Below are 42750 nucleotides of genomic sequence, written 5' to 3' on the forward strand. Positions count from 1 at the left end.
TAGGAGTAATGGTTTTCTTTAATCGGGACATATTACCAAAAGATAAAGACTTATTACAAATGATGGGTTCCATAGGTAGTCAAATTGCCCAATTTATCAAACGCAAACAAGCAGAAGATGCTCTTGTAGAAAGCGAAGAACGATATCGTGATTTATTTGAAAATGCTAATGACTTGATTCAATCTGTCAACCCATCTGGCCATTTTTTGTATGTCAATCGTGCATGGCGAGAAACTTTGGGATATAGCGAAACTGAAATTGCGAATATGAATCTTTTCGATATTATACATCCAGACTTTAAACAACACTGTTTGCAAAGGTTTTATCGCGTGTTATCTGGAGAAAAGCTTGGGCAAGTAAAAGCCGCATTCGTTACTAAAGATGGTCAAACAATCTTTCTAGAAGGTAACATTAATTGTAAATTTGTTGAAGGTCATCCAGTTGCGACTCGTGGCATTTTTCGCAATGTAACTCAGCGACTAGCAGCAGAAAAAGCATTGCGTCATCAGCAGGAAGAAACTGAACGCTTATTACTGAATATTTTGCCAGCCGCAATTTCTCAAGAACTGAAAGAAGAACCAGCCAGTATTTCCGAAGACTTTGCTGATATCACAGTTTTATTTGCAGATATCGTCGGCTTTAAAGAAATTGCTGCTTCTATAAGTGCAATTCAACTAGTAAACTTACTCAACTCAATTTTATCAGCTTTTGATCGCCTCACTCAACAACATGGTTTAAGAAGAATTAAGACCATTAACGATGCTTATATGGTGGTTGGTGGCTTGCACACACGCCGCCTAGATCATGCTCAAGCGATCGCTCTTATGGCACTGGATATGCAAACTGCGATCGCTCTATTTAATACTGATAACAATCAAAATTTCAGCACCCGTATCGGCATCCATACTGGTTCCGTAGCGACGAGAGTAATTGATCTCAACGAGTTTACTTATAATATCTGGGGAGACACGGTAAACATTGCTAGCTGCATAGAATCTCAAGGTGTTGCTGGCAAAATCCAGGTTACAGAAGATACTTATAAGTGCTTGTGTAATGAATTTTTCTTTGAAAAACAAGGCGAAATCGAAGTTAAAGACAAAGGGAAGATAACAACTTATTTGTTGATTGGACGGAAGTGAAATGCTACAACCTTCTTGGCATTTGTGGGGTAAAGGGGAAAGGGATGGAATTTCCCCTTTACCTTTAACCTTTACCCTTTCCCCAACATCTTGCAAAAGTTACTTTTGCAAGATGTCTAATGTCCAATGCCCAATGTCGCCTTGCGTCTTTAATCTACGATGCCAATACCTTTTGAGAATTACTCACTTCGTTAGCGATAATCCCAATTAAATTCAACTTACTCAAAATTTCTATAGCTTGAGTCAGTTCAGTTCTGGTCACTTTTCCCATGCGTTCTACCATTACAATACCATTACAAAAAGATGCCACAATCCTGGCATCAACTGTGCCCAAAATAGGTGGAGCATCTATCAGTACTAGGTCATAACTTTGCTCAAACAACTCTATTAGTTCTTTCATCCGTTTAGAACTGAGCAACTTTACCGTGTCTTCTGGTTCGGGCCCAGCAGTCAAAATATCAATAGAAGGGTGAATGGGCTGGATGTAATCTTGAAAATCAGTAGTTGTCTCATCAACTAATAACAGAGATAGTCCCCAGTCATTGGATAGTTCTAGGATTTTGTGCAAGCTAGGATTGTGCAAATTAGCATCAATAACTAATACCCGTCGATGCATCCGGGTAGCGCTAGCCACAAGCCCTAATACTAAGGTTGTCTTCCCTTCCCCTGGTAGCGCCGAAGTAAACATCAGAGACTTAAAAGGCAAAGGATATTTTAATATTTGAATATTTTGATAAACCATGTCCAGTGTTTCATGGACAGGCAATTTAGTTGTGGCTTCTATTACAGAGGTATCAAAGCTTCGCCGCCCATTCCAAGGCAGTCCCAGCCGCCGCTTTTTCACGTTAGGCAATCTTAGTTTTGGTACTGACCCTAGTACACGTAGATTCGTTAGTTTATTTAAATCTCCCGCACAATAAATAGCGTCATTAAACTTTTCTAAAATCAGTGTTATTAAGATACCTAAAATTGGGCCAATTACCGCTCCCCCAAGCAAAAACAATAATCTGTTGTTTCCCATATAAGTACCCAGATTAGGTTCTGTCAAAACTTGCCAGTTATATCCTTCCTGAGCAATTTTTAGTCCCAAAGACTGTTGCGTTTGGAGCAGTTGCTCAAGGGTTTTTCGACTAGTTTCTACCTTTGGCAACAGACGGTTGTATTCTGCTATTAAGCTTGGGTATGTGTTTAGTTCAGAGCGAAGTCGTTGTTCTGATTCAGCTAGATTTTTTTCATTAGCAGTTAGTCCTAAGACAGTTGTTTGCACCAGAATTAACTCGTCTACTAGCTTTGGCTCAACACCTAGCATTTGACCTTTTAATAGTGGTTCTCCATTACTGCTAGTAGTAATCTGTCTCACCTCTTTTCTTAATAGTGACAGTTGACTTTGACGTTGCTGCTTTAATTTTTGTACCGATGGGTAATCTTCTGTATAACGCAGTCGCTCCTTAGCTAATGCTAGTTCAGTCTTTTGAATTTCACTCAATAATGCTTGGTAGCGGTTTGACTTATTTAAACGAGAAGAAATTAGTGCATTCTGCTGTGACGAAGACGCTATTTGTTGCTCTAGATTACTGTAGCGAGCGTTGACATCTTGAAGGTTAGCACGAGTGGTTTGTAACTGTTGTTGAATATCTGCTAGAGATTCTAGCAGGATTTTACTTTGAACTTCGGGATCGAGTAATTTATGTTTCTTGCGAAACTCTTCCAAATTTTTCTCGGCTTTACTCACCTCTTTTTTTATCTCAGGTAGGCGAGCATTTACAAAAGCCATCCCCTGATTCAGACGTTCTTTTTGTTGCTGTTTGTTGTAATTTTGATAGACTTTCTGTAAAGCTTGAAGTACTCTTTGTGCTTTCACTGGATCATTATCATTGAAAGAAACTTCAAATACTTGACTAAAAACTTTATTAGCTCCCATTCCTCCTTCTTCTGGGATCACTTTCAAAGGAGTTTTTTTGCTTGGTTCTTTTTGACCATTGATATCTTCTAAGGTAATATCAGGATAATCAGAATGAAGTAAATCTACGGCTTTCTGGAGCAATTTAGAACTCAGCATGAGCTTCATCTGAGTCGTGGAATTAACAACTTGAGAATTGGAATCAGTTACCTGAGTATTTGCCCCTACTGGGATTTTATTTGACTTTGCTCCTTCAGATAAATTGGCACTTACCAATATCTGCATATTGCTTTGGTAAGTAGGTTTAGAAATAATAGCCAAGAGGCTAGCAGCTGACATGACTACGCAGGAAACCCCAAAGATCAGAAAGCGTCGGCGAAACAAAATAGTAGATAGTTGTCTTATGCGACCTACGCTTTGTACTGAAGTAGTAACCTGTTGCTCTTGATTCAGACTAGTCTTAGCCACTATTAAACTCCTCTAATATCGAAACAGTATATTTATTTGGAAGATGTATGATAAATATGGAATGTTTTTACACCTAGAGCTGCAATAGCATACTTAATTATTCTTCCAAAAATGACAAGATTACTTGGCAAAATCTTATGCCAACTACCTCTTTCATGTTCATCAATTCATGCATATAAATTCTTAATCAGTATTGGAAGAATAAATTTTTAATAAATATTTTATTGAACGAAGAAAAATCTTGACGGAAAATTAATTATTTTTCTTAAAAATTTCAGTAAAAAATTCTCTGATTCACAACATAACTATATATTAAAGTTATTTTGCTAACTTGTAATCTAAAAAACACATTGAGAATTTAAATTATACTACTTGTATATTTCTATATCCTTAGTAAGTCGTAAATTACTGGTTAGCTAGTTTACTTAGTCGTGAAAGTAAACTGCTGTCTATTTGCTAGACGCTATAATTTGGATTACTAAACTCTAAGGTAGAGCCTAGTTAATTTTAGATTTTAGATTATAAGGGTAAGATTCAAAATCTCTCTTAGAAAGTTCTGATCGGATAGCGTAGCGTAAAGCCTTTTCTTCTTTGGAGGCGCTAACGCAAACGCCGACCTCATAGCTACGCTACGCGGCGCGATCGCTTAAAGCGAGTCCATGAGCATCGGAAACCTCCGATCAGACTTTCTGCAAAATCTAAAATCTAAACGCTTACCTTGCTTAACTCTACTTCCCGTCTTCTAGGTACGTCATAAATCATGAAGTCAAAAGCCATATCAGTACGCGGAAAAATTGCCCGGGCTTCCTTGAGGAGATCCTTCAACTCCAAGGTATTGCCGGGAGCATAGCGGGGACTGAAATGACTCATAATCAGCCGATGTGCCCCAGCCGTTAAAGCTGTTTGTGCTGCCATTGTGGTTGTGGAATGCAACCGCTGAAAAGCCATATCTGCATCTTGATGGGCAAAGGTTGCTTCATGAATTAGTACATCTGCATCTTTTGCTAATTCCACTGCACCATCACAATAAATTGTGTCTGTACAATAGGCAATCTTTCGACCAATTTCTGTGGGGCCGCATAATTGCGTGCCATCAATTACCCGTCCGTCAGTAAGGGTAACAGTTTCACCGCGCTTGAGTTGACCGTAAACCCGACCGGGAGGAATTTGCAACGCTTTGGCTTTTTCTATATCAAAGCGTCCTGCTCGGTCTTTTTCGGCTACGCGGTAGCCGAAAGCTGTAATGCGGTGATGCAAATTACCGCAGCTAACGGTGAAGTCCTCGTCTTCATAAATTACCCCTGGACGGATGGCGTGAACTTTGATCGGGTAAGAAAAGTGCGTGTAGGAGTAACGTGAGGCGGTTTGAATATAATCATTTAATCCAGATGGGCCATAGATATCAATTCGCTGCACATTGCCAGCCAAGCCGCAAGTAGCAAGAAGCCCCATCAAGCCAAAGATATGATCGCCGTGCATGTGGGTAATAAAAATTCTCGAGAGTTGACTGATTTTCAGCTCACTCCGCATAATTTGATGCTGGGTGCCTTCACCACAGTCGAATAACCACAGTTCTGCCCTTTGGGGTAGTCTCAGGGCGACGCTGGAAACATTGCGCGATCGCGTGGGTACACCGGAACTCGTCCCTAAGAATGTTATCTGCACAATGTTCTTTAGTCTTCCTATTGCTCAATTTGCAGCTCTATTTTCTATAGTGGCACGCTTAATGAGCAAAATACTTAGGACTTATGCAAATCAAGCAAAAAGCAGGGCATTTCTATCTCAAGCGGCTTAAGGCAATTTGCGTTTGTTTTTCCCAAGCGATCGCAAGTGCTTAAGCTTTTTCACCATCTCTTTGAGCAAAAGAATTTGTTACTGACTCAATATTTTTTGTTTCCTTGGGCACTCTTTAGCTATGAACGTGATTCTATTTGGTTAAACAAGTAGCAGGGGTACACAGATGTGTGTCCTTACTTTTAGTATATTTTTATCAATCCTTAACCTTGAGTTAATTAATTTTTATATTCTTAAATAATTCCTAAATATTATTTTTTGTTTATACCTAATCTTGCTCAAAATTGCATTTATTAAACGCTCCAAGTTAAGCTACTACCTAGCTTATACTGCGCTAACAGCAGTCGCAATCTAATATCGGAAAGTAACTTAATAACCAGTTGATAAATATCAAATAACTGCTGTATTATTGCTATAACATCTTTTTGCAAATCTCAGTACACTTCATAATCAAAAAGCAAACTGGCACTCAATACTTAATTGTGAGTTAAACAAATACATTGTTTTTCTTAGCCCAATGGCTTGAGAAAAATTTAGAGATTGTGTAAAAAATGGCTGGCTGTAATTTTAGGTAATTATTTATCCCGCCTATCCTCCCTTTTGAAAGTGGAACTTAAATTAAATTCCTCGATAACTTAGGGGTATTTAGAATGTTTTGCTACCAATAAAGGAATTTTTAAAACATCCTCTAGATTTATTTATTTCTCATATCTTTGGGATAATTGTCCAACTGAATTTAGTCTCTATCTACAATTAAGGACAATGTTCATGAGTTCTATCCGAAAAGTCTTACAGACGCTATGCCTTATTATTTTTCTTGCATTCTGCCTTCCTTCAGAAATCGCTCATGGTGTACAAGTTACATCTTTGGTAGGAAGTCCTACACAACTAACGCTTGCTACTTTTAATGTCGAAAATCTTGATCCTAAAAAGGAAAGTGTCTCTAAGGTTGATGGTAATACGAGCAGAAACGTCGATGATGATGTGACAAGCGGTAAGTTTACAGCTTTGGCAAACCAGATTGTTAATAATCTTGAAGCACCAGACATTATTGCTTTGCAAGAAGTACAAGACAATGATGGGGCTGAGTTGAGTTCAGTAGTTGATGCTGCTCTGACTGCTGACACTCTAATTGATTCTATTCAATCTGTAGGAGGCCCAGCTTATGAATATCAAGAAATTCCGCCTCAGAACGGACTTGATGGAGGCCAACCAGGTGGCAATATCCGCGTAGGCTTTTTGTTCAATCCTCTACGAGTTAAACTACAGAACCTTGAACGCTTTGCAAACGATTCAGCTTTTTTAGAAAGTCGCAAACCTTTAGTGGGTGAATTTACTTTCAACGATATTCCCATTACCTTGATAAACAATCACTTTGCTTCTAAAAGCGGCGGAGCGGCTTCTAACCCAAAACGGATAAAACAGGCAACAATTGTTAACGAATTTGTTGTAAATCGCTTAACTACTGACCCAAATGCAAATATTGTTGTTCTTGGCGATTTGAACGATACTCCAGACTCCCAGGCAATAAAAGCTCTGGAAGGAAACAAGCTGGAAAATTTGGTAAACAAAATTCCTCAAGATGACCGCTTTTCTTATATCTTTCGAGGAAGTAAAGAACAAATTGACCAGATCCTCGTTACCGCAAATTTGTTTAATAAAGCAAATCCTGAGATAAATGCTGTTCACGTTAACGCAGGGTTTTCTAGAGCAACCAGTGATCACGACCCTGTGATTGCTCGGTTTACTCTATCACCTGTTGGTGAGACTACTCCTATTCCATCAATTCCAGATACCACTTTTGAACCACCAGTTACATCAAGCACAATTCTTTCTGGTGTTACAGGAGACGATTTACTGAAAAAACTAGATAGCCTTTACTCTCCTCGTATTAGCCTCGGATATGGTAGCGCTCGTGATTTTCTCTACACCAAAATAGATAACCAAGGCGGTATAGTAACAGACATCTACGCTGGTTATAGTGTTCCGATCAACCCAAATTCAGATAAACCCAGAGAAGAAGCTGCACAACGCAGAATCAATGCAGAACACGTTTGGCCGCAGAGTATGGGAGCTGAAGGCCCAGCAAAAAGCGATTTGCATAACCTCTTTGCTTCACGCGTGGAAGTTAACAGCGATCGCGCAAACTTTCCATTTGGAGATATTCCTGATGATCAAACTACGTCTTGGTATCTTGACGATGATGAACTAAGTTTCAAACCGAGTCCGCAGGATATTGACAAATACAGCGAATTCAAACGGGGATTCTTTGAACCACGGGAGGCAAAGAAAGGAGACGTTGCTCGGGTAATTTTCTATTTCCGCACAGTCTACCCAGAACTGGCAAATGCAAGGTTTTTTGAAGCCCAAAAGGATACTCTCTGTAAGTGGCAAGCAGACGATCCAATTGATGCTGGTGAGATAGCACGCAGTCAGGCGATCGCTAAAACACCCCAAGGTAATGAAAATCCTTTTGTATTAGATCCTAGTCTGCCACAACGAACCTACTGCAAGTAATATACTCCTACACTGTATTCTTTTCTCAGAGACGCTCCACGAACGATTACAATGTAGGCTGCTAAGGTTGGGGATTACTGCTACACCCCGACCATTCGGAACCGTGCTTGCGACTTTCACTGCACAAGGCTAAGAATAAAACGACATTTAATTAGTCAGCCAACCCCTATTAAGGACTTGTACCAATTCTTAATTACGAATTAGTACAAGTCCTATTATTTATGAATTTGCAAGTTGTTGGTAGCGTTCCTGAACTTCCTGAATCGAAAACAAAGTTTCAAATTTCAACCCAGCTGATTGGTACAACTCACCTCCCCCTTGCTGTCGATCTATCAGTGAAATTATTTGATTTACGGTATAACCCGCATCCTTAAGACGCTCAACCGCTTTCAGAGCAGATTGCCCAGTTGTAACCACATCTTCCAAAACTACTACTTTTGCACCCTCTGGCAAACTGGGGCCTTCTATATAAGCTCTTGTCCCATAACCCTTGGCTTCCTTGCGAATAATCAGCGCTGGTATCGGTCGGTTTTCATAAACAGAAACTATACTCACCGCTGTCACAATTGGGTCAGCCCCCATTGTTAAACCACCGACAGCCTGTGTATCTACAGGTAACAAAGGAAACAGCAACCTTCCAACTGCCAAAGCGCCTTGAGGATGGAGTGTTACCTGTGTCTTGTTGACGTAATAAGAACTACGCAGCCCAGAAGAGAGGAGAAAATCACCCTCTTGATAAGCAAGTTGGCAAAATAAATCTAGTAGCTTGTGGCGCAAGGTAGCCAAATCAGTAGTAGTTGCCCAAATATCTGAGTGAGCAAGAGTTTCAGTAGGATACGTCATTACAAAACATTAAAAATTGTGCTACACCAAAGGTTGAACTCATCAGAGTTCTGAACTTAAGCATAAATTAAGATTGCCCAAAAACTGAGGAGTCAGAAACGTGCGTATAAAATTCAAACCCTTTGGTGGTTTATTAGTGGTGCTTGCTGCTGGTATTGCTTTTCCCTCTATTGCATCTGCCCAAACCGCAACACCCAAAACTGAAACTACGAATGATGTATTTGAACGAGCTTATTTTCGTCACGATCGCAATTTCTACGAAAATGGTAGCCTCAAACGTCAGCTAGACTCATTTTTAGGATCTGGTTCTGGTTTCGGTGGTTCCTTCCCAGAAAATGAAATTGCCCGAGATGCTGAGTTGGTTAACACTTTATATCATGATGTCCTGACTCAACAAGTTGGCAACGATCCTTATATTCGCACTCCTGATTTACCAAATCCTTATGACACATCCCTAATGATGTCTCCTCGCTTGAATAGCAGCAAACTTAAAGTAGGAACTGAATTCAGGTTTGAAACTTTACCATCTCGGTAATCTTGGGGAGGAAAAACGCGATTAATCGTGTCTGTAATGGAAAGCAGGGGATAATAATTACTAACCAACACTTCAGCAACTTCAGCAAAATTGCCCATGCTCTCTATTACTGCTTTTTGATAATTCAGTGCGCCCTGCTGGAATCGAACCAGCCTGAAGACGAATTATGAGTTCGTTGCCTCCCCAATCGGCCAAAGGCGCTTGTTTTCTTGACTTTCGGGTTGATATGAGTAAATTATTTTAACTTTTAATCAACCTTATTTGCTAATTTTAGACTGAGGAAAGTACTTTATGCACTGACTTTATCCAATTATATACTTATATCACAAATTTACCGCTTGTGAATACCGGATAATAGTTTACCAGATTTTTATACTACATAATTTGATCATGGATATAGTGCAAACTAATATTGATTAAGTTCCTTTAAGGATTGAGGTCAAAAGCTTCACTATTCTTAAATAGACCAGCATTCTATTTGTGATAGCTTGTCAACGATGAAAATAAATTCTACTGTACTTCTTACTTTGGTTTTGTTAATTCTGATGATGGGAGCAGGTTCTGTGAGCGCGTTTTTGGGTTTTGAACTGGGGAGTTCAGCACTTAAAGGCGTTACCACACCAGATGGGCGTCCTACAACCAAATTTGCCAGCAATAAGTCAAATAGCTCCCAACAGGCAGGGCTGGTGCTATTAAAAGAGGAAGAGATTCTGAAAATTGTCAAGGCGCGAGTTGAGGGTAAGACCAAGCCTGCTAAATCAGAAAAGCTAGAGGAAGACGATGAAGAAACCAATAGCAGCAAGCAGAAGCCAGAGGAAAAACCCCCAGAAGTGGTTGAAGAAAAACTCCAACCAGGTTTTCCGGTTACTGCCCAGAGTGAGGGTGTAACCATGTCTGTGCAATCTGTCCGCTACTCTGGTGGTGATTTGCTACTGAAAGTGAAAATGCAGAATAAAGGTAAGGATTCTGTGCGCTTCCTCTATAGTTTTTTAGATGTTACCGATGACAAAGGACGAACTCTGAGTGCTAGTACAGAGGGTTTACCAACAGAATTGCCTGTAAATGGGCCAGCTTTTTCAGGTACAGTAAGCATTCCTACAGCTTTACTTGATGATGTCAAGAAAATATCACTTGCCCTCACCGATTATCCCGCTCAAAAATTGAAGCTAGAAGCATCAGATATTCCTGTGGAAAGGTAGATTGAGTATTGGGGGCTGGGGATTGGAGATTGGGTATGGGGCATGGTTATTCTCCTTGTTTTCTCATCTCTCCCTATTCCCCATTCCTCAATTCCCCTAAATGGAGGACGTGAGTTTTACACAAGCTTTGGCAGTGAGTGGTTTTCCTAATTTAATGTGGACAGATGTGGCGCTACGGTTGTTGTCAGTGCTACTACTGATTGCCATAAATGCCTTTTTTGTGACTGCGGAATTTTCGATGGTGAGCGTGCGGCGATCGCGTATTCATCAGCTAGTTAAGGCTGGAGATATTCCAGCGATCGCAGTGGAAATGCTACAACGTAGTATTGACAGACTGCTATCTACAACTCAGTTAGGTATTACTCTCTCTAGTTTGGCGCTGGGATGGATTGGGGAAAGTACGATTGTTGTGCTAGTGAATGCATGGTTAAGATCCTGGCCTTTACCCAGTCGGATGACAAACTTACTGGCGCATTCCTTATCAATTCCCATCGCCTTTTTCTTAATTGCCTATCTACAAATAGTGATCGGGGAACTGTGTCCCAAATCCTTAGCCATGCTGTACTCAGAACAGCTAGCTAGGTTTTTAGGGCCTCCGGTAAAAGCGATCGTCCGTTTTTTTAGCCCCTTCATCTGGATTCTCAACCAATCAACTCGTTTTCTATTGCGGATTTTTGGCATCCAATACACAGGTCAAGGCTGGCGGCCGCCTGTAACTCCCGAAGAATTACAGCTGATTATCTCTACAGAATGGGGGTCTACTGGTTTACAGCGTGCAGAGCGAGAATTGCTCAATAATGTCTTTGAGTTTGGGGATGTCATGGCCCAAGATGTGATGATCCCCCGCACCAGTATTATCACGCTGCCAAAAGATGCTACCTTCCAGATATTACTCAGAGAAATGGCTTCTACTGGTTACTCTCGCTATCCTGTGATTGGCGAATCTTTGGACGATGTTCGCGGCATTGTTTATTTTAAAGATTTGGCACAACCTTTGGCCGTAGGAAAGCTCAGTTTAGAGACACAGATTCAACCTTGGATGCGTCCCGCCCGGTTTGTTCCAGAACACACGCCCTTGAGTGAACTTTTGCCCATGATGCAGCAAGAGAAACCCGCTATGGTCATGGTAGTGAATGAATTTGGCGGTACTGTGGGACTATTGACAATCAAAGATGTCATTGCCGAAATTATTGGTAACGGTGGTGAATCTGAAAACAGCGAAGACTTACTGATTCAGATGTTAGGTGAGCAAAAATTTTTAGTGCAGGCACAAATAAACCTCGAAGACCTCAACGAAGTTTTACATCTTAACTTGCCCTTAACCAGAGAATATCAAACACTAGGCGGGTTTTTGCTGTATCAGTTACAGAAAATTCCTGTCAAAGGTGAAATCTTCTGTTATCAAAATCTCGAATTCACAGTGGTATCAATTGTTGGCCCACGCCTGCATCAGATTCAACTGCAACGGTTAGAAGAGTTACGAGTTGATAGTACGTAGGGGCGCAAAGCCTTGCGCCCCTATAAATTTAGAAATAATTTGGGATAATTTATTTTTTGCAAGTCCCTAACTTCTCACTCCTCATTCAAGAAGCATAGTCCACTGGATCAACCAGTCCCAATTCGGCAAAAGCTGCTAGCCGCAAGCGACAAGAATCACATACACCACAGGCGACATCATCACCGGCATAGCAAGACCAAGTTAGTTCCCAAGGAACTCCCAATAGGTTGCCCAGTTGGATGATTTCGGTTTTTTTCAGATTGATTAGGGGTGCAACAATATTAATTGGTTGCCCCTCACGCCCTTGTTTAGTTCCCAGGCGGAAAACTTCTTGCATTGCTTGGATATAGTCGGGGCGACAATCAGGATATCCTGAGTAATCTAAGGCATTGACACCGATATAGACACGCTCTGCTGCGATCGCTTCGGCGTAACTAAGAGCAAAACTTAAAAAGATGGTATTACGAGCCGGAACATAAGTGACAGGAATATTTTGAGACATTTCATCTAGCGATCGCTCCTGAGGTAAATCAATGGCATCATCGGTAAGTGCGGAACCGCCCCATTGTCGTAAGTCAAAATTAACCACCTGATGTTTTGCGATCGCAGCTTTTTGAGCAACAGTCAAGGCTGACTCTAACTCTCGTCGGTGTCGCTGCTGGTAATCAAAGGAAATAGCATGACATTCACAGCCATCAGCCTTAGCTTTGTACAGAATTGTGGAAGAGTCCAATCCCCCAGATAACAGAATTACAGCTTTCATCTCGGTTGCAAATTTTGGATTTCAAATCGCTAAATCAAACCTTAACAAGATGCCAGAAAGCAATGCCAAGCATAATTTATACTTAGGTCTTACTAAATTTTTTAAACTTAATCAAAAGACATATATTTTTTGGAGAATGTGCAAAATCCAAAACAAACCCGAAATATCTATACAAAAGATATTTGGATTACGGGAACCGATCACAAACTTTGAAATTCTTCATAAACATAGGCTCTATGTTACCATCTGGATGGTTTTAGACGGATCGTAACTGGCATTTCGAGTATAAACGCCAACGGCCGTAGCGTCTCTAAATTTGGTGGTTGAGGAGAGAATAATAGTGCAAGATAGCATGTCAGTGGCAGAATCGAATCCATATACACAGCGCAACCAACCACGACCGATCCGCATAGGCGTGATTGGAGTGGGTAACATGGGACAACACCACGCTCGCGTGCTGAGTTCAATGAAAGATGTTGAACTAGTCGGAGTGGCAGATATTAATGTTGAGCGAGGGTTAGAAACTGCCAGCAAGTATAAGGTGCGTTTTTTTGAAGATTACTGTGACCTGCTACCCCTTGTGGAAGCAGTTTGTGTAGCTGTTCCCACCCGCCTGCACTATGCCGTGGGTATCAACTGTCTGTTAGCGGGAATTCATGTTTTGATTGAAAAACCGATCGCAGCTAGTATTTCTGAGGCAGAGTCTTTAGTAAATGCCGCAGCCGAGTCTGGGTGTATCCTGCAAGTAGGTCATATTGAGCGTTTTAACCCAGCTTTTAAAGAACTGAGCCAAGTTCTAAAAACAGAGGAATTGCTGGCGCTAGAAGCCCATAGAATGAGTCCTTACTCGGATCGGGCAAACGATGTTTCAGTTGTGCTGGATTTAATGATCCATGACATCGACCTACTTTTGGAATTAGCTGCTTCCCCAGTTACAAAATTAACTGCTAGCGGTTCTCGCGCCCTGGACTCTGGTTATTTAGATTACGTAACCGCCACCTTGGGGTTTGCCAATGGTATTGTTGCGACTCTGACTGCGAGTAAAGTCACCCACCGCAAAATTCGCCGGATTGTTGCCCATTGCAAAAATTCATTTACTGAGGCAGATTTCCTCAAGAATGAAATTTTGATTCACCGACAAACCACTGCCAATTCTCTCACCGACCACCGACAAGTACTTTACAGGCAAGATGGTGTGATTGAAAAAGTCTACACCAGCAATATTCAACCTCTGAGTGCAGAATTAGAACATTTTGTCAACTGCGTACATGGTGGCAATCAACCCTCAGTGGGTGGTGAACAAGCTCTCAAAGCCCTGAGACTGGCAAGTTTGATTGAGCAAATGGCCCTGGAAGATCGAGTTTGGAATCCCTTAGACTGGCAATCGGAACCAAGAGTACAATCATTGACCCCGACAGCCTAGAAGAGGGAATAAGGGGCGATACGGTTCGGATAAGCAGGGGAGGCAGGGGAGGCAGGGGAGGCAGAGGAGGAGGAAGTATTACTATTTATTACTAAATAGCTCTTTCTCCCCCTGCTCTCTTCTCGCCCTGTTCAAGAACAGTCTTTCCCAACCAAGAAATTCCTTAACCGAACGTATTGGGATGAGGGTAACAAGGTAAAATTTTCTCCCTTCTCTTCCCCTGCTTCCTCACAGTATCAACCTCAGAAGAAAACCTTAGAGGTTGTTTGAAAAGTGCTTCGCTGTGACTTTAGGCACTTTAGATCCCCCCTAACCCCCCTTTTTTAGAGGAGAAACCGGAATCAAAGTCCCCCTTTTGAAGGGGGATTTAGGGGGATATAAAATTTTTGATACCGACAAGAGGACTTTTCAAACATCCTCTTAGAGTATGATTTGAAATTTGCCATCAAATTTTTAGATCCTCTTTAGTCCTTTTAAAAAACTGACTAAGGGGGATCTAAAAAATTGGAAAACAAAACCTAGTAGTTTGTTCCATTAATTTTGTAAAGTTTGTAGTGAGCTATTTATCGCTCAATTTCAAGGGCTAGAGTTACTTACAAACTTTTATAACCCTCGAAATTAATCAAGCAGACCCCTAATCTCCACTCGTCTTAACTTTGTTTTTTAGGTGTGATGCCAACTTTAACTGTAGCCAAATTAACTTGATTCTAACAAGCCGGGACAATTACCTTTTAAAAAAGCTAAGGCGGAATCATAGTAACAGGGCTACTATACCAATTTCAGGAATTGACTCAATGCTTGAATGGATAACTAATACTATCAACTATTTTGGCTATTGGGGAATCGCCCTACTAATGTTCCTAGAGAACCTTTTTCCGCCCATTCCTTCAGAATTGATCATGCCACTGGCTGGATTTACAGCAAGTCCATATCAACCAGGAGGGGAAAAACTGAATATCATTGGTGTGTTTTTCGCAGGACTTTTAGGTTCTGTATTGGGCGCACTTATTTGGTACTATCCAGGTAAGTTTTTGGGCGAAACCCGTTTGAAAGCTTGGGCTGACAAGTATGGTAAATGGCTGGCTATATCTAGTAAAGATATCACCAAGTCCAAAGAGTGGTTTGACCGACGAGGTAGAACAGCAGTATTAATCGGTCGCCTTGTACCAGGAATCCGCACTTTGATTTCTGTTCCCGCCGGGATCAGCAATATGCCCTTGCTACCATTTCTGTTTTACACAACATTAGGTAGCGCTGCTTGGGTGGGTTTGCTAACATACTCAGGATACATATTGGGTAGTCAGTATGAACTTGTGGACAAGTACCTTGCTCCTGTATCCAAAATCGTACTTGGGGGTTTGGTTCTAGCATTTGTTTTCTGGATATTCAAGCGCCAGTTAAGACGTACTAGAAGATGAAACACGGACGCTTTTGGTTTGAAAGCAGTGAAAGCAGGGGTTACATCTGGCCAAAATTCGCCTACACTATGCCAAATAATACTAGATGTGCGAAGGCATGAGCTTATCAGAGGTATCGCCCGAATTAATTTTTGGCGTATTTCTAGCTACACTTGACGCAACCTAGAATTTCTGGTTGCTCGCATTTTTGTAAGATGAGCATGACAACTTTTTACAGTTAAGTTTGAACTAGGAGCTTTCATGACAGACCAACCTTCCGCCGCTAACCCCATCAATGCTGCTGCTATACCCATGAATAGAGCGGCAGTTCCCATTAATGCTGTTAATAATAATACTCCTCCCAAGGCAGGCGGTGTTCCAGGGAAAACCATTCTCAGCGTTGATTTAGGCAGAACTTCTACAAAAACTTGTGTGAGTCGTGAACCTGGCAATGTGGTGTTTGTACCTGCTAACGTGAAGCAGATGTCAATTGAACAAGTACGCGGTGGTGTTTTTGAAGCCAGAGCTACTGACCCCTTAATGGATTTGTGGCTGGAGTATCAAGGAAATGGATATGCTGTTGGTCAATTGGCAGCAGATTTTGGGGCGAATCTAGGAGTAGGCCAATCTAAGGTAGAGTCTGCACTGGTAAAAGTGTTAGCAAGTGCTGGCTACTTCAAACTTAGAGACGATATCTCAGTCGTACTGGGTCTGCCTTTCCTTTCCTTAGAGCAATTTGAAAAGGAAAAAGCACAGTTGATTAGCCAAGTCGGTGGCCCTCATGTGTTGAACTTCCGAGGCGAATCTGTGTCGCTGAACGTCAACAAGGTATGGGTAATGCCAGAAGGATACGGTAGCCTGCTGTGGTCTGAAGCTCAACCTAAGAAAAGTCCTGGCAGTCCCGATTTTACAAAAATATCGGTGGCGATCGTCGATATTGGACATCAAACCGTTGATCTTTTAATGGTAGATAACTTCCGTTTTGCCAGAGGTGCTTCTAGGAGCGAAGACTTTGGGATGAATAAGTTTTATGAACTTGTGTCTGCCGAAATCGAGGGAGCAGATAGTCAATCTCTTGCGCTGATTTCTGCTGTTAACAAACCCAGAGGTGAACGTTATTACCGTCCTAAAGGCGCTAGCAAGCCCACCAACCTAGATGATTTTCTTCCTAACCTTACAGAGATGTTTTCGCGCGAAATCTGTAGCCGTGTGCTAGCCTGGTTGCCAGAACGCGTCACCGATGTGATTCTCACTGGCGGCGGTGGTGAGTTCTTCTGGGACGACGTTCAACGTTTGCTCAAAGAAGCAAAGATTAATGCTCATTTAGCAGCACCTTCACGACAGGCGAATGCTTTGGGGCAGTATATTTATGGAGAGGCACAATTATCCTCCAATCGAGCTGCTAGGGCATAAAGCTGATGTTCCAATGGTCAAAAAAGGTAGTTAAATCCGTCACGTTCAACCCAGAGCTTGCTGATGAAAGCTTGTTAGCGCAAGTAGAAAGTTATTTGGACAAACAACCAGACAAGACTTTCAGCGACCTCTGTAAAGAAGCCTTGTGGCAATCTTTATGTGTACCGGAACCTGTACAACCTGCTCCACAAACAGCAGCAACAACACCGATTGAACAGCAAATCGGTGAACTGCAACGTCAAGTGGCTGGACTTGAGGAACGTTTTTTTGCCAAGGGATCTAATCGTTTGGAGGCGATGGAACATCATCTACTGCAACTTTCTCAACAAGTTGCACAACTGGCGCTCATAGTCAATGATCGATCGTTCATTCCGTCTCCAACTCAATTAGAAGTAGTAAATAATACTTCTTATACTGTTGCTACCCCTCCTCAAGAGGTTGACCCCGTAATCAGTCGCCTTAGTCAGTTTCTCGATGATTTTTAAGGAAAAATCAGGTTTTTGAGCAGTGTTTTGCTCCTCTCAACAATCCTTAATAGTGAATACTATTAAGGATTATTAATATTTATATATAAAAAGAGATTAGTGTAGGTAGATGGGGCGATCGCTCTCAATAATTAATTCCAATTAAATCAGCTATATTTAATCCCAAAAAGTCTTCGTTAATCGAAATTGTTGGGTTACGCAATAGCGAAACCCAACCTATATTTTTTCCTCATCTGTGGTTAGAACCTCTATCTTTTTTTACCAGGAGGTGAATTACGCTGGGTGAGGTTATCAATTTGCAGTTGTTGCCGTCCGTTGGTGATAATTCGCAACATATCTTTGAGATCCTGCTCGATATTTCCTAAAACGCCATCGGCATAAGCATCAGCACCATCTTCAATTTCTTGAGCGTGAGCGATCGCAGTTTGCCTCATAAGCTCTAACTCTTGCTGACAAGCATAGCGTTTGCGGTCAATCTCGGCGAGGGTTTCTTGCATTATTACCTCACACTCTTGTTGCACTTGTCGCCGCAGTTGTTCAGCTTCTTGTTCTGCCTGTTGAATAATATCGCTTTCAGCTAAGATTTGCGCTCTTTTTGCTTGCGCGGCTTCAACAACCTGCTGTCCATACTCTTCCGCTTCTAGTAGAATTTCATCCTTTTGTTCTAAAATCACTGCTGCTTCTTGAAAAAGTGATGGTAAAGCTAGCCGGATGTAATCAAGCTGATCCAGCAGCTTTTCTTCATCTATGAGCGTGCGTCCCGTCAGCGGAATCCTGAGACTAGAGAGAACCATTTCCTCTAGGCGGTTGAGTTCCTGCTGAATATCTATGCTTCCCTCTCCACTGAGATATTCTTGAGGGGGGGGATTGCTTCCGTTGAGATTGGGTTCAACATTGGAAATTTCTGATTGTAGCATTGGTATATATCTAGGGCAATGTGTGGGGGAACGAGATGATCGATAGAGCCACCAAACCTTGCAATCTCTTTTACCACACTACTACTTAAAAAACTATACTCATTTGAGGTTGCAAGAAAAACTGTTTCTATTTGGGTAGAAAGAGTTTTATTGGTGTGAGCCATTTGCAGTTCCACTTCAAAATCTGACACAGCCCGTAAGCCCCGGATCAAAACTTGTGCTTGTCGCATTTGAGCATAGTTGACAGTAAGACCATCAAAGCTGTCAACTCCTACATTAGGTAGATGTTGTGTAGAGAGAGTGATCTGATTTAACCGTTGCTCCACACTAAAAAGTGGCATTTTATTAGGGTTCCGCAGTACAGCGACAATCACCTGCTCAAACAGCCTACTACTGCGCTGGATGAGGTCAAGGTGTCCCAAGGTAATGGGGTCGAAGCTACCGGGATAAATAGCAATCACAATTTTAAATATATCAAAGTAGTTTAGGTGATTATATCGAAACTGTTTTGTGTAACTTACTCAAATTTACCATCTTGCGCTCTCGGTAAGAATGCTAAACTCAATTGTTTTAATGGCATTAGTTATGCTCAACTAGGCTTTAAGAACTAGACTCCTAAATATGAATACTGGATTTTTACCTACGTCCGCACAATTCGTTGTGGAGGATTCAAGTGTAGTTATAGTATTCAAGGCACAAAAAACTCCGTACTTAACTAAAGTACGCGGGTAGTTAACGAACTCTTCTAGGTAATTTTTCATGGCACTGGATTTTTCCACCTTGCCCTTGGCGTTTCAATTTACTTCTCCAGGATCGGTTCTGGTGAAAATAGGGCCACTAACTATCCGTTGGTATGGCTTGTTGATTGCCACAGCAGTGTTAATTGGCGTGATCCTTTCTCAGGAATTGGCAAAACGCCGTAATGTTAATCCTGAGTTGCTAGGGGACTTGTTCTTTTGGTTGTTAATTGGGGCAATTCCTGGCGCACGACTATATTACGTTTTCTTTGAGTGGTCAAAATATGCCCCAACTCCAGGAAAAATATTTGCTATCTGGGAAGGAGGTATTGCCATTCATGGAGCGATTCTTGGTGGCGTTTTGGCTGCGTCAATCTTTGCCAAAATCAAGCAGGTTTCTTTCTGGCAACTGGCAGATTTAGTAGCACCTTCGCTGATTTTAGGGCAGGCGATCGGACGTTGGGGTAATTTCTTTAATTCTGAAGCTTTTGGCGATCCGACTAATTTACCCTGGAAGCTGTATATTCCACCAGACCATCGTCCTCTAGAGTATGTTAGTTTCGATTACTTTCATCCCACGTTTCTCTACGAATCTCTATGGAATTTGATGGTGTTTACACTACTAATAACGTTGTTTTTTCGGTCTTTAGCCGGTAAGCCACGTTTGAAGGTAGGCACACTGTTTCTACTTTACTGGCCAGCCTACAGCTTAGGACGCTTGTGGATTGAAGGTTTTCGTACTGATAGCTTGATGCTGGGGCCGTTACGGATGGCACAAGTAGTTAGTAGTCTAGGAATTTTATTAGGACTAGTTGGATTAGCTTGGCTTTACTTACTCAAACGTCCTTTACCCGATGTAGTTCCTACTCCTAACGGAAGTGGGGAGAGTGGGAGATGAAGGAGTAGGGGGAGCAGGGGAGAAAAAATAACTAATGCCCAATGACTAAAAAATAAAAAATGCCCCAGAATATTCTCTAGGGCTTAACCAGGGTGCATCTACCATTACTCTCTACTAGGGAACGAGGGTAAATCCGGAAAGATACTGAGAAAATATCAAAAAAAATTTTTGAGGGATTGCCGTGTTTTCTTTTAAAAGTGAATATACAGAATATGGGAGCGAAAAAAAAACACTATATCCTCTAGAAGCATCTGTGTATATTGTGGGAGCAGGGCCTGGAGATCCTGATTTGTTAACGGTGAAAGCCCAGAAACTACTGGCTGCTGCTGATGTGATTTTATTTGCTGATTCTTTAATACCGGAACAAATTTTAGAACTTTGCCGAAAAGATGCCGAGATAATTAGAACTGCGAATCAGACTTTAGAAGAGATTTTGCCGATTATGATCGATAGGGTGCGATCGCAGCACAAATCTTTAGTCCGTCTCCATTCTGGCGATCCTAGTCTCTACAGCGCCATCCACGAGCAAATGCACCTCCTCGCAGAGGCAAATATTCCTTTTGAAGTTATACCTGGTATCAGCGCCTTTCAAGCCGCAGCTGCCAAACTCAAAGTAGAACTAACTGTCCCTGGTTTAGTCCAAACCATCATTTTGACCCGGATCAGTGGACGTACAGAAGTCCCTACCACTGAAGAATTAGCCTCTCTTGCAGCACATCAGGCTAGCCTCTGCCTATATCTCAGTGCGCGTCATGTCGAAAATGCCCAAGCTAAACTACTCGAACATTACCCAGCCGAAACTCCTATTGCAATTTGCTTTCGCATCGGCTGGCCCGATGAAAAAATCAGAGTTGTCCCCCTGAATCAAATGGCAGACTGCACTCATGAAGAAAAACTAATTCGCACTACACTTTATATAATCAGTCCAGCACTCTCGGCAGCAAAAGGGCGATCGCGTTTATATCATCCCGAACATAATCACCTGTTTCGCTCGTCTCATCACTAAATGTTGGGGATTGGGGATTGGGGAGATACAGCATATTTCAGGTAATGAAGTACATGGGTAGGGGCACAACCATGTTCCCTACGATTATCTGTACCTCACTAAGTCGCAATCTGCTGTATGTCCTTGTCTTCTGCATTTCGCTTATCTTCCCCATGTCCCTAATCTTTGTACTCTGTAGCTCTGCATTTCGATAAACTTAACAATGTCAAGAAAATTAAAAATTTCAATTCATTACTATGCCATTAATTAAAGTACAAACTTCTGCATCGGCTCCTCAAAAAGCTGAAATTGAATCAATGCTTTTAAACTTATCAGCCAAGTTAGCAAAACATTTGGGAAAACCAGAATCTTATGTAATGACTGCTTTTGAGCCAGAAACTCCCATGACTTTTGCAGGGAATACAGACCCGGTTTGCTACATTGAAATTAAGAGCATTGGCACAATGAAACCAGATCAAACCGCAGCAATGAGTCAGGAATTTTGCCAGCAGATTAACCAAACTCTAGGTGTGCCGAAAAATCGAATTTATATAGAGTTTGCAGACGCTAAGGGTGCAATGTGGGGCTGGAACGGTACAACCTTTGGGTAATTTCCCGTCTTCTTTGGTCAAGACTAAGTTAATCTGGCAGGTGTAGGATAGAGATCCTACATCAACTCTTGATTTTTTATGTCTGCTACGCCTCTTGTATCTCAAGTTGAGTTACCCAACCCAGTAAAATCAGAATTAATTCCCCCCCTTCTCGGCGCTTCTCTTGCGGATTTAACCACTTGGGTGCAGCAGCAGGGACAACCTGCTTATAGAGGAAAGCAGCTGCATGAATGGATCTATGACAAGGGAGTGCGATCGCTAGCTGATATTTCTGTCTTCCCCAAGCAATGGCGGAAAGAAGTAGCAGAAGTTCCCATTGGACGCTCAGTTTTCCACTACCGCTCTGTGGCCCCCGATGGCACAGTCAAATATCTTTTACGATTGACTGACGGGCAAATTATTGAAACTGTTGGTATCCCCACCTTCGCAGAAGGGGGAGAAGGCCCAAAAGCCCGTCTAACAGTTTGCGTCTCAACTCAAGTAGGTTGTCCAATGGGTTGTGATTTTTGCGCTACTGGTAAGGGAGGCTACAAACGCAACCTAGCACGGCATGAAATTATTGATCAGGTGTTGACTGTCCAAGAAGATTTTCAGCAACGGGTTAGCAATGTGGTGTTCATGGGGCTGGGTGAACCGTTGTTGAATACTGAGAATGTTCTCGCAGCCCTGAAATCCCTGAATCAAGATGTCGGTATAGGACAGCGATCGCTTACAGTTTCTACTGTTGGTATTCGCGATCGCATCCGTCAGTTCGCGCAAAACAATTTGCAAATCACTCTGGCTGTAAGTCTCCACGCACCCAATCAAGCACTACGGGAAAAACTCATTCCCAGCGCCCGCGCCTATCCTCTCGAAGATTTGCTGGCTGAGTGTCGAGAATATGTAGAAATCACTGGACGCCGCGTTACTTTTGAGTACGTTCTCCTTGCTGGTGTTAATGATTTACCAGAACATGCGTTAGAACTTTCAAAATGCTTACGAGGATTTCAAAGTCATGTGAATCTGATTCCTTACAACCCTATTCAAGAAGTAGATTACAAACGCCCCAACCGCGATCGCATTCAAGCATTTGTGAATGTCCTTAAGCAGCAAAATACTGCTGTTAGTGTTCGTTATTCCCGTGGTTTAGAAGCTGATGCTGCTTGCGGGCAATTGAGAGCAAGTAAGAATTAAATTACTTTTCTCTCACAGATAACTGAAAATTGATCAAAAAACTTTAGCTGTTGTCAAAAGTATTGCTGAAGCCTTTGCTTCTCTGACTCTAGAATTTGCGGTTTACATTGCGATGGCAGGAGGCGCGATCGCGTTTATCTCAGTAGTATTACTCAGCATAGTAAGTGTTATATTAAGGTTAAGCGATCGCTCTACCCAACCTATAACAAATAACTGTATGTTGAATCGCTCATTGACGCTTAAACTATGGCTACTGGTGGTTGTTCTTGCAAAAACTTTGCCAATAAATTCTCCTGCTTATGGACAAATAATTCAGACGAATCCTCAGCAACCTGAGTACTTTCAAGAAAGAATGAGACAACAACAAGAGGAGCGAAATCAGCAAACACAACAGCAATTTAAGGAAAGATGGCTACGGCTAAACGTTCAACAACCACAACTACAACAACAACAGAAAATACAACAGCAAGAATTTACACAACAACGGCAAGAACTGATACGTCAGCAACGATTTAGACTACAACAGCAAGAAACAAGACTACAACAGCAAGAATTCACACGAAAGCAACAACTGAGAATACAAGATCAACAACTCAGACAAGATCAACAAATTAGACAACAGCAAGAATTCAGATTACGAGAACAGATACGACAGCAACAACTTAGACAACAGAACAAACTGTAAAGTGTTCAAAATTTCTGTTGAAGAAGAATCCAGAATCCAGAACAAAAAATAGGGAACACCCTGCGGGGAGCAAGCTACAAATCCGCCACTAATATACATCTCCGAAAATTAATTATGAGTTTACCAAAACCCTTTTAGAGACGGAAAATGCTACTAGGCTTTGCCCCGTAATGCTAACGCATCTCTACATTTTTTTTCGAAGATGTCTAATATAAACCAATACACTTCAGTTAAGCAATTTTTCCTTCTCTTCCTTCTCTCTCTGTGTCCTCTCCGTCTCTGTGGTAGCCTGCGGCAAGCCGTTCGCGTAGCGTCTCGTAGAGAAGCGTCTACGTTAAAAAAACAACTTTGATAAAGAGTGCTAGCCTTAACTGAAACGTATTGTAATACAAACCGCTAAATCTTTTTTTTCAGATACGCGCAAAGAACGATTTAGCGTGTTTTTTAAAACCAATTTTTCAGACACTCTCTACAAGAGAGTGAACTATTCGCCAGTCTAACTCAAATTCATAATGAATTCTGGTTCCTGACTCTTGAATTCTATTTTTAGAAATAACTTTATTAAAAATTAGAGAAAACATTCTCCAATTTTTAATTTTCATTATCTAACGATGTGCATGAATGCCAGGAGCATAAGCCTCAATGACTTTGCCAGTGCGAGTGCAACTAATCATCAAGTAGTCACAACTTGGGCATTGTGTCCGAGTTAATTGACTATCAGAAATATAATAGCGCTCCGCATGGCTACCACAATTCGGGCAGTAAATCTTTTGTACTGTCTGCATTTCAAAACCCCTGGTTGTAATTATTTTTATTTGGGAAAGCCACAACTTAAACCAGGAAAAATTCTGGTTCGACCTAACTTAACAAATTGCTGTAATATTGGCTGATTATTTTAAACAAAATTTCAGGTTTGAAAACTTTTCGATATCTCTATCTATTATCCTAGTATTTAAGTGATTTTACCCTCCTACTTTAGATACATAAATTGTTTTTATATTAAATGCGGCTTAGATATTTACTGATCCCCATGATTAATCCCTTGAGATAGGCTTGTTTATAGTCATTTCCGACGAATACAAAAAAGACCGTTCTTGTATTCAAAAATTAAACCCCCTAAATTACTGTATATTTAGTAACAAAATATTTATCTTAAGATTTAGTTAATATTTGCTAACAAGATTTATAAGAATCAAAACTAGAAAACTTTATGAGGAGTGGCTTCCTTTGCTCAAAACTCCGGTAGCTGCTCAAAGTAGTCTCCAATGCTAGTAATGAAACCCGAATATCTCACAAAGGTATAAGAATTAATCAGGATAGATAAGCAGGGGAGGCAGGGGAGGCAGGGGAGGCAGGGGAGGAGGAAGAATAACTAAATAGCTATTTCTTTGCCTGCTCTCTTTTCCACTTGCTCAAGAACTGCCTGAAGCAAGAAATTCTTTAACCGAGCGGTATTGGCAGCTGTCACTTCAAGCAGGATGAAAATAATCGTAAATTTCTTGAGCCAAACGCGGCCCAATTCCTGCTACTTCAGCGAGTTGTGCGGTTGTAGCTTGCCGAATATAGTCTACTGAGCGAAAATGTCCTAGTAGTTGCTTTTGCCGATGATGTCCTAAGCCAGGAATTTCATCTAAACGCGATCGCTTCAATTTATCACTGCGCTGTTGACGATGGAAACTCACTGCAAATCGATGCGCTTCATCCCGCAGCCGCCGCAATAACTGCACCCCTGGTTGTTCTGCACCAGTTTTTAAGGGTTTAGATTCTCCCGGCAAAAAAATCTCTTCTCGCTGCTTTGCTAAACTCACAACTCGCAAGTCTTCTAATAAATTCATCTCTTGCAAGATGGCGATAACCGATGATAACTGACCTTTACCACCATCAATCATGATTAAATCAGGCCAGTCAGGATTACCCAAACGCTCTAATTGTTGATCTTCTCCATATTTGCGAAACCGCCGCTGGATGACTTCAGCAAGACTGGCAAAATCATCTGAATGTCCTGCTGTCACCGTGGGATTTTTAATTTTGTAGTGGCGATAATGTTGTTTAGCGGGTAATCCGTCGATAAACACGACTTGCGAAGCTACAGCATTTGACCCTTGAATATGGGAAATGTCATAACCTTCAATGCGGTGGGGTACATCTGGTAAATCGAGGATGGTAGCTAAATCTTGCATTGCTTGGTGATTGCGATCGCCAAATTTCTGCATTCTTTGCAATTCATACTGAGCATTTCGCTCTACCATTTCAATTAATTCTGCCTTAGTTTGCCGCAGAGGAGTCAAAATTGTGACTTTTTTGCCTTTACGTTGAGTTAAGACATCCGCCAATATCTCCGCATCTGATAACTCATGCTGTACCAAAATTTCTAGAGGTATTTCTACAGAGTCAGCAGTTTGGTAATGCTCCTCTAAAGCTCGTTGTAAAATAGCTCCCGATTCTGCGTGAGCATCCGCTACAAAGGCTAAACGTCCTACTAATTGCCCAGCACGAATCTGGAATAGTTGAATGCAAGCGTATTCTTCATTAGCTGCCAGTGCGATCGCATCCCGCGAAACTGTATCGTCTGGTAAGGAAACTTTTTGATTGGCTGTCAGCGACTTTAACCCAGAAATTTGATCGCGAATCCTCGCTGCTGACTCAAAGTTCAAGTTTTCAGATGCTGCGTTCATCTGTTGAGTCAAAATATCAATCAGTTCCTGAGTTCGTCCTTGGAAGACCATCGCTATTTTTTGAACAATTTTGCGATATTCTTCTGGTGAAATCATCTGTTGGCACACACCCGGACAACGCCCTAAATCATAATTTAAGCAAGGACGGTCTTTGAAAAGTGGTTGAGGCCGTTGTCGCTGTGGAAAAATGCGCTTGCAGATGCGAACGATTTCTCGCAATAAACCAGCATCAGTATAAGGGCCATAAAATTTATCCTTTTCTTTACCGAATTGGCGTTTACGGGTAATAAAAATTCGCGGATAATCTTCTGACCAAGTGATGCAGAGATAGGGATATTTTTTATCATCTTTGAGCAACACGTTGAAGTATGGCTGATGCTGCTTGATCAAATTGGCTTCTAGCGCTAAAGCTTCGGCTTCAGTATCAGTGACAATAAATTCAATTTCTGTCACCAACTTAACCATCGTGGCGATACGTTCAGTCTTGTTGTAGCCATCCCGGAAATAGGAACGGACACGCGATCGCAACTTACGTGATTTACCTATATATATAATGCGATCGCTCCTGTCCCGCATGAAATAAACCCCCGGTTCCGGTGGAATTTCGGCTAGACGGTTTTCTAGTCGTTCTGGATCTTTAACCAGTGGTAATACTTGATTAGATATTGTCACAACCAAAATTAGGTAATCTTTCTCTATTTTAAGAAAAATTATTTTTTCGTGCCGATTTAACAGACTATTATCAAGTAAATATAAAGTAGCCGTCATGAACGGCATACACCAGAACCAATGGAAAAGGAACTGAGGACTGGCAAATGGGCGAGAATAGTACCTCCTAACGCAGCACTATCAGTCAGTTAGGCTTTTATTCTGCACAAATAGAATTCCGTAGACACCTTTGAGACTTCCCAAAGAATGGGTCAGTTTTCAAGCTAAACGTTTGCCAGAAAATTTTATGCCAGTATCATAACTTTCGAGTATGCGAGAGTTTGTTTAGCCGCAACTTTAATCATTCACTGGCTACTACTCTCAGGATAAAAACCTTGCTTTTTAAACATAAAATTAGTATTTTTTAAATTAATAATACTTTGTTATCTGAAACTTTATATTCCAGCTAATAATATTGTTTTGTATTAAGCTATCTTTATCTTTAAAAAGAAAGAAAGTATTTAGATATTGCTTGTATGAATTTCATATAAAAGCTTTATTAATAAACAACAATTTTGTTTATTTGTTGAACTTATAACATTAAGCAGATTAACGGATTTAGTAAGTTAAATTTTCGATTATGATTGGGAATATAGTTATTTTAATGATTTTAAACAAGAGCTAAACTATGAATTTGCAAGACTTTGAAGCCCAATATCGTGAAGCTATGGCTGAAACTCTCAATGAGTTGCAAACAGCAGTTTTGTTGTTGGCACAAGTTCAACAGCAAATTTCCAAAGTTGGCAGTTCTGTACAAAATATTAGCGAGCATGTGGAAGAGTTCATTGTTAACCAAAAAGCAGAATAAATGCACTCATAGAAAAAACTTTATCTATTACCACAAGTAAACTGTTCTTCAATGGTAAGGATTAGATCCTTGAGTTTTAAAGGTTTGACAAAATAGTGACATGCGCCCAAACTAAGAGCAAGTTCTTGATCTGCTTTAAAAGCAAAGGCTGAAACCACAATGATCGGTATTTTTGACAAATCAGGTTTTTCTTGGACTTGTTTTAAGAGTGAATAACCGTCAATATCTGGCAATTTCAAGTCTAATAAGATTAAATCTGGCTCAAATTTCTCTATAGTTGAGAAAAAAGTAGAGCCTTCTGATAAGCTTTGGACATCATACCCAGAGTAACTCAAATAGTCACTCAGTAGCATCCGATTGAGGTCATGGTCTTCAACTAGCAAAATTCGTCTAGCTTTGTGTGACCGCAATCGCTGATCTATATTGAGTAATTGTGCTGTCATTGCTACCTAGTTCTTATCTAATTTTTTAAGTAAAAGCCAAAAATTATTAAAATTAACTAAAACAGTAGTGCATTTAAACGGTGAAACGAATAGCAATTTAACTTATATAATTTAGCCAAAGAGATGAATCAATTAAATTTTGCTACATTACAATACTTAAATAATAGCCCTGCTAAGTAGAATTTAATCAAAAATTTAGTTTTTTTTACGAATTTTTTCTAATTTAAAGGCAATTGAACAAGCGAGTGCGCGAACGTAAGAAGCAAAGCTAGTGAAGAAAGTAATCATTCTTGTGTATTACGTTGTTTACACCCCTTGTTTGATTCCACTTGAATCCAATGTCTGCACAAGCTTGTATAGTGTGATCCTTAACAATGATTTCTGTACTCTGCCCGTAGGAGCTATCGAAAGGCAGGAACTGTCGCAACTATTAGGACGATATGGAGAAAGCAGTCTCGATGAAACAAGTTTCATAGTCAAGTATGAAAATGCGATGTGAGACTGATCTATATAGATACTCATCGAAAGAGCATTTTCAAGTCAGAAGGGTTTTATGTTTTACTGTATAAGCAAGATGGGATTGATGCAAAGCAATTACAAACCGATTAAAACATAACTGTTTCGGCTTTTCTTAATGCCATTCCAATTACAATCCAAGAGCATCAGAGCAAAATTAGCACTCAAGGATGCTTGCTTATAAATGATACTAGAATCTTCCAAAATAACAAATTAGGAAGCCTTTAGTTAGATAAAAATTACAAGGTTAAGTTAAATAAAATAACCTTTCGAGTTTGCGGTTACTTTTGTAAAGTTAACGAGCGCGGAGGGATTTGAACCCCCGACCCACAGAACCGGAATCTGTTGCTCTATCCACTGAGCTACGCGCCCTTAAGCCTTTACAAATTATAGCACGTCTGTGATAGAATTTGCCGCTTAGAGAAACTCAGTTTTTGGGTTAAAGATAATTAGCTGGGTCTACTGGTGTACCATTTTGACGCACTTCAAAGTGGAGGTGGGGCCCAGTGGATAAACCTGTAGAACCAACAGCAGCGATCGCTTGTCCACGTTCAACAGCTTGTCCATCAGCAACATACAACTCGCTGCTATGTCCGTACAGTGTGGTAATGCCTTTGCCGTGGTCAATAATTACCGCTCTGCCATAACCACCATACCACCCAGCAAAAATTACTATTCCTGAATCGGCTGCCCGAATTGTACTACCATAACTAGCAGCAAAATCTAACCCAGCGTGAAAGCGACGATAGCCGAGAACGGGGTGCATCCGCCAGCCGAAGGGACTACTAGTAAAAGCATCGCTAGGATATGCCATTACACCAGTTCCCTGAATGATGACACTTGTTCGGCTGTTGGTTTTTGTTTGCGCTTCTTCTGTGGCTCTAGCTTCTGCTACCTTTTGTTGAATCAACACTTCCAGATTTTTGGATTCCCTTTCTAACTGGTTTTGCGCCGCTTCCAAGGCTAGGCGATCGCTATTTAGGCGTTGAATTAATTCTGATTGCGATTGCGCTTGAGTTTGATAATCGGCTTTTTGTGCCAGCAGTTGCTCACGAATTAAGGCAATTTCGTTTTTTTGCTGTTCTACTTCCGTTTTTTGTTGATTAATCAGGTTTGCTTGGGCGTTGAGTTTTACCAAAATTTGTTCGTCTGCCTGATACACCAACTTCAACTGATGACGACGGCTGAGAAAGTCGCTAATATTTTGACTTTGGAGCAAAACTGCCCATCCAACAGAAGCGGGCGATCGCTGGAGATATCGCAATCTTGCTACTGTTGCTACTTGACGTTGCTGATACGAGCGTTCTGCCACAGCTAAATCAGTTTCTAACTGCTGGAGGCGTTTGGCAGCGAGTTGTAATCGTGATTCGCTCTGTTGAATATAGCTATCTGTAGTTCGCAGATTTTGCTTTAAACCAGTGAGATGTTTTTGGGCCTCTTGTTGAAGATTTGTTAAGCGATCGCGATCATTTACGACACTCTGATGCTGCTGGTTCATTTGTTGCTGCTGTTGTCGCAAAGTATCAATAGACCCTGTGGACGTTGCGTGTACTGGAATTAATGCGAAACAAGTCCACAAAATGCAGCTAACTACAATAAATAAACAGCAATAAATCTGTATTTTTCCTATAAATCGCGCTCTCATGGTGCGAACCTAAGCAAAACAATGCTTTCAAACACTATGAGGATTATTCCCAAAATCTGATTCACCCACTCCAACGCATTATTAAATTGGTCTGCCAAGTTGTATGCCGTAATTTTTGAGTTTAATTGCTCTTGTTTACATAGGATCGTTTTAAAGACAAGCCGAACTAGCAAAAGTCCGGCTGAGTTTTCATCAATCGTCTATACGTAGGAGCTTGCGGTAAAATGGTTGTGAAAAATCTGTCACGCGGTAACGTTTATAGTTGTCCATAAGTTCAATTAAAAAGTTAATAAACTCGAAACTTGCCATCATCAGTTCGTAACTCAGGTCAGCGTTACCATCAAACTGGATTCGGCAACGGGTTAAATCTGACGGTAAAGTAGCAACATTCCACGAGGCGACAAAGGGGACATGTTCACTGGCTTCTATCTTTCGGTGTCCCTCTAAGACCCCTTTTTGATAAAGGCTAATGGCATAAGGCAAGAAATTCCGCTTAGTGCCTTGAACGTAAGGTAAGTAAACACTGGCTTGTTGTTGAGTAGCAGGCTGGAGTTGCTCAATAGACATTATTAAATATTCCTCAAGTTAGTTGGCAACTGGGGATATTAGTGGTTCTTAGTAGTATTCCCAAAAGATTTGTCTAAAGCACATAGTAGGAAATAGGTTACTGGGTAAAGGTTACAGGGTACAGATTATTCCCTATCACCTGTTACCTCCTCCCTAATCCCCATGCCCAATACCCAATAAATGAAGTTACTGCTAAGAAATATTAAAATTTCGGTTACAATGATGCTGCATCAACTTTTATCGAAGCTGGGACGGTAACATTAAAAATCCCGACTGTAAAGTGGTGGATGCCGTTATTGCAGTTTCTCCCAACAACAAGCTGCTGCTACCTTGCTATTACTTTGCCCAAACCGGAGTTCTCGTTAGAGAAAGTCTGACTCTACAAGCTTCCTGCCCAAGTGGTTATCAAAGGAACCAAGCCTCTGTCTAAGAGTAGCAAACGTGGTTAATGCGAGGTAATTACGCAGAGTGGCGGTAACAACAAAGGTAGCCCCAGCGGCTTTTGGCTTAGGGATAGCGGGTATTGCAGTTTGCCCATTCCGATTAACATCGGGAAAAGTAGCTTAGGGATATTTGTCCGTAAAATTACTAACTGTAGACAAATACTGGTTTTTGAATCAAGCAACCTAACCTATGCCAGCGAATTCCTGGCCCGAAGAAGATTCTTATCAAGAGCTTGATCCGCTAAACTCCTTGTTGTCTGACCTATCAGGAGATGAGGAGTCAGTGTTAGAAACAGATCCTGTGTCTCTAACACCCCGGTTTCAAGGTCGTAGACGCAAAGCGGCTCTAGTCTTGACTATTGTCTGGAGTGGAACGATCGCTCTACATTTAGTTTCTTGGGCTTCCATATTTATTCTAGGATTGACCACCATTCTAGGATTTCATGCTTTGGTGGTAGTGTTTACTAAATCCCGTCGCTATCCAAAAGAAATACAAGGAGATTTGCCTTTTGTATCTGTGCTAGTGGCTGCAAAAAATGAGGAAGCGGTAATTGCTAAATTAGTCAAAAATCTTTGTAATCTGGAATATCCAGGTGAGCAGTACGAAGTATGGATTATTGACGATCACAGCAGTGATAGCACGCCACATTTATTAGCAGAACTAGAAGGCAAACACAAGCAACTGAAAGTATTAAGGCGTTCCGCAGAAGCTAGGGGTGGCAAATCAGGGGCGTTGAATCAGGTATTGCCGCTCACAAAGGGCGACATTATAGCAGTATTTGATGCTGATGCCCAGGTGACATCAGACTTACTACAACAGGTAGTACCTTTATTTCAAAGAGAAAACGTGGGGGCGGTGCAGGTGCGAAAAGCGATCGCCAACGCTAAAGCAAACTTTTGGACTAAGGGTCAAATGGCCGAAATGGGTCTTGATACCTGGTTTCAGCAACAGCGGACTGCCCTTGGTGGCATTGGCGAATTGCGGGGCAATGGTCAATTTGTCCGGCGTTCTGCCTTGGAAAGCTGCGGTGGCTGGAATGAAGAAACCATTACCGATGATTTGGATTTGACAATCCGCTTACATTTGGACAAATGGGATATTGAGTGTGTTTTCCATCCAGCAGTGCAAGAAGAAGGAGTGACAAGTGCGATCGCACTCTGGCATCAGCGCAACCGTTGGGCAGAAGGCGGTTATCAACGCTATTTGGATTATTGGGATTTAATTCTCAAAAACCGCATGGGAACCCGCAAAAGCTGGGATTTGCTGATTTTTATGCTGATTATGTATATTTTACCCACAGCAGCAGTCCCAGATTTATTAATGGCGATCGCTCGTCATCGTCCACCAATGTTAAGTCCCATCACAGGATTATCCATTTCTATGTCGATAGTAGGGATGTTTACAGGTCTGAAACGGATACGTCAAGATCAGAAATTCCCACTTTCTACATATTTTATGATGCTGGTGCAAACCCTGCGCGGCAGTTTATATATGCTGCACTGGTTAGTTGTCATGAGCAGTACTACCGCCCGGATGTCGGTAAGACCAAAGCGGCTGAAATGGGTGAAAACTTTGCATACTGGGAATGGAGAATAGCCCCTTTGGGGAATTCAAAATTTAAAATTTAAAATTTAAAATGCAAAATTACCAAAAATAATTTTGCATTTTTTTATTCATCATCCACTTCTGATTCTTCTACCCACTCAGGTGTAGTTATGGAGTCAGAGAATTCTGGGAAATCATCTGCAAAACGGATAATTTGTCCGTTGAAAAATTCTGCTAGACGTTGAGCTGCGATCGCTACTTCGTCAGGTTCCCAATCAGGCGTGGGTGTTAATTTTGGAGTTGGAGGCAAAGCTTGCGTCCCATTTCCATTTACGCCATTTCCGTTTACGCCATTTCTATTTACACCATTTCCATTTACACCATTTCCATTTACACCATTTCCATTTACGCCATTTCCATTTACACCATTTCCATTTGCCCCATTTCCGTTATTTACTGCTGTCGGTGCTGATGGTGGAGTGGTTGGTTGTGGTAATGACGCTGGAGGCGGAATTTGCTGATTGTAAGTAGGAGTAGCTGGTTGCTGAACGCGACTAGAGTCTTTTGGGGGAGGATTTTTTTTGGCTGAGGTAGAGTTTGAAGAAGTTCCTTTTTCTATATTTATCTGGATTTCACGCTGGAAAGTCTGCTGAAAAGCTGCCGTAATCATTGGTAGATAAGATTTCCCCTTGTCATACCATGCTTGTTTAATCGCAATTCGAGCCACAACACCGTCGAACTCTATGAGTTGGCTCATTTGACGCAGCATTTCTTGCCTTGATTTTGGCTGGAGGTTAGCAAGCACTTGTTGCCAAACCTGAGTTAAGTCATATTCTGTTTCCTCAATAACTTCTGAACTTACTGGTTCAACATTCGCAGGTGACACAGGAACAGATACAGGTTCTGGGGTTGATGGTGAAACTGAGTTAACAGCAGAATTGTGATTTGTTTGCCGTTCAACTGGGGGAGATAAAGTGATGGGCTGATTTTGGACAGCCGCTTGATGATTGGAAGATGCAGAATTATGATTTGTTTGTGGTTCAGCTTGAGGTATAGAAGAGACTGGGTGATTTTGGGCAACTGCTGGAAGATAGCTTGGAGATACAGTAGGTGTGTTAACTCGTGGTGCGACACTTGGGGCTTGTGGCTGAATATTTGTCGCACTGGGTAACAATCCTAGTAATGTTACTTCCAACCACAAACGCGGCTGAGTGGTATTTTTAATTTGCACTTCTGATGTGCGTAGGTGTTGCTGTCCTGCTAAAATCGCGCTCATATCCAAATATTGAGCAAACTCAACCAATGCTGTCCAGGTTTGCTGAGTACAAGCAACCAAATCATGGCGGTTGGGTGCAGTTTTAGCTATGAGTAAATCGCGGTAAAAGGCGGCGAGATTTTGCAGAATAGTTAGCGGTTCTCGACCACGATCTAAAATGTAGTGGGTACTGTCTAGAACTGCTTCTGGTTTATCTTGAGCGATCGCATTTAACAGCCCCAGCAAGTCCTGTTCGCTCACTGTGCCAACCAAATCCCAAACTCGCTCTGGTGTTACTTCACCCGCTAACAAACCCAATTGGTCGAGTAGACTTTCGGCATCCCGCAACCCTCCCTGAGAAAGTTGGGCTATCAGCGTGACAGCATCCGGTGAAATATGAATGTTTTCATAAGAGGCGATCGTACTTAAATGCTTTACCATCGCCTCTAATTGAATGCGTCTAAAATCGAACCTTTGACAGCGTGAAATAATTGTTGGTAACACCCGTTGCGGGTCTGTTGTCGCCAATACAAAAACTACGTGTCTCGGTGGTTCTTCTAGTGTCTTAAGTAGGGCGTTGAATGCTTGGGTACTGAGCATGTGGCATTCATCGATTACATAAACCTTGTAGCGACACTGCACAGGAGCAAACTGGGCTTTTTCAATCAACTCGCGGATATTATCGACACCAGTATTACTAGCGGCATCGATTTCGATTACATCTAGCGCGTAGCCTTTAGTTATTCCCTGACAAACCTCACACACGCCGCAGGGTTCAGCAGTAGGCTTGTCACCTTTGAGACAATTGAGGGATTTGGCCAGAATCCGCGCACTAGAAGTTTTCCCCGTACCTCTTGGCCCAGTAAATAAATAGGCAGGGGCAATTTTTGATGTGCCGATCGCGTTCGTGAGGGTGGTCGCGATCGCCTCTTGACCCACCAGTTCAGCAAAACTCTTGGGGCGATATTTGTGGTGCAGGGGTTCGTAAGACATGGAAAAATAGACTTCAATGCCTTTCAACGTTAATAAGTAGCACCGAGTCGAGTTTAGGATTCAACTATTTTAAACTCTCGTACCTGCTTTGTTTATCGATGTTGCTATAGCCCTCGCACTCAACTAATGCCGTAAATTTTGGCACTCAGGAAAGCAAGTAACCACAGCTTATCCTCTACTATGACTTCAACATCAATGTATCGGAATTATAGCATATCATTTAGTACATTTGTTCTATTAAAAGAGTCGGGAGTGAGGGAGAAGAACTCTTGACAAATGACTAATGACTAATGACTATACGTTTTATTGACTGAACTAACGCCATAGTCCAGTGCGATCGCTACAATTTTAGGATAAGCAAAACTCGATGGTGCAGCAGATGCTCAAGCGGCTATTTCAATGGCTCAAAAAGCTTTTTCAGAGCTTGTTTGGTGGAAAACAGACTGCCTCAAAATCTAGGGGAAATGTCCAAAAAGAACCAGCGCCACCCCTAAGCGATACGGATCTGGAATTTCTCTTCAACGAACTGTTGGAAGGAGTACATCAAGCACGAGGCGAAGCATGGGCCCAGAAGTGGCTGCATAATATCGAACATCGCATCCCAACTGAACGCTGGGTTGAGTGGTTAGGGCGCTTTGGCGACAAATTGCTGGCATCACCTACACCTAATAATGAAATGGCTGCGCGGTTAGTCCAACTGGGTGAGTTGAGCATTGGCGAAATCGGAGATGTTGCCTATAGTATCGGGATGCAGTTGTTGACACGCAATCAAGGCGAACCAATTTGGGAATATGAAGGGCCAGATGCTTTTAGTACAAGTTTGCCCTCTGAAATGGACTCACTATCAGAGTCAGCAGATGCGCCAGAGAACCCCCCGGAGGGAGAATATCAAACTGTCACCCTAGAGGAGTTGTTTGTGATGTTACAGGAGGATGAAAACTTACGCCAGCAGATTGCTCAACAGCTTGCCGTTGAAACAGATGACCCACAAGTGCTTGTGCAAGCATTGATTAGTCAATTATATCCTGCTGGTCAATCAACTACAGAGCAAACAGAAAATTAACTGCCGCGTAGAGCCAACAAATTTGGGATTTGTGTAACCTGCAAAAGGTGTTAGCGTAGCAGGGCGTTAATCTGTTATAAACCAGAGAAATCTAAAATCTAAGATTGGCAGCGTCAAAATTCCAGAGTTAAACCTAGGAATTGTAACGTTGTAATGCTATGCTCTTGAAGATTTGTATATTTTTTGCTAACCTGCTACGGAAGCGCTGTCCGAATCTAATGGGTTTTTACGTAATTGATGATTTTATTAACACAACGATGGCTACAATCTAGAAAAACAAAATCCAAGAGTGTGGCAGATGCTCAGGCGGATATCGCAGTCGCTTAAAAGGTTTTTAAAGCGCCTCATTGCAAGTAAGCAGACTAGTTCTCTCAAGGGTGCAAGAGGACACAATCTGGTGGAAATACTACCAGAACTAACCAATGCTGATCTGGAACAATTGTTTATCCAATTGTTAGAAGGCGTGCATCAAGCACGAGGACGACAGTGGGCATTGAGGTATCTGCAACGGATCGAAAATCGGGTTCCGGCTGAACGCTGGATAGACTGGTTGGTGATGTTTGGCGAAAGCTTGCTAGCTTCACCTACACCGAATCCTCTTTTAGCAACACAGATGGTGCAATTGGGGGAACTTGGTGTTGGCAGAATTGGAGATGTTGCATACAACATTGGCATCCGGCTAATGCAAAATTTACCTACAGAGATAGAGTATCAGGACAATCAAGCAGAAGATGAGGTAGAAATAACTCCTGGGCAAGAACTGCTTTGCGATTTGGGCGAGCAGTTATGGGAGTATGATGAACCAGATGTCGTAGAAATAACTCCTGGGCAAGAACTGCTCCGCAATTTAGGCGAGCAGTTATGGGAGTATGATGAGCCAGATGTCGTAGAAATCATTACCGATAAAGAAATCCCAAGTTCCCCAGGGCAAGAACTGATTCGCAATTTAGGTGAACAGTTATGGGAATATGATGTGCCAGATGTTGAACCAATCACGTTAGCACCCGAAAATGCCTCTTTTGAGGAAAGATTGCCCGAAAACTTAGAGGAACTAGTATTGGAGTATGAAAGGGAAGATGCTCAAACTACAATACCCGAAAATGTCCCTCTCCCCGCAGCGGAAGATTCAATTACTTCTTTAGCCCAACTGCGGTTCGGCGATGAAGAAGTTGTTCAAATTAAAACACCAGCAAATCTCCTTTCCACCACACAAAGGGCTGAATTAGTGACATCTCCCTCGGTGGAAACCTGGGATAACACGTTGACGAATTTAGAGCCAAACGTGGCTAATACCTTAGACGAGTTGTGGGTGAGGTTGGATCAAAGTACCAACTTAGTGCAGCAACTTGCTTCTAACTTGGCAGTTCAAAGTAGTAATTCCCCCGGTATTATTGAGCGACATAATGATAATCCAATTACCCATGCTCAAGGGTGGTTTTACCAAGGTCTAAGCCAAGCGAAAACAGGTGATTTGTTAGGCGCGATCGGATCTTATGACAAAGCGATTGAACTGCAACCAGAATTCTCAGAATATTGGTTTAACCGAGGCTTGACGCTGTTCCATTTGGAACGTTTTGAAGAAGCGATCGCATCTTATGAAAAAGCCACACAACTGAAACCCGACTTCTACAAAGCTTGGTACAACCGGGGTGGAACTCTCGGAGAATTAGGATACTTTGAAGAAGCGATGGCTTCTTTTGACAAAGCTATAGAAATCAAGCCAGACTATCAAGAAGCTTGGTCTAGCAAGGGTTTGGCGCTGCTGAAATTAGGTTGGCTACCAGAAGCTATTGCTAGCTATGACCAAGCGCTGCATCTGGAACCAGAAGACCAGGAAAACTGGTATCACCGAGGCATAGCCCTAGCTGTAAGTGAACAATTTGCCGAGGCGATTATATCTTATGACAGAGCGATAGAAATTGACCCAGAGTACCACGAAGTTTGGATAGATAGGGGTGTAGTGCTGTTTAATTTAGGAAGATGGTCAGAAGCGATCGCCTCCTGGGATAAAGCACTGTCAGTTCAATCCGACTTCTACTTAGCTTGGTACAACCGGGGTATAGCATTAGACAACTTAGGACGTAGACAAGAAGCAATCGCCTCATATCGGCAAGCGATCGCTATTAAACCTGACTTCCACCTAGCTTGGTACAATCAGGCAGTAGCACTATTTTATTTAGAACAATTTGTCGAAGCGATCGCTTGTTATGATAACGCTTTGCAAATTAAACAAGATTATTGGGAAGCTTGGATTGGTCGGGGAACTGCGATCGGTCATTTAGTCAACTCTGACGTATTGCAAAATTTATTAAGTAGTATCACAGCGACAAATCCCGCCTTGCAACAGGGTGGCTACGAAGGGAAATTAGCTAGCTACGAGGAAGGGTTAAAGCATCTGCGGACAGATACCCACCCAGAAGGTTGGGGGAGATTGCATTTTGCGATCGCTAATACTTACTACGAGCAGGGCAAAAAACATACCAATACCCGTGATTATTGGCGCAAAGCCGCATCTGAGTATCATCAAGCCCTATTAACCCTGACATTAGAATATTTTCCTCAGTTGCATCTAGAGGTTTTGCAATCTCTAAGCAAAGTGCTAATGGGTTTGGGACAGACAACACAAGTTCAAGAATTGCTGCAACGCGGTACAGATTTATTGCGACAATTGCTGAGTGAAGAAACTCGCTCAGACGAAAGTAAAAAACAACTAGCTCTGAAATTTGCAGGCTTTGATCAATTGGCAGTTGATTTAGCTGTAGAGTCCGGTGATTTAGTAGAAGCCTGGGAAATTGCCGAACAAGGCAAAAATGCTTGTTTGAACTGGCTACTTTATGGCTGGAATGATAATATTTACTCGCCTTATTATGGCGCAATTCAACAACTATTCAATCCCACAACAGCAATTATTTACTGGCATATTAGTCCAGTTGCCCTACATACTTTCATTCTCAAAGACCAAGCGCCATCACCGATTCTCCTCTTTACCCCCATGCAAGATACTGGGGCAATATCTTTAGGAGAAGATGTTATTCGTCTAAATGAATTGCCCTTACCCGAAGCAGTGCAACGATTAATTGAATTTGAAACTTGGTTAGAAGATTGGCATCAACAATACCAAGAATATCGCAGCACAGCGCAAGATAAAGAAAGTAAAAGCCAGCATTCCTGGCGAGTTGGTATGGAAGAAAAACTGTTGCATCTGTATGAAATTCTGAATATTTCGACAATTGCACAGGAACTTGAAGGCATTACCCAACTGGTTTTAATTCCTCATCGTGACTTGTACAGATTGCCCATTCATACCCTTTTCCATCTCTCTTCCCCATCGCCAGAAGAGTTACCGAATGTAGAATCAAATTTCACTGTCACTTATGTACCCAGTGCCCAAATCGGTTTATCAATAAGAACTGAGGATATATGGCAGTGGCAAAATGAGTTATTGCTAAGTGTTGAGCATCCTGAAAGTACAAATTATCCGACACTTAAGTTTGCCAAACTTGAGTCTGAAGTTGTTAGTCAGATGTTCAATAATATCCAACGAATCCAGGGGGCAGAAGCTACAAAAACTATTGTCGAAAATGCCTTATCTGATAATTACAACATTTTGCATTTTACGGGTCATGTCACTAATAATTTAGCTGAACCTAAAAAATCAGAATTAGCATTAGCAGGTGAAGATAGGCTGACTCTTGATGAAATCTGCCAACAAAATCTAGGAAGTTATAACCTTATTACCCTCTCTGCTTGTGAAAATTTGAGTACTAGCAACCACATTATCAGTAGCGAATATGTGAGTTTAGTCAGTGGTTTTGTGAGTCAAGGTGTACCTCATGTAGTGAGTACTCTCTGGAGTGTAGAATCTTCAGCTAGTGCTTTGGTAATGATCGAGTTTTACCGAAGATTACAGCCCAATAAATCAGCAGTTACTGCCTTAGCCGAAGCAACACGATGGCTAAAAGAACTAACTGCTGGAGAGCTAACAAAATGGTATGAAGATGTCTTGAATAATCTGCATCCCGAAGAAGTAAGAATTCAAACTTATTTAACAACACAACTATATAGAAATAGTAAAATGGCATCAGATAAAAATCTTTATAATCATCCTTATTACTGGGCAGCATTCACGATTACGGGGAAGCCAAATTAGAATAATTCGTAATTCGTAATTTGTAATTCGTAATTCGTAATGGGGAGATTTGTTATGCCAGATGTTCGGTTTGATAAATACTATCGTTATGAAGACCTGACACGCATTCTGCATAGTTATGCACAGGAATTTCCCCAGCTAGTACGCATCGAAAGTATTGGCAAAAGTTACGAAGGGCGTGACATCTGGCTATTGACAGTTACCAATTTTACCACTGCTGCACATCAAGAAAAACCTGCCCTCTGGGTTGATGGGAACATCCACGCCACTGAACTAGCACCGTCAAGTGTTTGCCTATACCTATTGCAAACGTTAGTTACAGCTTACGGTACTCACTCAGAAATTACCCGTTGTTTGGATACTCGCACCTTCTACATTTGCCCCCGCGTTAACCCTGATGGTGCTGAGTTGGCATTGGCTGACAAACCGAAATTTATTCGCTCCGGTACTCGTCCCTATCCCCATGATGAGGAAGGTAACGACGGGTTAGTGATGGAAGATATCGATGGCGATGGTCGGATTTTACTGATGCGAATCCCCGATGCTAATGGGGCTTGGAAAGTCTGTCCTACTGAACCACGATTGTTGGTGCGGCGTGAACCAACAGAAACAGGTGGTCAGTATTATCGCGTATTACCAGAAGGAAATATAGAAAATTACGACGGAGTTCAGATTCCAATTCAGCGTTCTAAAGAAGGACTAGACTTAAACCGGAATTTTCCATTTTTGTGGCGGCAAGAATCTGAGCAATCAGGGGCTGGCCCCTATCCTACATCTGAAACAGAAGTGCGATCGCTTGTCCAATTTCTCACTACACATCCTAATATTACAGGAGCGATCGCCTTTCATACCTTTAGCGGTGTTCTCATCCGTTCCTACACCCACCTCAGTGATGACGAATTCCCTGTCAATGACCTCCGCACCTATCAACGCATTGGTGCTAAAGGTAGTGAACTTACTCAATACCCAGCAATCTCCGCCTTTCATGATTTCCGCTATGACCCTAAAGACGTAATTACAGGTACATTCCATGACTGGGCTTATGAATATCAAGGTCTGTTTGCCTGGACAGTAGAAGTCTGGAGTCCGCAGCGCCAAGCTGGAATTAATGATTACAAATACATTGATTGGCAGCGAGAACACCCTGTAGAAGATGACTTGAAATTACTGCGTTGGAACGATGAAAAACTGGCAGGTAAGGGCTATGTAGACTGGTATCCCTTCGAGCATCCCCAACTCGGTCAGATTGAACTAGGGGGCTGGGATACAATGTATGCTTGGACAAATCCACCCCCTGAGTTTCTGGAGAAGGAGATAGCTCTTTTTCCAGAATGGCTAGTTTGGCATCTGTTAATATCTCCTCGTTTAGAGATTTACGAAGCCAGTATCCACAACTTGGGTGATGATACTTATCGAGTGCGATTGGTTGTGCATAACACAGGCTGGTTGCCCACTAATGTCACCCAAAAAGCCTTTGAAAAAAAGCTGGTGCGGGGCTGTATCTGTGAAATTGAACTGCCTCCTGGGGGAACTTTAGTAACGGGTAAGCCCCGTGAAGAGTTAGGTCAATTAGAGGGACGGGCCTACAAGCCTTCAACTCCCATCAGACGGCACAGCGATCCTACCAAGGATCGGGCGAAGGTGGAATGGGTGGTGCGTGTGCCTCAAGGTAGCACAGTTAAACTGCTAGCCCGTCATGAACGCGCTGGCGTTGTTCGCACTGAATTGACCACCTAAACCCATGATTACCGTTCGCCTGATTACACGCGACAAACTTCCTCAACTTCTGGCGTTGTATCACCACCTAAATCCCATTGATGCACCTCTACCTGCTGACGATGTTTTACAATCCATTTGGGATGCGATTTTACATGATCCCCGTTTGTATTACATTGTGGCTGATATTGCTAATCATTTAGTCGCAACGTGTAACTTAACTACAGGACTTACGCAACTGGCACAATGCGAGCGCCAATTACTAGTACATAAGTATTATTTGAATCTGATTCCGAATGCCTTGTATTTGTAATAAAAGCTGGTGTATTGGAAGCAAAGCATGAAATATTCATGAGAAAATAGGTAGAGGTTGTATGAGATAAATGTTGCTTACGGGAATGAGATTTACTAAGCTTAATTACTGCCAATACTTATTAAGTAGTCAAATTAATTATACGATGACCAATTTGGCAGAGCATTTGGAGACTATTAGCCATGATGCAATTAACTACTATTTAAAGAGAGAAAAGTTAACACCTCGATTACTCTGGGATAACGTGAAAGAGGTAGTTGAGCCTGATACCAATGGTTACATAATATTTGATGATAGCGTTTTAGATAAAAGGTATTCTGAAGAAATAGAAATAGTCAGGAGACAATATAGTGGTAATGAGCATGGTGTCCTCAAAGGTATTGGTGTAGTTAGTTGCGTGTATGTCAACCCTACTATTCAAAGATTTTGGGTAATAGATTACCGCATTTTTAATCCTGATGTCGATGGTAAAACCAAGATAGACCATGTGAAAGACATGCTGCAAAACCTTGTGTATCATAAGCTTTTA

General features: G+C 41.7%; 32 protein-coding genes, 2 tRNA genes and 1 pseudogene (1 of these 35 cut by a window edge). 21 read left to right on the forward strand and 14 right to left on the reverse strand.

Going from position 1 to position 42750, the window contains the following annotated elements:
- Positions 1-1139, forward strand: partial view of an adenylate/guanylate cyclase domain-containing protein gene (locus tag H6G97_RS07325; RefSeq protein WP_242054833.1) — the 3' portion only. Its footprint begins 766 nt before the window's first position; the window shows 1139 of its 1905 coding nt (coding positions 767-1905); its start codon lies beyond the left edge, outside the window; its stop codon occupies positions 1137-1139.
- Positions 1140-1293: 154 nt separating this feature from the next.
- On the opposite strand, the gene H6G97_RS07330 is transcribed toward H6G97_RS07325, so the two are convergent.
- A complete protein-coding gene (locus H6G97_RS07330; RefSeq protein ID WP_190940002.1) occupies positions 1294-3507 on the reverse strand; it encodes a Wzz/FepE/Etk N-terminal domain-containing protein in 2214 nt (737 codons plus the stop codon).
- Between the two features lie 705 nt (positions 3508-4212).
- Entirely contained in the window at positions 4213-5172 is a 960-nt protein-coding gene (locus H6G97_RS07335; protein WP_190940003.1) for a ribonuclease Z, read from the reverse strand.
- 897 nt (positions 5173-6069) lie between these two features.
- Here H6G97_RS07335 and H6G97_RS07340 point away from each other — a divergent pair.
- Entirely contained in the window at positions 6070-7818 is a 1749-nt protein-coding gene (locus H6G97_RS07340; protein WP_190940004.1) for an endonuclease, read from the forward strand.
- A gap of 219 nt (positions 7819-8037) precedes the next feature.
- On the opposite strand, the gene pyrE is transcribed toward H6G97_RS07340, so the two are convergent.
- Complete coding sequence (pyrE, locus tag H6G97_RS07345; RefSeq protein ID WP_190940005.1) at positions 8038-8661, reverse strand: orotate phosphoribosyltransferase; 624 nt, start codon at positions 8659-8661, stop codon at positions 8038-8040.
- 100 nt (positions 8662-8761) lie between these two features.
- Here pyrE and H6G97_RS07350 point away from each other — a divergent pair, with 100 nt between their 5' ends.
- Positions 8762-9196, forward strand: a complete 435-nt coding sequence (locus H6G97_RS07350) for a hypothetical protein (RefSeq protein WP_190940006.1) — start codon at positions 8762-8764, stop codon at positions 9194-9196.
- Between the two features lie 128 nt (positions 9197-9324).
- Here H6G97_RS07350 and H6G97_RS07355 read toward each other — a convergent pair.
- Positions 9325-9397 (reverse strand) — tRNA-Ile (locus H6G97_RS07355).
- Between the two features lie 296 nt (positions 9398-9693).
- Between H6G97_RS07355 and H6G97_RS07360 the strand changes: the two genes are divergently transcribed.
- Together H6G97_RS07360 and H6G97_RS07365 are read left to right on the forward strand one after the other, a co-directional pair.
- Positions 9694-10395 (forward strand): hypothetical protein, encoded by a 702-nt coding sequence (locus tag H6G97_RS07360; RefSeq protein ID WP_190940007.1) that lies wholly within the window; start codon positions 9694-9696, stop codon positions 10393-10395.
- Positions 10396-10495: 100 nt separating this feature from the next.
- Positions 10496-11893, forward strand: coding sequence for a hemolysin family protein (locus H6G97_RS07365; protein ID WP_190940008.1), 1398 nt, complete (start codon positions 10496-10498; stop codon positions 11891-11893).
- Between the two features lie 85 nt (positions 11894-11978).
- Here the strand turns inward: H6G97_RS07365 and queC are convergent, their stop codons facing one another.
- Positions 11979-12656 (reverse strand): 7-cyano-7-deazaguanine synthase QueC, encoded by a 678-nt coding sequence (gene queC / locus H6G97_RS07370; RefSeq protein WP_190940009.1) that lies wholly within the window; start codon positions 12654-12656, stop codon positions 11979-11981.
- A gap of 340 nt (positions 12657-12996) precedes the next feature.
- Between queC and H6G97_RS07375 the strand changes: the two genes are divergently transcribed.
- From H6G97_RS07375 to fcmC, 4 genes are all read left to right on the forward strand, one after another.
- Entirely contained in the window at positions 12997-14079 is a 1083-nt protein-coding gene (locus tag H6G97_RS07375; protein ID WP_190940010.1) for a Gfo/Idh/MocA family oxidoreductase, read from the forward strand.
- Positions 14080-14873: 794 nt separating this feature from the next.
- Entirely contained in the window at positions 14874-15497 is a 624-nt protein-coding gene (locus H6G97_RS07380; RefSeq protein ID WP_190940011.1) for a DedA family protein, read from the forward strand.
- A gap of 240 nt (positions 15498-15737) precedes the next feature.
- Positions 15738-16889 carry a filament morphology actin-like protein FcmB gene (gene fcmB, locus H6G97_RS07385; protein ID WP_190940012.1) on the forward strand — a complete coding sequence of 384 codons (1152 nt, stop codon included), beginning with the start codon at positions 15738-15740 and terminating at the stop codon, positions 16887-16889.
- A 5-nt stretch (positions 16890-16894) separates the two neighbouring features.
- Entirely contained in the window at positions 16895-17374 is a 480-nt protein-coding gene (gene fcmC, locus H6G97_RS07390; RefSeq protein ID WP_190940013.1) for a filament morphology membrane protein FcmC, read from the forward strand.
- A 248-nt stretch (positions 17375-17622) separates the two neighbouring features.
- Here the strand turns inward: fcmC and H6G97_RS07395 are convergent, their stop codons facing one another.
- Both H6G97_RS07395 and coaD read right to left on the reverse strand, forming a co-directional pair.
- Positions 17623-18291, reverse strand: coding sequence for a DivIVA domain-containing protein (locus tag H6G97_RS07395; protein WP_190940014.1), 669 nt, complete (start codon positions 18289-18291; stop codon positions 17623-17625).
- Positions 18201-18752, reverse strand: coding sequence for a pantetheine-phosphate adenylyltransferase (gene coaD, locus H6G97_RS07400; protein WP_190940015.1), 552 nt, complete (start codon positions 18750-18752; stop codon positions 18201-18203). The genes H6G97_RS07395 and coaD overlap by 91 nt, the downstream gene beginning before the upstream one ends.
- A 298-nt stretch (positions 18753-19050) precedes the next feature.
- On the opposite strand from coaD, the gene lgt reads away from it, so the two are divergent.
- From lgt to H6G97_RS07425, 5 genes are all read left to right on the forward strand, one after another.
- A complete protein-coding gene (gene lgt / locus H6G97_RS07405) occupies positions 19051-19926 on the forward strand; it encodes a prolipoprotein diacylglyceryl transferase (protein WP_190940016.1) in 876 nt (291 codons plus the stop codon).
- A gap of 181 nt (positions 19927-20107) precedes the next feature.
- Positions 20108-20932 carry a precorrin-4 C(11)-methyltransferase gene (gene cobM, locus H6G97_RS07410; protein ID WP_422394169.1) on the forward strand — a complete coding sequence of 275 codons (825 nt, stop codon included), beginning with the start codon at positions 20108-20110 and terminating at the stop codon, positions 20930-20932.
- 236 nt (positions 20933-21168) lie between these two features.
- Positions 21169-21522, forward strand: a complete 354-nt coding sequence (locus tag H6G97_RS07415; RefSeq protein WP_190940017.1) for a phenylpyruvate tautomerase MIF-related protein — start codon at positions 21169-21171, stop codon at positions 21520-21522.
- Between the two features lie 78 nt (positions 21523-21600).
- Positions 21601-22695 (forward strand): dual-specificity RNA methyltransferase RlmN, encoded by a 1095-nt coding sequence (gene rlmN, locus H6G97_RS07420; RefSeq protein ID WP_190940018.1) that lies wholly within the window; start codon positions 21601-21603, stop codon positions 22693-22695.
- 112 nt (positions 22696-22807) lie between these two features.
- Positions 22808-23380: a hypothetical protein gene (locus tag H6G97_RS07425; protein WP_190940019.1), complete on the forward strand. Its 573-nt coding sequence runs from the start codon at positions 22808-22810 to the stop codon at positions 23378-23380.
- Positions 23381-23985: 605 nt separating this feature from the next.
- Here H6G97_RS07425 and H6G97_RS07430 read toward each other — a convergent pair.
- Both H6G97_RS07430 and uvrC read right to left on the reverse strand, forming a co-directional pair.
- Entirely contained in the window at positions 23986-24165 is a 180-nt protein-coding gene (locus H6G97_RS07430) for a replication restart DNA helicase PriA (protein WP_179067652.1), read from the reverse strand.
- A 684-nt stretch (positions 24166-24849) separates the two neighbouring features.
- Positions 24850-26727 (reverse strand): excinuclease ABC subunit UvrC, encoded by a 1878-nt coding sequence (gene uvrC / locus H6G97_RS07435; protein ID WP_190940037.1) that lies wholly within the window; start codon positions 26725-26727, stop codon positions 24850-24852.
- Positions 26728-27391: 664 nt separating this feature from the next.
- Between uvrC and H6G97_RS07440 the strand changes: the two genes are divergently transcribed.
- Complete coding sequence (locus H6G97_RS07440) at positions 27392-27571, forward strand: hypothetical protein (protein ID WP_190940020.1); 180 nt, start codon at positions 27392-27394, stop codon at positions 27569-27571.
- A 20-nt stretch (positions 27572-27591) separates the two neighbouring features.
- Here the strand turns inward: H6G97_RS07440 and H6G97_RS07445 are convergent, their stop codons facing one another.
- The 4 genes from H6G97_RS07445 to ebsA form a co-directional block, all read right to left on the reverse strand.
- The gene (locus tag H6G97_RS07445; protein WP_190940021.1) at positions 27592-28014 is read right to left on the reverse strand and encodes a response regulator; all 423 of its coding nucleotides are present in this window, start codon (positions 28012-28014) and stop codon (positions 27592-27594) included.
- A gap of 815 nt (positions 28015-28829) precedes the next feature.
- Positions 28830-28902: transfer RNA gene (locus H6G97_RS07450), tRNA-Arg, on the reverse strand.
- 67 nt (positions 28903-28969) lie between these two features.
- Positions 28970-30175, reverse strand: coding sequence for a murein hydrolase activator EnvC family protein (locus tag H6G97_RS07455; protein WP_190940022.1), 1206 nt, complete (start codon positions 30173-30175; stop codon positions 28970-28972).
- Positions 30176-30367: 192 nt separating this feature from the next.
- Positions 30368-30742 carry a type IV pilus biogenesis protein EbsA gene (ebsA, locus tag H6G97_RS07460; protein ID WP_190940023.1) on the reverse strand — a complete coding sequence of 125 codons (375 nt, stop codon included), beginning with the start codon at positions 30740-30742 and terminating at the stop codon, positions 30368-30370.
- Between the two features lie 633 nt (positions 30743-31375).
- Between ebsA and H6G97_RS07465 the strand changes: the two genes are divergently transcribed.
- On the forward strand, positions 31376-32782 hold the full coding sequence (locus H6G97_RS07465; RefSeq protein WP_190940024.1) for a glycosyltransferase family 2 protein: 1407 nt from the start codon (positions 31376-31378) through the stop codon (positions 32780-32782).
- Positions 32783-32855: 73 nt separating this feature from the next.
- Here H6G97_RS07465 and H6G97_RS07470 read toward each other — a convergent pair whose 3' ends face one another.
- The gene (locus H6G97_RS07470) at positions 32856-34979 is read right to left on the reverse strand and encodes a DNA polymerase III subunit gamma/tau (RefSeq protein WP_190940025.1); all 2124 of its coding nucleotides are present in this window, start codon (positions 34977-34979) and stop codon (positions 32856-32858) included.
- 379 nt (positions 34980-35358) lie between these two features.
- On the opposite strand from H6G97_RS07470, the gene H6G97_RS07475 reads away from it, so the two are divergent.
- From H6G97_RS07475 to H6G97_RS07495, 5 genes and pseudogenes are all read left to right on the forward strand, one after another.
- Positions 35359-36042 (forward strand): hypothetical protein, encoded by a 684-nt coding sequence (locus H6G97_RS07475; RefSeq protein WP_190940038.1) that lies wholly within the window; start codon positions 35359-35361, stop codon positions 36040-36042.
- A 298-nt stretch (positions 36043-36340) separates the two neighbouring features.
- Positions 36341-40192 (forward strand): CHAT domain-containing protein, encoded by a 3852-nt coding sequence (locus tag H6G97_RS07480; protein ID WP_190940026.1) that lies wholly within the window; start codon positions 36341-36343, stop codon positions 40190-40192.
- 54 nt (positions 40193-40246) lie between these two features.
- Positions 40247-41929 (forward strand): M14 family metallopeptidase, encoded by a 1683-nt coding sequence (locus tag H6G97_RS07485; protein WP_190940027.1) that lies wholly within the window; start codon positions 40247-40249, stop codon positions 41927-41929.
- A gap of 4 nt (positions 41930-41933) precedes the next feature.
- The gene (locus tag H6G97_RS07490; RefSeq protein ID WP_242054835.1) at positions 41934-42221 is read left to right on the forward strand and encodes a GNAT family N-acetyltransferase; all 288 of its coding nucleotides are present in this window, start codon (positions 41934-41936) and stop codon (positions 42219-42221) included.
- Positions 42222-42306: 85 nt separating this feature from the next.
- Positions 42307-42750 (forward strand): annotated as a pseudogene (locus H6G97_RS07495) (IS701 family transposase); the annotation flags it as partial.

The sequence above is a fragment of the Nostoc flagelliforme FACHB-838 genome (genome assembly GCF_014698065.1).
Classification (GTDB): Bacteria; Cyanobacteriota; Cyanobacteriia; order Cyanobacteriales; family Nostocaceae; genus Nostoc; species Nostoc flagelliforme_B.

Coding starts and splice junctions, on each gene's coding strand:
- H6G97_RS07340 (WP_190940004.1), top strand. CDS start 6,070: ATGAGTTCTATCCGAAAAGTCTTACAGACGCTATGCCTTATTATTTTT.
- pyrE (WP_190940005.1), bottom strand. CDS start 8,661: ATGACGTATCCTACTGAAACTCTTGCTCACTCAGATATTTGGGCAACT.
- H6G97_RS07360 (WP_190940007.1), top strand. CDS start 9,694: ATGAAAATAAATTCTACTGTACTTCTTACTTTGGTTTTGTTAATTCTG.
- H6G97_RS07365 (WP_190940008.1), top strand. CDS start 10,496: ATGGAGGACGTGAGTTTTACACAAGCTTTGGCAGTGAGTGGTTTTCCT.
- queC (WP_190940009.1), bottom strand. CDS start 12,656: ATGAAAGCTGTAATTCTGTTATCTGGGGGATTGGACTCTTCCACAATT.
- H6G97_RS07380 (WP_190940011.1), top strand. CDS start 14,874: ATGCTTGAATGGATAACTAATACTATCAACTATTTTGGCTATTGGGGA.
- fcmB (WP_190940012.1), top strand. CDS start 15,738: ATGACAGACCAACCTTCCGCCGCTAACCCCATCAATGCTGCTGCTATA.
- fcmC (WP_190940013.1), top strand. CDS start 16,895: ATGTTCCAATGGTCAAAAAAGGTAGTTAAATCCGTCACGTTCAACCCA.
- H6G97_RS07395 (WP_190940014.1), bottom strand. CDS start 18,291: ATGCTACAATCAGAAATTTCCAATGTTGAACCCAATCTCAACGGAAGC.
- lgt (WP_190940016.1), top strand. CDS start 19,051: ATGGCACTGGATTTTTCCACCTTGCCCTTGGCGTTTCAATTTACTTCT.
- H6G97_RS07415 (WP_190940017.1), top strand. CDS start 21,169: ATGCCATTAATTAAAGTACAAACTTCTGCATCGGCTCCTCAAAAAGCT.
- rlmN (WP_190940018.1), top strand. CDS start 21,601: ATGTCTGCTACGCCTCTTGTATCTCAAGTTGAGTTACCCAACCCAGTA.
- H6G97_RS07425 (WP_190940019.1), top strand. CDS start 22,808: ATGGCAGGAGGCGCGATCGCGTTTATCTCAGTAGTATTACTCAGCATA.
- H6G97_RS07430 (WP_179067652.1), bottom strand. CDS start 24,165: ATGCAGACAGTACAAAAGATTTACTGCCCGAATTGTGGTAGCCATGCG.
- H6G97_RS07440 (WP_190940020.1), top strand. CDS start 27,392: ATGAATTTGCAAGACTTTGAAGCCCAATATCGTGAAGCTATGGCTGAA.
- H6G97_RS07445 (WP_190940021.1), bottom strand. CDS start 28,014: ATGACAGCACAATTACTCAATATAGATCAGCGATTGCGGTCACACAAA.
- H6G97_RS07455 (WP_190940022.1), bottom strand. CDS start 30,175: ATGAGAGCGCGATTTATAGGAAAAATACAGATTTATTGCTGTTTATTT.
- ebsA (WP_190940023.1), bottom strand. CDS start 30,742: ATGTCTATTGAGCAACTCCAGCCTGCTACTCAACAACAAGCCAGTGTT.
- H6G97_RS07465 (WP_190940024.1), top strand. CDS start 31,376: ATGCCAGCGAATTCCTGGCCCGAAGAAGATTCTTATCAAGAGCTTGAT.
- H6G97_RS07470 (WP_190940025.1), bottom strand. CDS start 34,979: ATGTCTTACGAACCCCTGCACCACAAATATCGCCCCAAGAGTTTTGCT.
- H6G97_RS07475 (WP_190940038.1), top strand. CDS start 35,359: ATGCTCAAGCGGCTATTTCAATGGCTCAAAAAGCTTTTTCAGAGCTTG.
- H6G97_RS07480 (WP_190940026.1), top strand. CDS start 36,341: ATGCTCAGGCGGATATCGCAGTCGCTTAAAAGGTTTTTAAAGCGCCTC.
- H6G97_RS07485 (WP_190940027.1), top strand. CDS start 40,247: ATGCCAGATGTTCGGTTTGATAAATACTATCGTTATGAAGACCTGACA.
- H6G97_RS07490 (WP_242054835.1), top strand. CDS start 41,934: ATGATTACCGTTCGCCTGATTACACGCGACAAACTTCCTCAACTTCTG.